48 protein-coding genes, 1 tRNA gene and 1 pseudogene (2 of these 50 cut by a window edge) are annotated in these 57,671 nt (G+C 60.8%); 26 read left to right on the top strand and 24 right to left on the bottom strand.

The features are described from left to right. The 3 genes in view from E4P82_RS03810 to E4P82_RS03800 are tightly spaced (at most 45 nt apart) and all read left to right on the top strand, a layout consistent with a single transcriptional unit that may run on beyond the window. Positions 1–1,501, top strand: partial view of a discoidin domain-containing protein gene (locus tag E4P82_RS03810; protein WP_169247648.1) — the 3' end only. 1,739 nt of this gene lie to the left of the window's left edge; only the last 1,501 of its 3,240 coding nucleotides appear in the window; the start codon falls outside the window, past its left edge; the stop codon is at positions 1,499–1,501. A 45-nt stretch (positions 1,502–1,546) separates the two neighbouring features. Further along, positions 1,547–5,008 carry a GH36-type glycosyl hydrolase domain-containing protein gene (locus E4P82_RS03805; RefSeq protein ID WP_169247647.1) on the top strand — a complete coding sequence of 1,154 codons (3,462 nt, stop codon included), beginning with the start codon at positions 1,547–1,549 and terminating at the stop codon, positions 5,006–5,008. Next, positions 5,005–5,586 carry a DJ-1/PfpI family protein gene (locus E4P82_RS03800; RefSeq protein WP_169247646.1) on the top strand — a complete coding sequence of 194 codons (582 nt, stop codon included), beginning with the start codon at positions 5,005–5,007 and terminating at the stop codon, positions 5,584–5,586. The genes E4P82_RS03805 and E4P82_RS03800 overlap by 4 nt, the downstream gene beginning before the upstream one ends. A 108-nt stretch (positions 5,587–5,694) precedes the next feature. On the opposite strand, the gene E4P82_RS03795 is transcribed toward E4P82_RS03800, so the two are convergent. After that, positions 5,695–6,057 (bottom strand): SpoIIAA family protein, encoded by a 363-nt coding sequence (locus E4P82_RS03795; protein ID WP_169247645.1) that lies wholly within the window; start codon positions 6,055–6,057, stop codon positions 5,695–5,697. Between the two features lie 191 nt (positions 6,058–6,248). Here E4P82_RS03795 and E4P82_RS03790 point away from each other — a divergent pair, with 191 nt between their 5' ends. Continuing rightward, on the top strand, positions 6,249–6,812 hold the full coding sequence (locus tag E4P82_RS03790) for a DUF29 domain-containing protein (RefSeq protein ID WP_169247644.1): 564 nt from the start codon (positions 6,249–6,251) through the stop codon (positions 6,810–6,812). Between the two features lie 117 nt (positions 6,813–6,929). On the opposite strand, the gene E4P82_RS03785 is transcribed toward E4P82_RS03790, so the two are convergent. Further along, a complete protein-coding gene (locus tag E4P82_RS03785) occupies positions 6,930–8,072 on the bottom strand; it encodes an IS630 family transposase (protein ID WP_169247643.1) in 1,143 nt (380 codons plus the stop codon). 338 nt (positions 8,073–8,410) lie between these two features. Between E4P82_RS03785 and E4P82_RS03780 the strand changes: the two genes are divergently transcribed. After that, on the top strand, positions 8,411–8,815 hold the full coding sequence (locus E4P82_RS03780; RefSeq protein ID WP_169247642.1) for a hypothetical protein: 405 nt from the start codon (positions 8,411–8,413) through the stop codon (positions 8,813–8,815). Positions 8,816–9,126: 311 nt separating this feature from the next. Then, the gene (locus E4P82_RS03775) at positions 9,127–9,387 is read left to right on the top strand and encodes a hypothetical protein (protein WP_169247641.1); all 261 of its coding nucleotides are present in this window, start codon (positions 9,127–9,129) and stop codon (positions 9,385–9,387) included. Positions 9,388–9,676: 289 nt separating this feature from the next. On the opposite strand, the gene E4P82_RS03770 is transcribed toward E4P82_RS03775, so the two are convergent. Both E4P82_RS03770 and E4P82_RS03765 read right to left on the bottom strand, forming a co-directional pair. Continuing rightward, complete coding sequence (locus E4P82_RS03770; RefSeq protein ID WP_169247640.1) at positions 9,677–10,780, bottom strand: ABC transporter ATP-binding protein; 1,104 nt, start codon at positions 10,778–10,780, stop codon at positions 9,677–9,679. Positions 10,781–10,790: 10 nt separating this feature from the next. Beyond that, positions 10,791–12,818: a glucoamylase family protein gene (locus E4P82_RS03765; protein WP_169247639.1), complete on the bottom strand. Its 2,028-nt coding sequence runs from the start codon at positions 12,816–12,818 to the stop codon at positions 10,791–10,793. Between the two features lie 201 nt (positions 12,819–13,019). Between E4P82_RS03765 and E4P82_RS03760 the strand changes: the two genes are divergently transcribed. Further along, positions 13,020–13,826 (top strand): hypothetical protein, encoded by an 807-nt coding sequence (locus E4P82_RS03760; RefSeq protein ID WP_169247638.1) that lies wholly within the window; start codon positions 13,020–13,022, stop codon positions 13,824–13,826. 144 nt (positions 13,827–13,970) lie between these two features. Beyond that, positions 13,971–14,213, top strand: coding sequence for a hypothetical protein (locus E4P82_RS03755; RefSeq protein WP_169247637.1), 243 nt, complete (start codon positions 13,971–13,973; stop codon positions 14,211–14,213). On the opposite strand, the gene E4P82_RS03750 is transcribed toward E4P82_RS03755, so the two are convergent. Further along, the gene (locus tag E4P82_RS03750) at positions 14,210–15,145 is read right to left on the bottom strand and encodes a DMT family transporter (RefSeq protein WP_169247679.1); all 936 of its coding nucleotides are present in this window, start codon (positions 15,143–15,145) and stop codon (positions 14,210–14,212) included. The genes E4P82_RS03755 and E4P82_RS03750 overlap by 4 nt on opposite strands. Before the next feature lie 122 nt (positions 15,146–15,267). Here E4P82_RS03750 and E4P82_RS03745 point away from each other — a divergent pair. The 8 genes from E4P82_RS03745 to E4P82_RS03715 all read left to right on the top strand — a co-directional run bounded on the left by E4P82_RS03745 (position 15,268) and on the right by E4P82_RS03715 (position 23,024). Next, positions 15,268–15,353 (top strand) — tRNA-Leu (locus tag E4P82_RS03745). A 520-nt stretch (positions 15,354–15,873) separates the two neighbouring features. Beyond that, entirely contained in the window at positions 15,874–18,162 is a 2,289-nt protein-coding gene (locus E4P82_RS03740; RefSeq protein WP_169247636.1) for a DUF3141 domain-containing protein, read from the top strand. A gap of 289 nt (positions 18,163–18,451) precedes the next feature. Next, positions 18,452–19,168, top strand: coding sequence for a bestrophin-like domain (locus tag E4P82_RS03735; RefSeq protein WP_246327345.1), 717 nt, complete (start codon positions 18,452–18,454; stop codon positions 19,166–19,168). A 70-nt stretch (positions 19,169–19,238) separates the two neighbouring features. Next, positions 19,239–20,213 carry a patatin-like phospholipase family protein gene (locus E4P82_RS03730; protein WP_312914067.1) on the top strand — a complete coding sequence of 325 codons (975 nt, stop codon included), beginning with the start codon at positions 19,239–19,241 and terminating at the stop codon, positions 20,211–20,213. Beyond that, positions 20,210–20,473, top strand: coding sequence for a hypothetical protein (locus tag E4P82_RS23065; RefSeq protein ID WP_312914065.1), 264 nt, complete (start codon positions 20,210–20,212; stop codon positions 20,471–20,473). The genes E4P82_RS03730 and E4P82_RS23065 overlap by 4 nt, the downstream gene beginning before the upstream one ends. 271 nt (positions 20,474–20,744) lie before the next feature. Continuing rightward, positions 20,745–21,257: a hypothetical protein gene (locus tag E4P82_RS03725; protein ID WP_169247635.1), complete on the top strand. Its 513-nt coding sequence runs from the start codon at positions 20,745–20,747 to the stop codon at positions 21,255–21,257. Between the two features lie 271 nt (positions 21,258–21,528). Then, on the top strand, positions 21,529–21,732 hold the full coding sequence (locus E4P82_RS21740) for a hypothetical protein (protein WP_246327344.1): 204 nt from the start codon (positions 21,529–21,531) through the stop codon (positions 21,730–21,732). Positions 21,733–21,983: 251 nt separating this feature from the next. Next, positions 21,984–23,024 carry a hypothetical protein gene (locus E4P82_RS03715; RefSeq protein ID WP_169247634.1) on the top strand — a complete coding sequence of 347 codons (1,041 nt, stop codon included), beginning with the start codon at positions 21,984–21,986 and terminating at the stop codon, positions 23,022–23,024. Positions 23,025–23,138: 114 nt separating this feature from the next. Here the strand turns inward: E4P82_RS03715 and E4P82_RS03710 are convergent, their stop codons facing one another. Beyond that, entirely contained in the window at positions 23,139–23,885 is a 747-nt protein-coding gene (locus E4P82_RS03710) for a DUF3313 domain-containing protein (protein WP_169247633.1), read from the bottom strand. 244 nt (positions 23,886–24,129) lie between these two features. Then, positions 24,130–24,684: a hemerythrin domain-containing protein gene (locus E4P82_RS03705; protein WP_169247632.1), complete on the bottom strand. Its 555-nt coding sequence runs from the start codon at positions 24,682–24,684 to the stop codon at positions 24,130–24,132. 197 nt (positions 24,685–24,881) lie between these two features. Between E4P82_RS03705 and mfd the strand changes: the two genes are divergently transcribed. From mfd to E4P82_RS03690, 3 genes are all read left to right on the top strand, one after another. Then, on the top strand, positions 24,882–28,343 hold the full coding sequence (mfd, locus tag E4P82_RS03700; RefSeq protein ID WP_169247631.1) for a transcription-repair coupling factor: 3,462 nt from the start codon (positions 24,882–24,884) through the stop codon (positions 28,341–28,343). A gap of 85 nt (positions 28,344–28,428) precedes the next feature. Next, positions 28,429–29,070, top strand: coding sequence for a cyclase family protein (locus E4P82_RS03695; protein ID WP_169247630.1), 642 nt, complete (start codon positions 28,429–28,431; stop codon positions 29,068–29,070). Then, positions 29,067–29,462: a YchJ family protein gene (locus tag E4P82_RS03690; protein WP_420887059.1), complete on the top strand. Its 396-nt coding sequence runs from the start codon at positions 29,067–29,069 to the stop codon at positions 29,460–29,462. Before E4P82_RS03695 ends, E4P82_RS03690 begins: the two co-directional genes overlap by 4 nt. A 143-nt stretch (positions 29,463–29,605) precedes the next feature. Here the strand turns inward: E4P82_RS03690 and E4P82_RS03685 are convergent, their stop codons facing one another. Beyond that, entirely contained in the window at positions 29,606–30,082 is a 477-nt protein-coding gene (locus tag E4P82_RS03685; protein ID WP_169247629.1) for a GNAT family N-acetyltransferase, read from the bottom strand. Positions 30,083–30,291: 209 nt separating this feature from the next. Next, positions 30,292–31,216: pseudogene (locus E4P82_RS03680) on the bottom strand (restriction endonuclease). Positions 31,217–31,585: 369 nt separating this feature from the next. Here E4P82_RS03680 and tal point away from each other — a divergent pair. The 5 genes from tal to E4P82_RS03655 all read left to right on the top strand — a co-directional run bounded on the left by tal (position 31,586) and on the right by E4P82_RS03655 (position 37,032). After that, entirely contained in the window at positions 31,586–32,689 is a 1,104-nt protein-coding gene (gene tal / locus E4P82_RS03675) for a transaldolase (RefSeq protein WP_169247628.1), read from the top strand. Positions 32,690–32,754: 65 nt separating this feature from the next. After that, positions 32,755–33,108, top strand: a complete 354-nt coding sequence (apaG, locus tag E4P82_RS03670) for a Co2+/Mg2+ efflux protein ApaG (RefSeq protein ID WP_312914060.1) — start codon at positions 32,755–32,757, stop codon at positions 33,106–33,108. A gap of 13 nt (positions 33,109–33,121) precedes the next feature. Continuing rightward, the gene (locus E4P82_RS03665; protein WP_169247627.1) at positions 33,122–33,763 is read left to right on the top strand and encodes a class I SAM-dependent methyltransferase; all 642 of its coding nucleotides are present in this window, start codon (positions 33,122–33,124) and stop codon (positions 33,761–33,763) included. Between the two features lie 67 nt (positions 33,764–33,830). After that, a complete protein-coding gene (gene lon / locus E4P82_RS03660) occupies positions 33,831–36,260 on the top strand; it encodes an endopeptidase La (RefSeq protein ID WP_169247626.1) in 2,430 nt (809 codons plus the stop codon). A gap of 10 nt (positions 36,261–36,270) precedes the next feature. Next, positions 36,271–37,032, top strand: a complete 762-nt coding sequence (locus tag E4P82_RS03655; RefSeq protein ID WP_169247625.1) for a pentapeptide repeat-containing protein — start codon at positions 36,271–36,273, stop codon at positions 37,030–37,032. A gap of 12 nt (positions 37,033–37,044) precedes the next feature. Here the strand turns inward: E4P82_RS03655 and eda are convergent, their stop codons facing one another. Genes eda through ada form a run of 4 tightly spaced genes read right to left on the bottom strand, consistent with a single transcriptional unit; the run spans position 37,045 to position 41,505 of the window. Next, positions 37,045–37,713: a bifunctional 4-hydroxy-2-oxoglutarate aldolase/2-dehydro-3-deoxy-phosphogluconate aldolase gene (gene eda, locus E4P82_RS03650; protein ID WP_169247624.1), complete on the bottom strand. Its 669-nt coding sequence runs from the start codon at positions 37,711–37,713 to the stop codon at positions 37,045–37,047. Continuing rightward, positions 37,710–39,557 (bottom strand): phosphogluconate dehydratase, encoded by a 1,848-nt coding sequence (edd, locus tag E4P82_RS03645; RefSeq protein WP_169247623.1) that lies wholly within the window; start codon positions 39,555–39,557, stop codon positions 37,710–37,712. The genes eda and edd overlap by 4 nt, the downstream gene beginning before the upstream one ends. Before the next feature lie 27 nt (positions 39,558–39,584). After that, positions 39,585–40,367 (bottom strand): enoyl-CoA hydratase/isomerase family protein, encoded by a 783-nt coding sequence (locus E4P82_RS03640; RefSeq protein ID WP_169247622.1) that lies wholly within the window; start codon positions 40,365–40,367, stop codon positions 39,585–39,587. Between the two features lie 28 nt (positions 40,368–40,395). Further along, positions 40,396–41,505: a bifunctional DNA-binding transcriptional regulator/O6-methylguanine-DNA methyltransferase Ada gene (gene ada / locus E4P82_RS03635; RefSeq protein ID WP_169247621.1), complete on the bottom strand. Its 1,110-nt coding sequence runs from the start codon at positions 41,503–41,505 to the stop codon at positions 40,396–40,398. 349 nt (positions 41,506–41,854) lie between these two features. Here ada and E4P82_RS03630 point away from each other — a divergent pair, with 349 nt between their 5' ends. Further along, entirely contained in the window at positions 41,855–42,115 is a 261-nt protein-coding gene (locus E4P82_RS03630) for a hypothetical protein (protein ID WP_169247620.1), read from the top strand. Positions 42,116–42,170: 55 nt separating this feature from the next. Here E4P82_RS03630 and E4P82_RS03625 read toward each other — a convergent pair whose 3' ends face one another. From E4P82_RS03625 to E4P82_RS03600, 6 genes are all read right to left on the bottom strand, one after another. Next, on the bottom strand, positions 42,171–43,454 hold the full coding sequence (locus E4P82_RS03625; RefSeq protein WP_169247619.1) for a sigma-54 interaction domain-containing protein: 1,284 nt from the start codon (positions 43,452–43,454) through the stop codon (positions 42,171–42,173). 41 nt (positions 43,455–43,495) lie between these two features. Beyond that, positions 43,496–46,546 carry a peptidase domain-containing ABC transporter gene (locus tag E4P82_RS03620; protein ID WP_169247618.1) on the bottom strand — a complete coding sequence of 1,017 codons (3,051 nt, stop codon included), beginning with the start codon at positions 46,544–46,546 and terminating at the stop codon, positions 43,496–43,498. Between the two features lie 32 nt (positions 46,547–46,578). Further along, complete coding sequence (locus tag E4P82_RS03615) at positions 46,579–47,331, bottom strand: peptidylprolyl isomerase (RefSeq protein WP_169247617.1); 753 nt, start codon at positions 47,329–47,331, stop codon at positions 46,579–46,581. A gap of 70 nt (positions 47,332–47,401) precedes the next feature. Next, positions 47,402–48,619: a beta-barrel domain-containing protein gene (locus E4P82_RS03610; RefSeq protein WP_169247616.1), complete on the bottom strand. Its 1,218-nt coding sequence runs from the start codon at positions 48,617–48,619 to the stop codon at positions 47,402–47,404. 171 nt (positions 48,620–48,790) lie between these two features. Further along, a complete protein-coding gene (locus E4P82_RS03605; protein WP_169247615.1) occupies positions 48,791–51,010 on the bottom strand; it encodes an FHA domain-containing protein in 2,220 nt (739 codons plus the stop codon). 214 nt (positions 51,011–51,224) lie between these two features. Then, on the bottom strand, positions 51,225–52,706 hold the full coding sequence (locus tag E4P82_RS03600) for an efflux transporter outer membrane subunit (RefSeq protein WP_169247614.1): 1,482 nt from the start codon (positions 52,704–52,706) through the stop codon (positions 51,225–51,227). Between the two features lie 377 nt (positions 52,707–53,083). Between E4P82_RS03600 and E4P82_RS03595 the strand changes: the two genes are divergently transcribed. Continuing rightward, positions 53,084–53,344 carry a hypothetical protein gene (locus tag E4P82_RS03595; RefSeq protein ID WP_169247613.1) on the top strand — a complete coding sequence of 87 codons (261 nt, stop codon included), beginning with the start codon at positions 53,084–53,086 and terminating at the stop codon, positions 53,342–53,344. Between the two features lie 108 nt (positions 53,345–53,452). On the opposite strand, the gene folA is transcribed toward E4P82_RS03595, so the two are convergent. The 5 genes in view from folA to E4P82_RS21730 are tightly spaced (at most 3 nt apart) and all read right to left on the bottom strand, a layout consistent with a single transcriptional unit that may run on beyond the window. Then, a complete protein-coding gene (gene folA / locus E4P82_RS03590) occupies positions 53,453–53,962 on the bottom strand; it encodes a type 3 dihydrofolate reductase (RefSeq protein WP_169247612.1) in 510 nt (169 codons plus the stop codon). After that, positions 53,959–54,792: a symmetrical bis(5'-nucleosyl)-tetraphosphatase gene (locus E4P82_RS03585; RefSeq protein ID WP_169247611.1), complete on the bottom strand. Its 834-nt coding sequence runs from the start codon at positions 54,790–54,792 to the stop codon at positions 53,959–53,961. The genes folA and E4P82_RS03585 overlap by 4 nt, the downstream gene beginning before the upstream one ends. Before the next feature lie 3 nt (positions 54,793–54,795). Then, complete coding sequence (locus tag E4P82_RS21445) at positions 54,796–56,286, bottom strand: virulence factor family protein (RefSeq protein WP_211203013.1); 1,491 nt, start codon at positions 56,284–56,286, stop codon at positions 54,796–54,798. Further along, a complete protein-coding gene (locus E4P82_RS21735) occupies positions 56,256–57,149 on the bottom strand; it encodes a phosphatidylglycerol lysyltransferase domain-containing protein (protein WP_478219225.1) in 894 nt (297 codons plus the stop codon). Before E4P82_RS21735 ends, E4P82_RS21445 begins: the two co-directional genes overlap by 31 nt. After that, positions 57,079–57,671 carry the 3' portion of a putative bifunctional lysylphosphatidylglycerol flippase/synthetase gene (locus E4P82_RS21730; protein WP_246327342.1) on the bottom strand. Its footprint extends 901 nt past the window's final position, so the window shows 593 of its 1,494 coding nt (coding positions 902–1,494); its start codon lies off the right edge, out of view; its stop codon occupies positions 57,079–57,081. The genes E4P82_RS21735 and E4P82_RS21730 overlap by 71 nt, the downstream gene beginning before the upstream one ends.

The following is a 57,671-nucleotide window of genomic DNA, read 5'->3' as shown; positions in this document are numbered from 1 at the left end:
GGCACCGACCGATATCGAGGCTTCCGCCCATGCCAACCAGTTGCTGGAGCAAACCCGGCGGGAGTGGGAAGCGCGGCTGGACCGGGTCGAGCTGAAATTGCCACCCGCCGCCCGGCGGATCGCCGACAGCGTCAGGAGCAATCTGGCCTACATCCTGATTAACCGCGCCGGTCCCGCCATTCAGCCGGGCACGCGCGCCTACGCCCGTTCCTGGATTCGCGACGGGGCGCTCACCTCGGCGGCGCTGCTGGGCATGGGCTATACCGAGGAGGTGCGGCAATTCCTGCAATGGTACGCGCCCCATCAGGCCGCCGACGGCCGGATTCCCTGCTGCGTGGACCAACGTGGCGCCGATCCGGTCCCCGAGCACGACAGCCACGGCGAATTCATTTTCGCGGTGATGGAGTACTACCGCTACACCCGCGATGTCGGGTTTTTGCGCGAGATGTGGCCGTACGTAGTTGGCGCGGTCGGCTATATCGATGCGCTGCGTCAGCAACGCCTGACCGAGAAGTACCGGACCGATCCGGATTACCTGGCCTACCGCGGGCTGGTGCCGGAATCGATCAGTCACGAGGGCTATGCCAGCCAGCCACGGCATTCCTATTGGGATAATTTCTTCGTCCTGCGCGGCCTCAAGGACGCGGCCGCCATGGCGGCGGTGCTGGGCGAGGACGCCGAGGCGGAACGGTTCGCGGCGATGCATCGGGCATTCCGTCAGGACCTGTACGCCTCCATCCTCGAAACCATGAAATTGCACCGGATCGACTACATTCCCGGCGCGGTCGAACTGGGCGATTTCGATCCCACCGCCACCACCATCGCGGTCGCTCCAGGCGGCGAGTTGGGCTGGTTGCCGCAACCGGCGCTGGACCGTACCTTCGAGCGCTACGACGAATTTTTCCGCCAGCGCCTCGAAAATCCCACCTGGGAGGCGTATACGCCCTACGAGCTGCGGGTGGTCGGCACCATGATCCGATTGGGGCAACGCGACCGAGCATTGCGGGAACTGGATTTCTTTTTCGAAGGGCAACGACCGGCGGCCTGGAACCACTGGGCGGAAGTGGTGTGGCGCGAACCCCGCGTGCCGCGCTTCATCGGCGACATGCCGCACACCTGGATCGGCTCCGATTTCATCCGCTCGGCGCGCGCCCTGTTCGCCTACGAGCGCGAGGCCGATCAGGCGCTGGTGATCGGCGCCGGCATTCCGCCCGCCTGGGTGACCAGTCCGGAAGGGGTAACGGTCAAACGTCTGCCGACCTGGCACGGTACCCTGAACTACCGGATGGCGATGAGCGGCCCCGACACGCTACGGGTGCGCTTGAGCGGCGACGTGGTCGTGCCGCCGGGAGGGATCGTGTTGCACTCGCCGCTCGACCGGCCGCTACGGACGGTGACGGTCAACGGTCAGCCGATCCCGGCCTTGACCACCGACACCGTGCGGATCGATCGGTTTCCGGCTGAAGTGGACTTGCATTACCCCGGCAGCCCCGCTCAATAAAGCTACACTTTTTTCATCGTTTCAGAGTTGTCGGGAGAATCGTTCATGCGCGCCGCCTTATCCAAATCCGCCCGGCTGTTCGGCGGGCAGGTATTGACCAACGGCCGCTACGCGACCTTGCTCACCGCCAGCGGTACCGGCTGTTCCCTGCTGGGCGAGCTGGCGCTGACCCGCTGGCACGCCGATCCCCTCGAAGACGGCGACGGTTTCTTCCTGTACCTGCGCGATCTCGATAGCGGCGCGTTCTGGTCGTTGGGCCAGCAGCCGGCGGCGGGGACGGCGGAACGCCGCTCCGGCCGCTTCGGTCCTGCCCTGACCGAACTGCTATGCCGTCATGAAGAAATCGACGCTTGCCTCGAAGCCTGCGTGCCGACCGACATCGATGGGGAACTGCGGCGGGTTACCCTGCGCAACCTCGGCGACCGGCCCCGGCGGATCGAACTGACCAGTTACGCCGAAGTGGTGTTGAACGACTGGGCCGCCGACGCCGCGCATCCGGCTTTTTCCAAACTGTTCGTGCAGACCGAATGGGTGGTCGATACGCGGGCGCTGCTGGCGCGGCGGCGACCGCGCGTCCCGGACGAACCGGAATGCTGGCTGGTCCATGCGCTGACCGGCGAAGCGGATCATGCCGAATCGCCACACTACGAAACCGACCGCGCTCGTTTCATCGGCCGAGGCTACACGCTGGCCGCGCCGCGCGCTCTGGTGGAATCCGCGCCCTTGTCCGGCACGGTTGGCAAGGTGCTGGACCCGATCGTCTGCCTGCGCCGGATGGTGGAACTGGCGCCCGGCGGGGAGGCGTGTTTGACTTTCCTGCTCGGCGCGGCGGCCAATCGGGAACAGGCGCTGGCGCTGGCGGCTCGCCATGCCTCGGCGGCGGCGGTCGAGCAAGCATTTCGGGCGGCGTCGGGTGGCCCGACCGAGCCGGTGTCGACCCGCCGGATCGCCGCGCAAACCGTGGTTTCGCCGCCGGCATTTCCCGCCGTGAGTGTGGCCGACTCTCCGTTCGACGAGGAGCCACTCCAGTTCTGGAATGGCCATGGCGGCTTCAGCACCGATGGCACGGAATACGTCATTCGGCTCCAGCCGGAGGCCGGCGGTCGATTGCGCCTGCCGCCGCAACCCTGGACCAACGTGATCGCCAACCCGGGATTTGGCTTTATCGCCAGCGAGACCGGCGCCGGCTGCACCTGGAGCCAGAACAGCCGCGAGAATCGCTTGACTCCCTGGTACAACGACCCGGTGCTGGACCCGCACGGCGAGGCCTGGTATCTGCGCGACGAGGACAGTGGCGCGTTCTGGTCGCTGGCGCCCGGCCCGGCCCCGCAACCGGTGTCCCACGAAGTTCGTCACGGTTTCGGCTACAGCCGCTACCGCCATCGCCACCAGGGATTGGAGCAGGAATTGTGCTTGTTCGCGCCGCGCGAGGACCCGGTCAAAATCGCCTGGGTCCGGCTGCGCAATACCAGCGGCCAGCCGCGCCGCTTGTCTCTGTTCGCCTATGCCCGGCTGGTGTTGGGGGTGTTGCCGGGCGAGAGCGCGGCGCGGATTCGGATCGAGCGGGATGCGGCGGCTGGCATCCTGCTGGCCGAAAACCACAACCGGGAATTCTCCGGCCGGATCGCCTTCGCCGCTATCACGCCCTTCGACAGCTTTCCGTTGTATTTTACCGGCGACCGCGCCGAATTCATCGGTCGTCACGGCCATCCCGCCTACCCGGCGGCGCTGGCGCGTGGCCAGATGTTGAGCGGGCGGCTGGGCTCGGATCTCGATCCCTGCTTCGTGCTGCAAACCACGATCCGGCTGGAGCCGGGCGCGATGCTGGAGCAGGCTTTTCTGCTGGGCGAAGCCGACGGCCGGGACGAGGTGCGCCGACTGACGGCCCGCTACCGCGAAGATGGCGCGGCGGCGGCGGCGCTGGCCGAAGTCCAGGAGTTCTGGCGGGACTGCTTGTCGGCGGTGCAGGTCAAGACACCGGCGCCGGCGCTCGATCTGTTGGTTAACGGCTGGGCGGTTTACCAGACGCTCGGGTGCCGGCTTTGGGGTCGGTCGGCCTTCTATCAGTCGGGCGGCGCTTTCGGGTTTCGCGACCAGTTGCAGGACGCCGCCGCGCTGATTCATCACGATCCCGAACTGACCCGCCGCCAGTTGTTGTTGCACGCCGCCCACCAGTTCGTCGAGGGCGATGTATTGCATTGGTGGCATCCACCGCTGAGTCAGGGCATCCGCACTCGCTTCAGCGACGATCTGTTATGGCTGCCCTACCTGGCGGCTTTTTACGCCCGCGTCACCGGCGACTGGAGCCTGTTCGGCGAACCGCTGCCCTTTGTCAAGGCGCGGCTGCTCGAACCGGGCGAGGACGAAGCGTTCCTGGAACCGGACGAGGCGGACGAAACGGCTAGTCTGTACCAACACTGCTGCCGGGCGTTGGACCGCTCGTTGACCCAGGGCGCGCACGGCTTGCCGCTGATGGGCGGCGGCGACTGGAACGACGGCATGAACCGGGTCGGTCGCGAAGGGCGCGGCGAAAGCGTCTGGATGGGCTTTTTCCTATACCACATCCTTGGCGAGTTCGTAGGGGTGTGCGGCCAGCACGGCGACCACAACCGGGCGCGGCGCTACGCGGCGTTTCGCCGCCATCTGGCCGAGGCGCTCAATCGGGACGGTTGGGATGGGGAATGGTACCGCCGTGCTTGGTACGACGATGGCGCGGTGCTAGGCTCCGCCGCCAGCGATGAATGCCAAATCGACGCGCTGGCGCAGGCTTGGGCGGTGATCTCCCAGGCCGCGCCGCCGGCCCGCGCCGAAACGGCCTTGGATGCGGTCGAGCGCCATCTGATCTCGGAAGAGGAGGGCTTGATCCGCTTGCTGACGCCGCCGTTCGAACACACCCCGCACGATCCCGGTTATATCAAGGGCTATGTCGCCGGGGTGCGGGAGAACGGCGGCCAGTACACCCACGCGGCGTTGTGGGTGGTACGGGCGCTGGCGGAACTGGGCCGGCGCGACCGGGCCGCTCAACTGTTGGAGATGCTGAGTCCGATCAGTCGCACCTTGACCCCCGAAGCAGTGGCGCGCTACCGGCTGGAACCGTTCGTGGTGGCCGCCGACGTGTACGGCGCACCTCCGCATGTTGGTCGTGGCGGCTGGAGCTGGTACACCGGTTCGGCCGGCTGGCTGCTGCGGGTGATGCTGGAATCCATTCTCGGCCTGGAACTGGTCGAGGGACACACCCTGCGCTTGCGGCCCCGCATCCCGGATGCCTGGCCGGGCTTCAGCCTGCGCTACCGCTTGCCGGACGGCGAGGCGGTGTACGAAATCGAGGTATGCAATACCAACGGCCGGGCGGAGCGGGTCGCGGCGGTGGAAATCGACGATGCGCCCGGCAGGATCGACGACGGCGGCGCGGCTTGCGTACCGCTGTTTCGGGACGGCAACATCCATCAAGTCGTGGTGAAGTTGGATCTCAACCCACCGTTCGAAACCCCAGGAGAACCCTCATGAGCGCCAAGCGAATCTTGATGTTGGTCGGCGATTACGTCGAGGATTACGAAGTCATGGTGCCGTTTCAGGCCCTGCAAATGGTCGGGCACACGGTCGAGGCGGTCTGTCCGGACAAAAAAGCCGGCGACCAGGTCCGCACCGCGATCCACGATTTCGACGGCGCGCAGACCTACAGCGAAAAACCGGGCCACAACTTCACCCTCAATGCCACCTTCGCCGAGGTCAGGGCCGAGGATTACGACGCGCTGGTGATCCCCGGCGGGCGAGCGCCGGAATACATCCGGCTGAATCCCACGGTGATCGAGATCGTCCGCCACTTTGCCGGAGCCAACAAGCCAATCGCGGCGGTCTGCCATGGCGCACAGGTGCTGACGGCGGCCGGCGTGCTGGAAGGCCGTTCCTGCTCGGCCTACCCGGCCTGTGGTCCCGATGTGGAACGGGCCGGCGGTCGTTATGCCGATATCGGCTTGGATGCGGCGCACACGGAGGGCAATCTGGTCACCGCGCCGGCTTGGCCCGCCCATCCTGCTTGGCTGAGTGCGTTCCTGAAGTTGCTGGGCACCCGGATCGAGCTGTAATCGCAGGATAGGGGGGCGGCGCTCCGAGCGCGCCAGTCCCGCCACTTCCCCACGCGCCGACGCCGTGTTTCAGGGCGTCGGCCGCTTTGCCAACAACCGGATGGCGGATTAAGCGCCCTCACGCAGCCAGGCCCAGGCCGCGTCGGTTTGGCTGACGTCGAAGTAGTTCACGCTGGCCTTGGTGAACGGCTTGCAGAGCTTTGCCATCCACTCTTCCCATTTGCGGTCCCCGACGATGGCGATTCGTTCGAGATCGGAATAGTGTTTGACGCCGAACTGGAAATCGTCCCACATGGCATGCAGATCCCAGCCGTGGAAATCCTCGAACTGGGCCAGCAGCCGGATCTTGCCGTGCGCGGCGATCGCGGCTTCGAGCGTGGGAACGAAAGTCTGATAGTCCTGATCGTGGAGTTTGCCCTGTAGTTTGAAGCCCAGGATCGCCGGTGCGGCGGATGGCAGTTGTTCGATCATGATCAATCCTCCTCTTGTATGGTGTTTTTCAAATGCCTATCGAAATTTGACTCCATGATCCGAGAAACATCCCGATAATAACCGTTGGGACCTGCGGTGTATCGTTCCGATTTTCCGACTGACAGGTCCATGTATCTGGACGGAAGTTGAAAAGGAGAGTTCAATGATAACCAATATTCAATTCAGTCACTTTGCATGATCGGGACTTTCACGCCTGGACGCTCCAGCAATCGGCGTTGCTACGGGAAGGCCGCTTATCCGAAGCGGATGTCGAACATATTGCCGAGAAATTGGAGAGCATGGGTACAAGCGAACAGCGGGAATTGATCAACCGGCTGGCGGTGCTCATGGCCCACCTATTAAAATGGCAATTCCAATCGGAACTGCGTAGCAACAGATGGCGAAATACCATTAATGTACAGCGATTCGATGTCAAGGAGTTGCTCGAAGAAAACCCCAATCTTATTAATAATCTGAACGAACGAATGGTAAAAGCTTATTTGACAAGCTCGTCGTTGGCGGTCAAGGAAACAAGCCTAAACAGACAGATGTTTCCTCCACATTGTCCTTTCAGCGCCGAGCAATTGCTGAGTGAGGATTATTGGCTGGAAAATGCTGTTAGTGATTGTTGGGGTTGCTGCCATGGATTTTATGGAACTCTATATCGCGCAGTTCGTCAAACTGTTCCGCTGGGACATGTCAGGTATCAAGATCAAGGATCTGTAGGAGTGTTATTTCTGGATTGGATGGACTGAGATTAGGAAATTACAAAGTCTGTTAGTGTAAAACACCTTACATTGGTGTGATTTATTGTGCATTTTAAGAGGCCTACTGCTTGTTAGGCATGGACTGAGTCAAAGCAGTCTAGTACCTCACCCGACCTCGATTGATGGATAGAGACGTTTGAGTTTGATGCGCGCATCCGCAGTGGTGAAGCGCCAGTTCACCGGCCGAGGATCGGCATTGCGAGCCTGTTGCCAAGCGGCGACCTCTCGGGTCAACGTGGCGGTGTCGGGGATACGGCGATTCAAGCACTGCTGGCTCAGGACACTCAATTCGATCTCGGCCATGTTCAGCCAACTCCCATGCTTGGGGGTGTGATGGATTTCCAGTCGTTCGAGGAGACGCCAAGCGACGGCGGGTTCAAAAGCTTGATAAAGGGCAGCGGGTTTATGGGTGTTGAGGTTATCCAGGACCAGGACCACTTTCTCGGCATGGGGATAATGCACTTCCAACAACGCCTTGACGACTTGGGCGAAATCCACGGCGGTGCGTCGATCGGTCACGGTGACGTGCCGTTGTCCGGTGAGGGGTTCAACGGCCATGAATAGATTGGCCGTCCCCTGCCGTTCGTACTCGTAGTCCACCCGTTCCGGTTGGCCCGGTTCGGCGGGTAGTGGGGTCCGGGTTTCGGAAACCAACTGTTTGCTGGTCTCGTCCAGGCAGACCACGGGGCGGGTCGGATCATAGGGCCGGGTATAGACCTCCAACACCTCCTCCATGGCACAAACAAACTCAGCATTGGCTGGAGGCGGAATCACCCACGAGGCCCGCAACCAAGGCTTAAGTGCGTTTTTTTTAAGGGTCATGCGCACACATTCCGGGCTGATGGTGTCCACCACTTCCAGCGCCACCAAACGATCCGCCAACAGGCGTAGGGTCCAACTGGCCCGCCCCTCGGGGGGTGCGTTACAGGCCAGCGCGATCAATTGCGCCTCCTGGGCGCCATCCAGCTTGCGATACTGCCGACCGGTCGGTTTCCTGCGGAACAGTGCCGCTTTCAATCCCCGCTCCACAAACGCCTGGCGCACGCGATACACCGTGGATTCTCCGCACTCCAGGGCATCTGCGATACGCTCATCGTCCCAACCGGGTCCCTCCGCCCCCCTATCGGTCTTCAGCAAAATCCGGGCATGGATCAGCGTGGACGCGGCCCGCTGGCCGGTGCGGATCAGCTCCTCCAATTGGGTGCGTTCGGCAACCGCGAGACGAACCACGTATTTCGGTGGCGGCATGAGTAGGCTCCAGAGTGAGAGAATATCCTCCTAGAAATACCGGCCTACTCCATAAAGTCAACTTAAGTCGGGTGGGGTACTAGTTCAATTTTCTGTTAATCCTCTTGTTGGGTACATGGTTTTTATGAGTATAACAAACTACCGAATTGAAATTCCAAATAGTATTGTAAGTAAATCATTTTCGTATTGCTTTGGAGCAGCGAGGTGATTTTTTTTCATAATATTAGATTAGCCTTCAAGCGAGAATTAGGAGCAATTTTTGAAAAAATATGGGTTATATATGGATTCTCATGTAGAATTAGGTTTTACGGATTTTTATGAAAAAACAATAGTTTTTTTTGAGGAAAAAAACTATTGTAAAACATACAGGGTATAAGAAAGACATTCGCATTGAGATTGATGCGAAATTTTGCGCCAAGTACGGCCATGATGATTATAGTCTTAAAGCAATTAATTATACAGATAGGGAAATTTGTAATTTTCCATCATTATTAGCGGTTAAAGAAATCACCAATTTTTCTTTAGGAAATATTTTAGTTTTTGTTAAAAACAAGAACTACGAAATAAGTATAGTCCTGGAAGAAGGCTTAAATATAACTGGGTATACTTTTGATATTTCTTCAAAAAAAGAAAAAAGTCATATGTATGCTTGCTTGGTATTCATTTTTTATTCTGAATTACTTTTGCCAATTTTTCAAAGATTTCTTGATTGGCTGCGTGCACCCAGAAGACAGTTTAGATGAGATTAGAATTGATGCCGCGTTTTTTTCCTGTTACATTTATTTGTCGAAGATGTGGCAAAAATTCTGACTTGTTCTTGTTTTCAAGGATACTTAGATATTAAAAAATGGTTTGACCGTCAAAAAATGATATAGAAGTTAAAAATAGCATATGTCATTTATGCACAGGAAATATTCCTAATCAAGAATATCCATGCTCTCCAATGCCATCTGCTTTTCTTATCAAATACATGCCATATCATTATCTTTTTTTCATTAAAAAAAGCACGGAAGATTTATTTCTTCTCAAGACAAAGAATATCGAGAAATAGAGAATGAAGTTAGAGAAGCATTTGAGTACCCTAAAATTGGAGAAAAATGGATCTCAGAAACAATGCTTTATAAAAATTGTTCAGGTGCTTTTTCCATCTTTAGAAGTAGTTCACCATTATCGAGGCAAAGAACTTGAAGGATTAGAAATTGATGTTTGGATACCTAAATTAAAAATTGGAATTGAATATCAAGGAATTCAACATTTTAATGTTATTAAGCATTGGGGTGGAGAAGATGGATTAAGAAAAACGCAAGGAAAATGACGAAAAAAAAGAAAAAAAATCTGTAAGTCGCTTGGGTATAAACTAATCGAATTTCGACATGATGAAAATCTTACAGAAGAAAAGCTTAAAAAGAAATTGGAAATTTTTAAAAGTTAGGTTGCTCGATAAGGTACGCATAATCTATATGCGTAGTTGCAGGTAGAGCGAAGCGAAATCCACCTAACTGGGGCTTGCACCTGATCCCGCTATGCGGGTCAGATGCAGCAGGACGTTACTATCTCCCACGTTAATTTTTTTGATATTTTAATAAATTGCGACGATTTATCTCTTATTTTCTCTCGCCGTCCGGGCCGAACAGATGCAATCGCTCGCAATCCAGCCGCAGTTTCACTGCGTCGCCCTTGTGAAAGGGACGAATACCCGGCAGACGCGCGACCAGGATCGGGTTCGGGTCGGCCAGGCCGGCGAGCCGCAGATAAAGTAGGGTTTCGTGACCCAGATATTCGGCGTCATGCACCACCGCCCGCCATCCCGCTTCCGCTTCAGTGGTAAGCGATAAATGTTCGGGACGAAGACCGGCGGTCAGCGGTTGTTCCAAATAATCCCCCCAGCATTCGGTCGCGGTGGCGGATGATGCCAGCGGCGCCGACTGATCGCCCGCCCGTAACCGCAATCCTCCCGCGTCGGCGACCAGCCGCGCCGGGAACAGGTTCATCGGCGGATTGCCGATAAAGCCGGCCACGAACGTGTTGGCGGGCCGCTCGTACAACTCCTGGGGTGGCGCCACCTGTTGCAGGTGGCCATGATCCAGCACCGCCACCCGGTCGCCCAGCGTCATCGCCTCGGCCTGATCGTGGGTGACGTAGATGGTGGTCGCGCTCAATCGCTCCAGCAGATCGCTCAATTCGGCGCGGATTTGCACTCGCAACCGGGCGTCCAGATTGGACAACGGTTCGTCCATCAGAAACACGGTCGGTTGCCGAACTAGCGCCCGGCCCATCGCCACCCGCTGCCGCTGACCGCCGGACAATTGCCGGGGCAAACGGTCGAGCAGCTCGCCAAGACCCAGTAATTCCGCCGCCCACCGCACCTGCCGCTCGATTTCGGCACGGGGCAGGTCGCGCATTTTCAGCGGAAACTCCAGGTTGCGCCGCACCGACATGTGCGGATAAAGGGCATAGTCCTGGAACACCATCGCCACGTTGCGCCGTTGCGGCGGTTGATCGTTGACCGCTTGCCCGCCGATGCGCAGGGTACCGTGCGTCGCGGTTTCCAGACCGGCCAGCAGCCGCAACAGGGTGGATTTGCCGCAGCCGGAGGGACCGACCAGCGCCAGCGCTTCCCCGTCGGCAACGGTCAGATTGAAATCGAAGACCGCTTGGGTTCCGCCCGGATAAATTTTGTCAATGTGTTCGAAATCAACGCTGGCCATGGTGGTTCCGTCAATCGAAAAACCGTTCCGCACCAAGCAGCGGCAGCACCCGCTGGATGATCGGATCGGCGGCGAAATAGCGCTGGATGACGCCGTCCCGCAAATGGTTGGCCAGAGCGATCAGGATCATGCTCTGGTTCAGGGCCAGATAGTGGTAGGCGACCTGACCGCTACGCGGGTCCACGGCATCGTAGAATCCGAAATCGCCGTACAGGGGATAGCGTTCCGCCAGTTGCCGCAGGTTGACGACGGCTTCCTCCGGGTCCGCCAGCAGGGCCAGCGCCGCCGCATGCGGAGTCACCGCGCCGGCCACATAGCCACGCGCCCCCAGCAGGCGAACCCCGTATTCGCCGTAACCGCGACCGTCCGGCTTCGAGCTGGGCGACAAGCCCCAAACCGGATAGCCCAGATACTCCAGGGCGAAGCGGCGTTGGATCTGGGTATGCACCCACGCGTTGCGACCCAGACTGGCGGGTGCCAGGCGCGGTTCGTCCAGCACCAGCAACGGCATCAGCGCCTCGAACATGCTGCCACCCCAGGACGGCACGTAGCGCAGCCCTTTCCAGACGTAGTAACCGCCAAAGAAGGTGTGGCCGTTCACGGTCTTGATGGTGCGGCCCTTGGGCGATTGCGACTGCCAGTCGAAGTCGCGCGGGAAGGTGCGCGCCATGCGGTACCAGTGCTCCGCCGGCGCCTCGCCCTTGCCGATGGCGATCAGGCTGCCCAGCCGCGATTCGGTGTACAGCAGGCCATAGCTGTATTCGGAGCGGCCGGGCAGGTTGACGTAGTAGCCGTGCATCATCAATTGCTCGACCGGATCGTAGAAAAAGCCGTAATTTTCGCGGTCGATCAACCGGGTACAACGTTCCGCCAGTTCGGGCACGCTGTTGCGAATCACCATCAGTCCGGCGCTCAGCCAAGCCGAATCGACGAAGGAAATGAAATGGCTGGTGCGCTCCAGACTGGTGGTGTCGTAGTAGTTGAAGAAAAACCCTTGCCAGGTTTCCAGTCGCTCCAACGTGTCCAGCGTCCGGCTCAGCCGCGCCCGCGCCTCGTCCGGGTCGATCAGGCCCAATTCCCGCGCGGCGACGATATCGATCAGATACAGGCCGATGTTGGTGACATTGGTGTAGTCGCCTGCCCAAGCCCGTTCGGGGTCGATGGAATCGGAGAAGCGCACCGTGTCGAGCGGCAGGCCATGCTCACGGTCACTCAAGGCCGCCAGCCCGCGCCAGGTATCGCGCGCCAGCCGCTCCAGGAACGCCCGGTCGTCGGCCGGTAATTCCATTGGGTCCACCAGCAGGCGTTCCGGCCAGCCAGCCAGTCGAGCTTGGATGTAAGGTTGGGCCGCTTCCTTGCCGCCGAGGCGATTTTCCCAGGCGGTCTTGTTGGGTGGAATCACCGGATCATGGATGCTCGGGCCGGGTTGACCGGTTTTGATCAGAGCGATGTCGTCCAGCCAGTAGGCGCCGGCGACTGGCGAGCAGCGCGGTTGCAGCACCAGCGCCAGTTGACGCAGATGACGCCAGTCGGCGATGCCATTCATCCGATGCAAGGGGATCTGGAAACGCCGCCAGCGGTCGGTGATACCGTCGATCACGGCGCTGCCCCGGCGCAGCAGACCGGGCGGCGCCCCCGCCAGCGGCTGCTTGAATTCGAGCTTCAAGGCATCGGCGTACCCGACCCGAGCGTCACCACGAATCCATAGCTCCAGATGATCGTAAGCCGAGGCGTCCAGATCGGGCAGGGTCAGTTGCCAGCCAATGTCGTCCATGGCGTCGGGAGCGAAGCGATAGCGGAGATGCAACGCCCGGCGGCTGTCCGAAGAATCCGGCCGCTGCGCCGGTTCCAGTCGGTAGTCGATTTGGCCGGCACGGCGATTCGGCGCGGTGGTCCAGCCGCTCATGGTCACGCCCGAGGTGGGGCTGGCGGTGTGCTCGAAATCGTGCAACGGCAAGGGCGGAACGGCGGGTTCGGCGGCCAGCCAGCCGGGGTGGAGCAGACAGCCGAGCAAAGCGAGGCGGAAGAGCGGGGACATGGTTGTGGTGGCCAGTGCGCGCGACGGATAGATCGTCATTGTAGATCAAGAAAATCCCCGACCGGACGGCGATCCGCGCGCCGATGCCTGCGCCTCAGCAGCATTTTCATCAGAATTTCACGGCACCCGATTAAGTTGACGGATCGAGTCCAGCTTCGAGCCGGGACCGCCCATTTTCCGTTCAACTTTATCGGATGCCGTATGTTCCAGGAAATTCTGCTCGTTCCCGCCGCCGCCGGGGCTTTGGCTTTCACCGGCCTCAAATGGCGTAAGCAGCGCCAGTACCGTCAACTGCAAGTCCGCCAGCGCGATCTGGTTGCTCGTTATGACGCCGATCTGAATTTACCCGAACGGCTGCCGGACGCGTTGCCCGATTTCCAGCGACGCATCGCCGTCGTTCCCCAGCCGTTGCCAACGGGCACGTTCGAGACGCTACGGGAAGCCGCGCTGCGTCACGCCCGTACCGAACGCAGCTATTTTCCCGCCCACAAGAAGGGCGGCACTATCGCCTATGAAGATCTGCACCAAGTCGCGCCGGAAATCGTCGCTTTCTATCAGTCGGGCTACCTGCGCCGCTTGTGCGCGGCGGTGATCGGCGAGCCGGTCGTACCCACGCCGCTCAACGACCAGAGTTCCTGTTCGTTGCTGTTTTACGACCGGCCGCGCGACCATATCGGTTGGCACTACGATTACAATTTTTACAACGGTCGGCATTTCACCGTGTTGTTGCCGTTGGTCAACCATCACCTCCACGAAGACCGGCTGTCGTCGGCGCAACTGGTCATTCGCCAGGACGACCGGGAAGTGATGGTGCCCACGCCGCCTAATACCTTGATCATGTTCGAAGGGGCGAAGGTGTTCCATAAGGTCACTCGCTTGGAAGAGGATGAACTGCGGGTGATGCTGAGCATGACCTTCTGTACCCGACCGCAAGCATCGCTGCTCAAGGGCACGATCCGTCGCTTCAAGGACATCGCCTATTTCGGTGTGCGAGCCTTGTGGAGCTGATCGATAGGACTCAATGGACAGGTCCTTTGCCAATCGTCACCCGCATCGGGGGTTGGTCCAGGGTGTCAGTTGCCGCCATGGCCAGACGGTTTTTTGCGCCTCGCCGGCGGCAAGTGGAGAAACGCGGGCAGGACGGCTATCTGTTTGGGATACTGGACCAAACGGGAGCGGGCGATGGTCAGCAGTTATCTGGTTTGCGATTTATGCGGGCGGTTCGGGCCGCCGGCCGGTTTTCTGAGTCAGGACGGTTTGCGGCTCTGTTACCAGTGTTGGTATCAGGAGCGGTTGGGTGGCAATCCATCGAAGGATGGCGAACCGGAACCACCGCCACCGGAGGAGCCCGGAACTTCGCGAGAGCCCGACACCGACGCGGGTAAGAACAACTAACGGCGCTCGTCGGCCGCCAGCGTTGCGGTGGGCACCGCCGGCTCGGTTGGCGTGGGCGCGGCCTTGCCCAACCCCAGTTGCGACAGCAACATGCCGACGAGCATCAGGCCGCAGCCCAGCAGCCCACGGCCGGATAAGGCTTCGTCCAGCAGCAACCAGCCACCCAGCGCCGCGAACACGGTTTCCAGGCTGAGAATGATCGCGGCATGGGAGGGTGGGGCGTCGCGTTGAGCCACCACTTGCAGGGTGTAGGCGATGCCGACCGAGAGCAGACCGCCGTACAGGATCGGCAGCGTCGCGTCTTGAAGGCCGCGCAGGGAGATTGGCTCGATGGCCAGCGCCACGCCCAGACTCAGCACGCCGCAGACGGTGATTTGCAGGCAGGCCAGCAATACCGGTTCGATCCGCCCGGATAGCCAGCCGATCACCAGCACATGCCCGGCCCAGAAAAATGCCCCGGCCAGTACCAAGCCATCGCCTTCGGCCAGAGTCAGGCCATCGGTCATGGTCAGCAGATACAGGCCAATCACGGCCAGCCCCGCGCCGACCCAGGTGCTCGACGGGGTGGAGTGCCAGAACAAACCCAGTAACGGCACGATGACCACGTACAGACCGGTGATGAAACCGGCTTTGCCGGCGGTGGTATGGACCAGGCCAAGCTGTTGCAGCGTGGCGCCCGCGAACAGGAACAACCCGGCCAACAGGCTACCGGCGAGGATCGTCCGCCAATTTTTCGGCGGGGCCGAGCGACTGGCGCGCGAGCCGATCAGCAGTAGGGGCAGGAGCGATAACGCGCCCAGCAGAAAACGCACCCCGGTGTAGGTGAAGGGACCGACATGATCCATGCCGACTCGTTGGGCGACGAAGGCGAATCCCCAGATCAGTGCCGTTAGCAATAGAAGGAGCTCCGCCTTCAGACTCTTGAGATTCAACATGCCGCCTTCCGGGTCTTGAAAAGGGTGGAATCATACCCGACCGGCATGGTTTCGACATGAGTCGCTTGGTCGCGGCTTGCCCGGCGCTGGAAAACCCTTATAATCGTTCTTCCCTCCCTGCCGGGGTGGCGGAATGGTAGACGCAGCGGACTCAAAATCCGCCGGTAGTGATACCGTGAGAGTTCGAGTCTCTCTCCCGGCACCATAAGCAACGATTTCTTGCAAACTCCCTCGCACTCGCCGTGGTATTGCGCGCGGGTCGCGATACGAAAATCCTCGATGCTCGCCATCGCTCAGGTGGCCCCTTGGATGTTATGCGCGTGCACCGTCACCGTGGCATCATGGCGAACGCATCAATGCTGTGCTGTCGCGAGAACGGGAAGGGACTTTCGCTGACGGGCAGTGATTTTCCGATCGAACCGAACGCTGCATACGGCAAATCAAGCGAGTGTCCCGTGCAAGTGACTTTCGACTCTCCGTGTCTGTCTACGTGAAGCGCATCCCGCGCCAGTACAGCTATCCGCCGGACAGGCCGGCAAAGGTCACAAGACAGCGTGGAACCAGCAAGAATGCCGTCCGGGGTGTGGGTGGTCGCTGCTTACAGCGCCAACCGCTTGTTCCCGTATTTGGCACAAACCGCCAGCGCCGCCGCGCAAAATCCTTGTCATAATTAGGGTATACATGGAGAGATCAATCCTGACTTAGAGCCTTCGAGGATCGCGATCATGACCGACAATCCCGCTGATAATGTCCGTAATACGCCCGTCCTGACCTCACTCAACCCGCTTCAGCCGACCGAGAGCGCAACGCAGGCGCTGACGCAAGCTTGGGAACCGCTGGGCGAATATCTGACCGACTCGATGCAGCGCACCATCCTGTTCTGGGACGTGCTGCGCCAGCGCAGCGACCAATATTACGCGCAGAAAGCCAAGGCGGTCCCCAATGTATTGAGCTTCGACGTCGATCTGGTGCTGGACGGCCGGACCTTCGAACGGCCGGTCAATTATGGGCTAGTGCGGGTCCAGCCACCGGAAGGGGTCATCATTGACCCAAAGAAACGCCCGTTCGTGGTGGTTGATCCGCGCGCCGGCCACGGTCCGGGGATCGGCGGCTTCAAGGCCGACAGCGAACTGGGCGTGGCGATGCGCGCCGGCCACCCCTGCTACTTTGTCGGCTTCACCCCCGACCCGATGCCAGGCCAGACCATCGAGGACATCATGCGCGCCGAGGCGGTCTTTCTGGAGAAAGTTATCGCGCTGCACCCCGAAGCCGAAGGCAAACCCTGCGTGATCGGCAACTGCCAGGCCGGATGGGCAGTGATGATGGTGGCCGCGACCCGGCCGGAATTGTTTGGTCCGATCATCGTGCCCGGTTCGCCGCTGTCCTACTGGGCCGGGGTGGAAGGCCAGAACCCGATGCGCTACACCGGCGGGGTGCTAGGCGGCAGTTGGCTGACCGCGCTGACCAGCGACATCGGCGGCGGCAAGTTCGATGGCGCCTATCTGGTCGAGAACTTCGAGAATCTCAACCCCGCCAATACCTTCTGGACCAAGAACTACGACCTTTGGTCGAAAGTCGATACCGAGGGATCGCGCTTCCTGGAATTCGAGAAATGGTGGGGAGGCCACGTCAATCTCAACGCCGAGGAAATGCAGTGGATCGTCGATCAACTGTTCGTCGGCAACCGGTTGGCCACCGCTGAAATCGTCACCAGCGACGGGGTGCGCATCGATCTGCGCAATATCCGTTCGCCGATCATTTGTTTCTGTTCCAAGGGCGACAACATCACCCCGCCCCAACAAGCGCTGGGCTGGATTGTCGATCTCTATGCGCAAGACGACGATCTGCGCGCCTGTGGTCAAACTATCGTTTACGCCATCCACGAAAGCATCGGTCATCTCGGTATCTTCGTCTCTGGTGGGGTGGCCAAGAAGGAGCATCAGGAGTTCGCCTCCAACATCGACCTGATCGACGTGCTGCCGCCCGGTCTGTACGAAGCGGTGCTGACCCCCAAGACCGCCGATGCCGCCAACCTCGATTTGATCGTCGGGGATTGGATCGCGCGCTTCGAACCGCGCACTCTGGACGACATTCGGGCCATCGTTCAGCCCAGCCTGGAAAATGAGCGACGTTTCGCCGCCGCCCGGCGAGTCTCGGAAATCAACCTCGGCCTGTATCGCACCCTGTTCCAACCGTTCGTCCAAGCCTTCGCCAACACGCAAACGGCCGAATGGCTCCACAAGCTTAATCCTTCCGAACTGCCCTTCGAGCTGTTTTCGGACCGCAACCCGCTGATGCGGCAAATCGCCCAACTGGCCGAGCAGGTGCGCGAGCAGCGCCAGCCGACTGCGCCCGATAATCCCCTGCTTCATGTGCAGGCGATGATCTCGGACGGGATCATTGCCGCCCTTGACGGCTATCGCGATCTGCGTGATCGCAGCATGGAGCAAATCTTCCTCGGCATTTATAGCTCGCCGGTGTTGCAAGCGCTGGTCGGGTTGCGGGCTTCGGACGAACCGCCGCGCCGGCGACCGGGGGTCGAACCGGAGCGCATCGCGTTCATCCAGCAGCGCATCGCCGAACTCAAGGCTCGTATCGCCGAAGGTGACCTGCGCGAAGCGGCGATTCGCAGCCTGGTCTACATCGGCATGGCGGGACCCGGTGTCGACGAGCGCGCCTTCGAGGCGCTACGGCAGATGCGCGCCGAACATGGCGGCCTGACCCTGGCGGAGTTCAAGCAAATGCTGCGCGAGCAGTTCTTTGCCCTGTTGCTCGACCGCGACGAGGCGTTGGCCGCGATCCCCAAGATGTTGCCCGCCGACGCGGCCCCTCGGGCGGAGGTGCTCGACAAGATCCGGCGGGTCGTGTCCGCCGCCGGCGAAGTGAGCAGCGAACGAGCAGAACGGTTGGCGCGGATCGAAGCGCTGTTCGGCGAGGTTGGTGGAGCGGGCGGTGGCACGGGTGATAGGAGTGCGGGCGGCGTCAGCGAATCCGAGAGCGCCCCCGCCAGTTAGCCCGATGGGCGGATTAGTCCGGCATGACCCATTCGTCATGGAGACAGTCAGTTACGGGCTTGATATGCTGAATAATCCGCCCTGCTGGTTTCGCCACCGCCGCTAACGATGGTCCCCAATTCCTCGGGGACCATCGCCCGCGATTCCAGGCCGCACGTCGCCCAGGAACCCCGAGCAGCCCGGCAAATTTCCTCAACACTCTATACTTTTCGTCGGAAACCCTTATGGACTACATGCTGATGACTGCATTGATCACCCTGATCTTGTTTTTTTGGGATGCTGGTCTTTTTTGGAAGTCGGCCGACGGATTGGCAACCGTCGACTGGCGAGCGACGCCGAAGGGGCGCGGACCGGTACCGGTGCGATCGAGGGCGCGGTGTTCGCGCTGCTGGGCCTGCTGATCGCCTTCACTTTCTCGGGCGCGGCCTCGCGTTTCGATACGCGTCGGAATCTGGTGGTCGAGGAGGTCAATGCCATCGGTACCGCCTACCTGCGGCTCGGTTTGCTGCCAACCGATGCACAACCGGCGCTGCGGGATTTGTTCCGACGCTATGTGGATTCCCGGATGGAGGTCTATCGGAAGCTGCCCAATGTCGAAGCCGCCAAGGCGGAGTTGGTTCTTTCCACCCAGTTGCAGGAAGAAATCTGGACCCAGGCGATGGCCGCCGGACGCATGGAAGGCGCACCGCCACCAGCGACGATGTTGTTGCTGCCGGCGCTGAACCAGATGATCGACATCACCACGACCCGGGCCATGGCGACTCAATTGCACCCGCCGATAGTCATCTTCGCGATGCTCTACGGGCTAGCGTTGGTCAGCGCGCTGCTGGCCGGCTACGGCATGGCCGGCGGCAAGTCGCGCAACTGGCTGCACATGATCGGCTTTGCCGCCATCATGGCGTTGGTGGTGTACGTCATCATCGACATCGAGTACCCGCGCTTGGGTCTGATTCGAGTCGATACCTACGATCAGGCGCTGGTGGATCTGCGCGCCAGCATGAAATGAAGCGATCTTGAGAGATTGCAACGATGAACAAGATCGACAGACCTATCGAGACGAACGAAGGGAGCATCTCATGAGCGACTTGTTTAAGACCGCGCGGGCGGTGACTGCAATCCTGACCGGACTGCTTGCCCTGCTGCTTGCATCCGGCTGTGCCACCCCGACGCGCTTGGCGGCGGTGCCCGAGAACTTGCAAAACCAAGCACAGCTTCCGGGACTGGAAGATGTCCGATACCGAATCGGCAACGCCGACGATCTGGCCAAGATGGCCCGCGAAGGCATGGAATCCGTAAAGCGCGAACAAGCGTACTTGGAGGCCAGCGGCCATAAGGGTCCACTGCCGCCCGCCGTCTATCTGGCCATTTCCGGCGGCGGCGACAATGGCGCGTTCGGCGCCGGACTGCTGAACGGCTGGACGGCCGCCGGCGACCGGCCGACCTTCAAGCTGGTCACCGGCGTCAGCACCGGCGCCCTGACCGCGCCGTTCGCCTTCCTGGGGTCCGATTACGACGCCACGCTGAAGGAGGTTTACACCACGATTTCCGCCAAGGACATCGTGGAGCCGCGCGGGTTTCTGGCGGCGCTGACCGACGACGCCATGGCCGACAATAAACCCTTGCGGAATCTGATCGGGAAATATGTCAACCAGGAACTGCTGGACGCCATCGCCGCCGAGTACGCGAAGGGCCGCATTCTCCTGGTGGGGACCACCGATCTCGATGCGCGTCGGGGCATCATCTGGAACATGACCAAGATTGCGACCATCAAGGATCCCCGGGCGCTGGAATTGTTTCAAACCCTGCTGGTGGCGTCCGCCGCGATCCCCGGCGCGTTTCCACCGGTCCTGATCGATGTCGAGGCCAACGGCCAGCCTTATCAGGAGATGCATGTCGATGGCGGCGCCACGGCGCAAGTGTTCGTCTACCCCCCGTCGCTCAACATCAAGGAAAGTTTGCGTAAGAACGGCGTGGTGCGCGAGCGACGGGCGTACGTGATCCGCAACAGCCGGCTGGACCCCGATTGGGCACAAGTGAACGTAGAGCCATGAGCATTGCCGGACGAGCGATTTCCTCGCTGATTCAAACCCAGGGTCTCGGCGATCTCTATCGGATTTATCTGACGACCCAACGCGATGGCGTCGACTTCAATCTGGCTTATATTCCGGCCAGCTTCAACGCACCACACCAGGAAGAGTTCGACACAGAATTCATGCGCCAACTGTATGCCTTGGGGTACGACATGGCGGCCAAGGGCTATCCCTGGCAGAAAGCGCCGCCGGGCTTCGTTGCCGCGAGTACCGATCAATAATTCGATGTGTCGGCGAACGGCTGGTTGCCATTGCGACGCACTGATACCGGCGCCGACCGTACAGGGTCCTTGAACCGTGTGTCGCTTCATCACCAAGGACGAGCCCTGTCGCAGGATCGTGATCGTACTATGCTTATTAGATGGGGCTAAGGAACGCCTCCGTCAGGAACGAGGCACCGCCGGTTGACGGTATGCAACTGCTCCTGATAGCGGCAACGGAACTCTGCCTCCGATCCGAAAGATGACTCTGAATTTACAACCGAGGAGAGTGATGAAAATGAAGTTCTTCCGTATGTGCAGCACCGCTTTGGTCTTGCTATTAGGCGCCGTGATCGCTCACGCACAGGGATTTCAGAATGAAAGTTTTACGCCGGGTGCCGGCAAACCGGAATTGCAGTACCACTTGCTCGTACCGGATGGTGTCACCGTCACCAACAAGAAAGGCGAAGTGTTCAAGGCGGGCCAAATCATCATGGTGCCTGGTTCCAATGTCACGATCCTGGAGTCGGCTTACGTCAAGGCACACATGAAAGACCCCGCGTTTCAATCCAGCTTTATGAACGAGAAGCAATACGTCGGCATTCCTGAGGAAAAAATGCAGGATTACGCGGTCGTCTCGGTGAAAGTGCCCGAAGGAGTAACCGTCGAGGGGCTTGGCAAGACCATCAAAGGTCCTTCGTCGGTGCAGCTGATCGTCAAGAAAGCGGAAATGGAAGCGATGCCCGATGAAACTCCCGCCGAATCGTGGAGCGCCATGGGTGGATGGGGTGGTTGGAACAAGTAATTACTTGTCAACCCGTTCTGATGCCGCAACCGCCCAGTCGGGCGAGCGCGTGGTGGTTCGACCCGACTGGGATTACTCTGAGTAGTCTTGAATAGGAAAAATTCGATGATGAATATTCGCAAAATAACCGGCCCCGTCCTGTTGGCCACCATGCTGTTGATGGGTAGTCTGGCATTGGCCGCGGATACCAAAAAAGCCGTCCGGGACGGTCGCGATCGACGAAACGCAGTTCGCGTTCATTCTGGGTGGTAGCGTCGGTGGCGGCAAGTTGATGTTCGAGGGCCAGGAATATCCCTTCAAGATTGGTGGCCTGACGGTGGGTGTCAATGTGGGTGTATCGAAGATGAGCGCCGCTGGTGAGGTGTACGATTTGACGGATATCTCCAAATTCCCGGGCACCTACACCAAGCTGGATGCTAGCATCGCGCTGGGCGGCGGCGTCGGCGCCTGCGGCTCAAGAACGAGAACGGCGTGATCATGCGGCTGGAGTCGCGAACCCAGGGTTTGCAGTTGAACGTGGGATCGGCCAGTGGCATCAAGGTCACCATGGAATAGTAACCCTGCCCCCGGCAGGGGTCGCCTCGCCGCCAGTATGGACCGGCGGCCCCTGTTTGGCACCGCCGCTGATAGCTCGAAGGCGCTACGATGTTCGCCATGAGCGATCACTGTGTAACGTAAATATTTCTATGGTCATGCGCGTCGAGCCGCTCTTGAAGGAGGACGACCATGGCGTTTCGTCTTCTGCAGTCCATTTTTTCCGGTAGCAGCCAGCCCAGCAAATTCGACAAGGACTTGATGCTGAGAGGCATCGAACGAGTGGTGGACGGCACCGATCCCCGCCTGCGGGCGGTGAGCCACTATCGGCGCAAACTGTGGGGCGCGGTGGAGCATGCCATCGACTTCGTGGTGAATTTCGTCAACGCCCTGCCGCCCGCCATCATGGCCGACCGGCAAGGCTATATGACCGATCCTCGCTTGCGCGCCCTGTTCGCCTCGCCCGAGCGTTTGCGCGAGATCCTGAGTTTCAGCGACGGCACCCGCGGCTACCTCAAACAGGCGTCCGTCCCCTTGCCGGCGGAACTGTATGCCGGACTCGGCGCGGCGCGGGTCGAAAGGAACGTGCTTGGGATCGAGATGGAGGGGGAAATCCTCCGGCGGGACGTGCCGCAAACCGTCGTCGACTTCCGCGATCACCGGCTGGTTTTCCTCACCGACAACGAGCAGGACACTCGCCGGGAACTCATGAAGCGCGCGGCCGATTATCTGATCGAAATCGCCTTGCAGCGCCTGACCGCCAGCCGCGTCCAAAAAACCCAACTGGAACAACGGCAACGCAAGCTGCTCCAGCAAAAAGCCAGTCTGCTGAAGAAAGCCCAGGTCGGTTTTGAATCCTTGGCGGAACCGGTCACGGCGGAACCCGTCGATTTGCGCACCCTCGAACGGCGCTTGCAGGACCTCGAAACCAAATTGGGCCAACTGCGCGCCGATTCGGCCACGCTCGACAAGCACCTCGCCAAAGTCGCCGCCACCCTGAGCGAACCGGAAAAATACCTGAAGCTGGAACCGGTTTCGCTGACCCTGGACCATGCCAACACCAAAGTCCTCGCCGACTCGCCTCGGATCGCCAACACGATGACCTTCCAGGAAGTCGTGCTGGGAAAAGACCGTCGGCTCGCGGCGCTGCTCGTGCGATTCCCCAGCAGCGAACTCCTACCGCAGCCCGACTTTTTCAAGGAAGCCAACCGCCTGCTGCATTCGCTTCGATGAACAGCACCGGCTTGTTCTCATGGCGCTGCTGGCGTGTGGCCATCAGGAGGCACACACCTTTCAGCCGCAAGATCCCAAAGCTCGGGCATGGCTGGAGGGATGAGCAGGTCGTTTTCAGTTGGCCGGCGCTGTCCGCCCGTGCGCTTCGTCGAGTCGCTTGCGCAATTGGCCAGCCCAGCCGTCGAACGCGGCTTCGGCGTAAGCCCAGGTACTGTAGGCATTGGTGTAGGACGAAACGCCTTTCTCCACCGCCGAACCCACGCCCTGGCTCAGATTGATGTCGTATTTCTTGCCGATCTCCCGGTCCACGTAGGCCGCTAGTACCTGGTTGCTCCGGCTGTCGAGGAATTCGGCTTCGATGGCGGTTTGGCCGAGATAAGGCGTGCTGCCGGTGCCGCCGCCCGCCGCCAGATCCGCCACCGTGGCATAGGGCACCACCAGAGTCACCACGCTCATCTCCGGCTTGGTGGGAATCAGGTCGGTGATGGCCACCCGCACCCGTAGCACGCCGGGGCCGGGTTGGGTCACGACTGGATAGGTTGGCTCCAGCGCCTTGACGATGGCCTGCTGGAAGTAATCGGTCAGCGCCTTCAACTGGGTGGGATCGATGCCCTTGTAATCGGCATCGTCCTTGAGCCAAGCCTGGATGCGATCCAACATCACCTTGTCATATTTTTTCCAGTCCACGCCGGCCTTCAGATAAATGCGGGCGCCTGGATCCGCCGTGTCGGGCTCCAGTTTGGCGTAGTCGCTGAGAAAACCGGTGTGCGTGGGTCCGGTATCGCTGGTGGAGGTGCCGGCGCAGCCGGCGCTCAGGGCGCCGCACATGAGGATCACGGAAAACAAGGGAAAATGACGCATGGATTTTCTCGGGTTGTGATTGGAGAAGCTATCGCAAATCTGGCTGGTGGCGGGCAGGGGTTCTCACGCCAGCGTCGGGAAGCCGCCAGCCGCGACGGCGCCTTGCAAAAGGTCGGCGGCATCGACGACAGGTCCGAGACAGAGCAACATGAAGGCCCGGTGCTCTTGAAGGTGAATGCCCGAAGTGAATGGCTGTCGCCATCAAGACAGCAGTACCCTGAAGCCTAGCTGAACATTCGGACAGTTACCGCAGCCCGACTTCGTGCTCCAGCGTTTCCATCAGCGCCCGGTAATTCGGGTTGGCGTGGGAGGCGATGTCTTCCCGGTCGATGCGTTCGAACGTCGCGGCCAGTTCGTCCTGGGCTTCCGGCGGTAGGATCTGCTCGGCGATGGGGAACAGGATATGGGTTTCTTCGTGGATGTGCTGGTGCTGCATCGCGGCGTATTCGTTCACGGTGGCGATGATCATGGCCCGCGCCGTGTCGTCGCCCGCTTGCCAGCGCCGTACCATCCCGCGCAGATCCTCATTGTGGGCCAGCCCCTGCCCGTGCTCCTGCGGCATCAGCGCGACCGCGCTGGTTTGTTCCGGCAAGCCATGCGCCACCATCGACGCGAACAGCGCTTCCTCCTTGCGGTGGTGGCGGCGATCGGTGAAATTCAGATTGAAATCGGCGACTTCCAGAAAAAACTCGGGACGGACCCTTTGGCCCTGTTCCAGACGTTGTACGGCGGCGGCGAGCACCTTTAGCAGCCGTTTGATCAGTTGGTGTTCTTCCTTCAGTATATCGGTCGCTTTCACAGTCATACCTCGAACGAACAAGTAGGATCCCGGCAGAGGCGGGATGCTGGCGTGCGGCAATCGCGCCACGCCTCACGGTGCCGGCTCGTTGGCTCGGCATAAATGATCTATTATGCCTACTTTTCATTGTTATTACATACGTACTTTTTTGATACTAAATTTCATCATTCATCCACCATCCCTGTTGCTCGAAATCCATGTCGGCCACCGTGCAAGCACCCAAAATCTCTCCGCCGTTGCAACCAGTTTTACCGCCCGATGTCCGCCGGCCTCTGAGTTGGGGGCGATTGCACGGCGCCAGCCCCGCCTTGCTGATCGCCGCCACCGCCGCTCGTTATCGCGGACTGGTACTGGCCATTGCCCCGGATAGCCAAACCGCGCTGCGATTGGAAACAGAACTGCGAGTGTTCGGCGGCCCGGATCTGGACATTCTGGCGTTTCCAGACTGGGAGACGCTGCCCTACGATTTGTTTTCGCCACATCAGGACATCCTGTCGCAGCGGTTGGCGACCTTGTACCGTCTGCCGCAACGGCGGCGCGGCGTACTGGTGGTGCCGGTGGCGACGCTGATGCAGCGCTTGGCCCCGCGCGGCTATCTGGACGGCTACGCGCTGCTGCTCAAGGTCGGCGAGCGCTTGGATCTGGAGCCGTTCCGCCAGCGGTTGGAAGCGGCTGGCTACGTCTGCGTGTCGCAGGTGGTCGAACGCGGCGAGTTCGCGGTGCGCGGCGCGATCCTCGATCTGTTCCCGATGGGCGGCGAGCGACCCTACCGGATCGAACTATTCGACGACGAGGTGGAAAGCATCCGCGATTTCGACCCGGACACCCAACTGTCCGTGACCAAGGTCGAGCACGCCGAGCTGTTGCCAGCACGGGAGTTTCCCCTGGACAAGGAGACCGTGACCCGCTTCCGTCAGGCGTACCGCCGCCAGTTCGAGGGCGACCCGCAGCGTGGCGCGATCTATCGCGAAGTGAGCGCCGGCCACGCACCCGGCGGGATCGAATACTACCTGCCCTTGTTTTTCGAACAGACCGCCACGCTGTTCGACTATCTACCGGAAAATACCCTGGCGATCCGACTGGAGGGCGCGGATCAGGCGTTGATGGCATTCCAGGAGCAGCTCATGGAGCGGTACGAACAGCGTCGCCACGACGCGGAACGGCCGTTGTTGCCGCCACCGTTGCTGTTTCTGGACGCGGCCCAGGTGGAAAGCGCGCTGGCGCGCCGCCTGCGGATCGATTTGCGGGAAGCGGAAAACGCCGAGGTCAACTACCCGACCGAGCCGCCACCGGCACTACCCTTCGAGCCGCGCGCCCCGCAACCCGGTGCCGCGTTGCAAACCTTCCTGGCGGCATTTCCGGGGCGGGTGCTGATGGCCGCCGAATCCGCCGGTCGGCGCGAGGCGCTGCTGGACACGCTGCGCGGCCATGGCCTGCAAGCGACGGTGTGCGAAGGATGGACGGAATTCCTGGCACGGGAGGATCTACGCTTGGCCGTGGCGGTGGCGCCGTTGGAGCAAGGCCTGCTGCTGACCGAACCGCCGCTGGCGGTGATCGCCGAACCGCAGTTGTACGGCGAGCGGGCGCGCCAGCGGCGGCGGCACGGTCCGAGCCGCGACCCCGATGCCATCATCCGCAATCTCACCGATCTCGATCTCGGCGCGCCCGTGGTGCATGAGGAGCATGGGATCGGCCGCTACGCCGGACTGGAGCGGTTGGAGGTAGCCGGCATCGATGGCGAGTTCGTGGTGGTGGAATACGCCGGCGACGATCGTCTGTACGTGCCGGTGGCGTCCTTGCATCTGCTCAGTCGCTACACCGGCGCCGCGCCGGAAAACGCGCCGCTGCACAAGCTGGGTAGCGGCCAATGGGAAAAAGCCCGGCGCAAGGCCGCCGAGCAAGTCAGCGACGCGGCGGCGGAACTGTTGGATCTGTACGCTCGCCGCGAGGCCCGGCCCGGCCATGCCTTCGCTCTGCCCGAGGCCGATTATGCCGTCTTTGCCGCCGCCTTCCCGTTCGAGGAAACGCCCGACCAGCAGGTCGCCATCGAAGCGGTGATCGCCGATCTACGCTCGGGCCGACCCATGGATCGCGTGGTCTGCGGCGACGTCGGTTTCGGCAAGACCGAGGTGGCGATGCGCGCCGCCTTCGTGGCGGTGCAGGACGGCCGACAGGTGGCGGTGCTGGCCCCGACGACCCTGCTGGCCCAGCAGCACTATCAGAATTTTCTCGACCGCTTCGCCGACTGGCCGGTGCGGATCGAACTGCTGTCCCGCTTCCGTTCGGCCAAGCAGCAGACCGAGACGCTGAAGGCGCTGGCCGACGGCGGGGCGGATATCCTGATCGGCACCCACAAGCTGTTGCAGGGCAGCGTGAAATTCAAACAGTTGGGGCTGGTCGTCATCGACGAGGAGCACCGTTTCGGGGTACGGCAGAAGGAGCGGCTGAAGGCGCTGCGATCCGAGGTGGACATACTGACCCTGACCGCCACGCCGATTCCCCGCACCCTGAACATGGCGATGGCCGGTTTGCGCGAACTGTCGATCATCGCCACCCCGCCGGCCGGGCGGCTGGCGGTCAAGACCTTCGTCAGCGAGTGGAACAAGGCGACCATTCAGGAAGCCTGCCAGCGCGAACTGAAGCGCGGTGGGCAGATTTACTTCCTGCACAACGAGGTGGAGACCATCCAGCGCATGGCCGCGCAGGTGGCGGAACTGGCGCCGACCGCCCGTATCGCCGTCGCCCACGGCCAGATGCGCGAGCGGGATCTGGAACAGGTGATGCTGGATTTCTATCATCGTCGCTGCAACCTGCTGGTGTGCACCACCATCATCGAATCGGGCATCGACGTGCCCAGCGCCAATACCATCGTCATCAATCGCGCCGACAAGCTGGGGCTGGCGCAGTTGCACCAGTTGCGTGGGCGGGTGGGGCGCTCGCACCATCGCGCCTATGCCTACCTCATCGTCCCGAACAGGAAAGCGATGACCACGGACGCGGTCAAGCGGATCGAGGCGATCGAGTCGCTGGAAGATCTGGGCGCGGGCTTCCTGCTGGCCAGCCACGACCTGGAGATTCGCGGTGCCGGCGAGTTGCTGGGCGAGGCGCAGAGCGGCCAGATTCACGAGGTGGGTTTCACCCTGTACATGGACTTGCTGGAACGGGCGATACAGGCGCTCAAGGCCGGACGCGTGCCGGAGCTGGACCGGCCGCTGGATCACGGTCCCGAGATCGAGCTGCAAAGCCCGGCGCTGATCCCGGACGATTATCTGCCCGACGTGCACAGCCGCTTGATTCTGTACAAGCGGATCGCCAGCGCCCGCGACGAGGAGGAGCTGCGCGAGTTGCAGGTGGAGATGATCGACCGCTTCGGGTTACTGCCGGCGCCGGTCAAGACCTTGTTCCGGGTGACCGGGCTGAAACTGCGGGCCACGCCGGTGGGGGTGAAAAAAATCGAGGCGGGACCGAAAGGTGGGCGGATCGTGTTCGGGCCGGCACCGAAGGTGGATTCGGCCAAGCTGGTGCGATTGATTCAATCGCAGTCTCGGGTTTACAAGCTGGATGGAAAGGACAAGCTACGCTTCATTAAGGATCTCCCCAACGCGGAGGCGCGGGCAGCGGCGGTGGAGCGGTTGTTGGAAGAAATCGGCGCGGGATAAGCCTCGCCAGGCCAGGGTTTCCAAGCGGTGGTTTCCACCACGTTCGCCCCCGAGTGATTGTTGTCGAATCTCCAAGGAAGTAACCGTGACCGACTACCTCGATATCTCGCTGACGATTTCCCCGGACCTGCCGCATTGGCCCGGCAGCCCGGCCATTGAATTGAGCCGCCGCCGCGACATGGATCGGGGCGATCCCGTCAACGACAGCACCCTGGTCTGCGGCGTGCATACCGGCACCCATGTCGATGCGCCCTTGCATTTTCTGGCCGACGGCACGGACGTAACCCATCTGTCGCTGGATGTGCTGATCGGTCCGGCGGTCGTGGCTGAATTATCCGATCTGGAGGTCATCGCCGCTCGCGATCTGGAAGCCCTGAATTTGCCCGCCGATACCCGGCGTTTGTTGTTGCGTACCCGCAATTCCGCGATCTGGCAACGGGGTGACCGCGAGTTCCTCACCGATTTCGTGGCCCTGACCGTCGAGGCTGCTCAGTGGGTGGTGGGGCGGGGCATCCGTTTGATCGGGGTCGATTACCTGTCGGTGCAGATTTTCCAGGGCGATCCACAAACCCACATCGCCCTGCTGCGAGCCGGAGTCGTGATCGTGGAAGGTTTGAATTTGACCGAAGTCGCACCAGGACCCTATGAGTTGATTTGCCTGCCGCTCAAGTTGGCCGGTGCCGAAGGTGCGCCCGCGCGGGCGGTGCTCAGGAAAGTATCGGCGTGAACACCGATAGCGCTTGTCCTTGCGGTTCGGGCAAAACCTACGTGGCTTGTTGCGGCCCGTACCTCGATCACGGACAACGACCGCCCACGGCCGAGGCGCTGATGCGCTCCCGTTATTCGGGCTACGTCCTCGCGCGGGAAGACTACCTGCTGCGCACCTGGCACGAATCCACCCGACCCGAAACGCTTGATCTGAGCGATGCGAGCCAGCTCAACTGGCTGGGCTTGAAGATCGTCCACACCGAGGCCGGAGGTTTCGACGATATGCAGGGCGTGGTCGAGTTCGTGGCGCGTTACAAGATCGGCGGCAAGGCGCATCGATTGCACGAGACCAGCCGGTTCGTGCGGGAAGGGGAGCAGTGGTTTTATCTGGAAGGCGATTTCCGAAAATAGAAATCTCATAACAGGCCATGAATCGATGCCGTAAAAATTGGCAACGGGTTCCAGATTGGAGTGTTTGTAAGGTCGAGTTTTACAAAAAATTGCTTGCGACGGCTAATAAGGCAGGCGCGAAGCGCTCGACGCGAGGCCCAGGATCATCTGCCGGCCTTGATTGATTTGCGCATGGCGTATCGCTTGAAGGTCATGCCACGACGGCTAACAATTTGCTCTTCCGCGATCAGAAAGCCTTGGCGATGAAAGAATGGGCGAGCCATCACACTCGCTTCGGTGAATAGCACTTCGACACCCGCGAGCAATAGCGCGGATTCGATCTCGCGATAGAGCAAGGATGCTACTCCGCGACGTGGGTAGCGGGGCGATACATACAAGAGGCCGATATAGCCATTCATTGCATAAGAAAGAAATCCAGCGAGCTCATTGTCATTGTCTTCCGCAACAACGGTATGCAGCCCATTCAGTCGCTCGTTCCACTCACTCAGATCTGGAGGTTGCGGAGCCCACGCGGCCCGTTGCGTGGCATCGTAGTGGCCGATAGCCAAGCCATGAACCGATGCCGTAAATAGATTAGCAACGGACTCCAGATCGGAGCTTTTGTAGGGCCGAAGTTTCATGAGCTAATCGCTCGTGACGGACCAACGAGGCGGGTGCGAAGCATCCATGATAACGCCAAGTTCAGCGGCACTGAATACAGAGCGGCTTTTACGGAACAATGCAATGCCGGGAGCATGCGAAAACGCTACTATAAGCAGCGCGTAGCAGCAACGCTGCGAAGCGTTCGTTCGAGTGAGTGAAACGAGCGACTTGATTGCCTTATTACGCATTACTCGTTATCAAAATAGTCAGAATCCAATTTCTTGACTTCATACTGACCAACTGTAGAAACCCCAACATTGTGTTCTACCATCAGCCTTGATAAATACTCGCCATCAATTAGGATGATCTTTGATTCTATAAATGAAGCATACTCTTTTGCCTCTTTGGTAAAAGATGAGGTTGTAATGAATACGCCTTTTCGAGCACGCTGTCCTTGCAATGCACCAGCGAATTTTTGGATTTCGGGACGACCAACCGTACCCTCCCAGCGCTTCGCTTGTATATATATGACATCAAGGCCAAGACGATCTTCATTAATAATACCATCGATTCCGCCATCTCCGCTTTTTCCTAGAGCTCTTCCAGCATCTTGTCTATTACCGCCATATCCCATTTTTACAAGGAGATCGACAACAAGACGTTCAAAGAAAGAAGGTGATGCTTCCTTGATCGAACTCAGCACTTCAGACTCAAGAGCTAGACGGAGACTTTTTGTATGCAGATGCGAGGGCATCTTCCGGTGTCTGAGTTGATTCTTTTTTCATTCGAGGAATCTACTTGTGATTCATTACCAGCTTTATCTTTTTTTTCGATTTTTTGAATTCGATGAATTCTGGATACTGTTCAAGAACAGATACATCAATTTCTGATGGGTTTGTTGTCAGAAGATCTAAACCATTTTGCGCAATGATGAAATATCCTCGCCTTGGTGATTTGAGCAAACCAGCTTGTTTGAGGTAGGAGCGAGCCCAGCCAACACGATTATTAAAAACGGCTTGACTCCCGCTCGGAAGAAGTTCATTTCTTTCTTCTTTTGAAAGATTAAATTCATCTGCTAATTCCTCAACAGCCTGGCTAAATTTGTGCTCTTTCTCATCGGCTGCCAATTTTAGAACAGGCAACATAAGTGTCTGATAGTCAGGTATTGACACGATTCTCAGTATTCCTTGTTTATGTATAATTTGGCGAGCAGCGCTCCAGCACCCTATCTGATAAACTCTCCCATAATATAATCATGGCAAACCCAGTCGTCACAATACAATCCATTATTATTAAGAAAAACCAGCCAGAAACAAGAGCTAAAGAAACACGCTTCCCCGTTTGATCGCCTCCGAAAGTGACACTTTGCCGTGTCATTTGCCGGTAGCGCCAAAACTTCTCATGGATAAGTTCTCATGGACGAACGATACGGCCACGGCATCCGCTGCCGTGGAGATTCCATGGCAGCGGAATCACCTCGGGAGTTGCTACAATTACCAGCACTTCCAAATCATTTTTCTCGCCGCCCGAGGACAGTCGCCATGCCCGATGCCAATCCCTTGCGCCGGCTCAACGCTTCTGGCCAGAGCGTGTGGTACGACCACATCCAGCGCTCCATGCTGACCTCCGGTATGCTGGCGCGATTGATCGCCGAAGACGATCTGCGCGGCCTCACCTCCAACCCGACCATTTTCGAGAAAGCCATTGCCAGCGGCGACTACGACGCCGCGCTGCGCCGGGAGCTGAAACGCAACCCGCAACAATCCAGTCGCGAGTTATTCTTCACCCTGGCCATCGACGACATCCGCGCCGCCGCCACCGCGCTGCGTCCGACCTACGACGCGACCGATGGCGTGGACGGCATGGTCAGCCTGGAGGTATCGCCAGATCTGGCCCACGACGTGGACGGCACGGTGCGGGAAGCGTGTGAGCTGTTCGCCCGGCTGGACCTGCCGAACATCATGATCAAGGTGCCGGGGACCGTGCCCGGCCTGCACGCCGTCGAACGACTGATCACCGAAGGGGTCAACGTCAACGTCACCTTGCTGTTTTCGGTGGAACGCTACGTCTCGGTGGCCGAAGCTTACCTGCGGGGTCTGGAGCGTCGCCGCGCCCTCGGTCTGCCGCTGGATCGGATCGCCTCGGTGGCCAGCTTTTTCGTCAGCCGGCTCGACACCGCGCTCGACCCGGTGCTGGCGCAACGGAGGCCGGAATTGCAAGGCCGGATCGCCAACGCCAACGCCAAGCTGGCCTATCAGGAATACCTGGACATCTTCGGCGGAGCGCACTTCGCTGCCCTGCGCGCGGCCGGAGCCCGACCCCAACGTCTATTGTGGGCCAGCACCAGCACCAAGAACCCAACCTACCCCGATCTACTCTATGTGGATAACCTGATTGGCCCGGACACCGTCAATACCTTGCCCCCCGCGACCTATGACGCCTTCCGCGACCATGGCACCGTTGCCCGAACCCTGGATCAGGACGTGGAAACCGCCCTGGCGCAACTGGCGCAATTGCCGGAACTGGGGATCGATTTGAGTGCCGTCACCGACCAGTTGGAAATCGAGGGAGTCAACGCCTTTATCCGTTCCTTCGAGACACTGTTGACGGCCATCACGGTCAAAACCAGTCCCCTGCTGGCCTGAACCTTTTCCCTCACCCTCGGAGCAACCGCCCGCCATGGAGAAAAAAAACCGATTACGCCATTCAGGTGGCCGCTCAGGCGTTTTATCTGGAAGAGCAGTCCAATCCCGAACAGGATCGCTATGTCTTTGCCTATACCATCGTGATCCAGAATCACGGCAACGTCGCCGCTCGCCTGCTCAACCGGCACTGGATCATCACCGACGCCAACGGCAAGATCGAGGAGGTGCGCGGCGAGGGCGTGGTCGGCGAACAACCCTACCTGCGTCCCGGCGAGGGTTTTCAATACACCAGTGGCGCCATCCTGGAGACCTCGGTCGGCAGCATGCGGGGCAGCTATCAGATGCTGGCCGACGACGGCATGACCTTCGACGCCAGCATCCCGCCCTTCGTGCTGTCCATTCCGCGCACCCTGCATTGATGAGGCCCGGCGGGTGGCGCTGCGCTACAGCTATACCCTGATCGCGCCGATTTACGATGCTTTCGTGGCGCCGTTCACCGCGACGGCGCGGCGACAGGGGCTGGCGCTGTTGCCCGAGGGACCCCACGCCGAAGTGCTGCTGGTCGGCGTCGGCAGCGGTCTGGATCTGCCGCTGCTGCCGCGCGGGCCGCGTTATACCGGTCTGGATCTGACGCCGGCGATGTTGGCGCGCGCCAGACGCAAGGCCACCACCCTGAAGCTGGATATTCAACTCGACGTGGGTGATGCCCGCCGCTTGCCGTATGGCGATGCCACGTTCGATGTAGTGGTGCTGCACCTAATTCTGGCGGTGACGCCGCATCCTGAACGAGTGTTGACCGAAGCGGCGCGGGTCTTGCGGCGCGGCGGCCGGGTACTGATCCTCGACAAGTTCCTGAGGCTGGGACAGAAAGCGCCGCTGCGGCGATTGATCAGCCCGTTGCTGGGTTTGCTGGCCACCCGCACCAACGTGGTGTTCGAGACGGTGCTGGCGCGTGCGCCGGACCTGGAAGTGCTGTCCGACCAGCCGGCGCTGGCTAACGGCTGGTTCCGACGGATCGTGCTGCGCAAGACCGGATTCCACGACGGGTACCAAATCCACCACCACCGGCCCTAACCTTGATAATCTCCCGATTCGCCCGCATCTAAAGGCTCAATCCCCTTTAGCCGCGTGTACAAAGATCATGACCGACCACGAAACCATCGAAGCCGAAGTCGTGCGCGAGAATGATGAGCCGGGCGAAAACAGCGCCAACGGCACCATCGTCGCCGCCGCCGATATTCTTCCCCCCACGCTGTATCTGCTGCCGCTATCGGAACGGCCGTTTTTCCCGGCCCAGGCTCTGCCGTTGCTGCTCAACGAAGATCCCTGGCTGACCACCGTCGAGGCCGCCGCCAACCTTGAGCAACGAGTCATCGGGCTGATCCTGGTCAAGCCCGACAGCGCGGAAAAAGCCCATGGCCCCGAGGATTTCCACCCGGTCGGCACGGTCGCCCGCATGCATCAACTGGCCCGCAACGATGGCCGTTTGCAATTCATCGCCCAGGGACTGAAACGGTTTCGCATCGACAAATGGCTGTCCAGCGAACCGCCTTATCACGTCCATGTCGAGTACCTGAACGAGGACGACGACGCTGGGGTCGAGGAATTGCGGGCCTATTCGTTGGCGGTGATCAACACCCTCAAGGAGTTGATCCCGCTCAACCCGCTGTATTCCGAGGAATTGAAATTCTTCCTCAACCGCTTCAACACTCACGATCCGTCGCCGTTGGCCGATTTCGCCGCTAGCCTGACCACGGCCAGCAAGGACGAGTTGCAAGATATTCTGGCCACCGCGCCGGTGCTGGAGCGGCTGAAGAAAGTCATCGTGCTGATCAAGAAGGAACTGGAAGTCGCCAAGCTCCAGACCCGCATCCGCAAGCAGGTCGAGGAGAAGATGAGCGAACACCAGCGTAAGTTCTTCCTGCGCGAGCAGCTCAAGGCCATCCAGCAGGAACTCGGCATCGCCAAGGACGACCGCACCGCCGATGTGGACCGTTTCCGCGAGCGGCTGGAAAACCGGCAGGTGCCGGAAGCGGCCCTGAAGCGGATCGAGGAAGAACTGGACAAATTGTCGATCCTGGAGACCGGCTCGCCCGAGTATGCCGTCACCCGCAATTATCTGGACGTCATCACCGACCTGCCGTGGGGAACGTATTCCACCGACAATCTCGACCTCAAGCACGCCCGCGAGGTGCTGGACCGCGATCACGACGGGCTGGCCGACGTCAAGGATCGCATCGTCGAGTTCCTGGCGGTGGGCGCGTTGAAAGGTCAGGTCGGTGGTTCGATCATTCTGCTGGTCGGTCCGCCGGGGGTCGGCAAGACCTCGATCGGCCGTTCGGTGGCCGCCGCGCTGGATCGCCAGTTCTACCGCCTGAGTTTGGGTGGGATGCGCGACGAGGCCGAAATCAAGGGCCACCGCCGGACCTACATCGGCGCGTTGCCGGGCAAGTTCATCCAGGCCATCCGCGACGCCAAGACCGCCAACCCGGTGATCATGCTGGACGAGATCGACAAGATCGGCGCCTCGTTTCACGGCGATCCGGCCTCGGCGTTGCTGGAAGCGCTCGATCCCGAGCAAAATACCGAGTTTCTGGATCACTACCTGGACGTGCGGTTCGATCTTTCCAAGGTATTGTTCATCTGCACGGCTAACCAGCTCGACACCATTCCGGCGCCGCTGCTCGACCGCATGGAAACCATCCGCCTGTCCGGCTACATCACCGCCGAAAAGCTGCAAATCGCCCGCAACCACCTGTGGCCGAAGCTGCTGGAGCGCAGTGGCTTGGAGCGGGATCGCATCCAGGTCGAGGATGGCGCGCTGACCCAGATCATCGAGGGTTACGCCCGCGAGGCCGGGGTGCGCAATCTGGAAAAGCAGCTCGGTCGGATCGTGCGCAAGAGCGCGGTGAAGATCGTCGAGGGAGAGGCCGAAGGACCGATCGCGGTGGAAAAACCCGATCTGGAACGCTATCTGGGCAAACCGCCGTTCCGGCAGGAAACGCGGATGACCGGCGTCGGCGTGGTCACCGGATTGGCCTGGACCGCGCTGGGCGGCGCGACCCTCAACATCGAGGCCAGCCTGGTCCATACCAAGAATCGCGGTTTCAAACTGACCGGCCGGTTGGGCGAGGTGATGCAGGAATCGGCCAATATCGCCTACAGTTATGTCAGCGCCCATCTGGAAGATTATCAGGCCGATCCCAAGTTCTTCGACGAGGCGTTCGTGCATCTGCATGTGCCGGAAGGCGCCACGCCCAAGGACGGACCCAGCGCTGGCATCACCATGGCCACTGCCCTGCTGTCGCTGGCGCGCGGCCAGCAGCCCAGCCGGCCGCTGGCCATGACCGGCGAACTGACCTTGACCGGACTGGTGTTGCCGGTGGGCGGCATCCGTGAGAAGGTCATCGCCGCCCGCCGGGCGGGTCTGTTCGAGATCATCCTGCCGGAAGGCTGCCGAGGCGATGCCGAAGAATTGCCGGATCACATCAAGGAAGGATTGACTCTGCACTTCGTGGAATATCTGCGGCAGGTGGTGGATTTGGTGTTCGCGCCACAACCCGCAAGCTGAGAGGTTTATCGTGACCATTCGCGACCGTTCCCGTGCCCTGCTGCCGCTGCTGTGTCTGCTGGCGCTGCCGCATTCGCCCGCCTGGGCCGCTTGCGACGACCCGCCCGGCCGGCGCGTCAACTGGTTGTATTGCGACAAGCAGGGCGCGAATCTGACCGGCGCGGACCTACGCGAAGCGGTGCTGACCCGCAGCAATCTGACCAACGCCAAGCTGGCCGGCGCGCGGCTCAGCGGGGCGGATCTGGGTCGGGCGGTGCTCAGCAACGCGGATTTCAGCGGGGCGGCGTTGCGAGGCACGCGACTGGTGTCGGCGCAACTGGATCATGCCGTGTTCGTCGGCGCCAGCATGAGCGGCGCGCGGCTGGATCGGGCGGTGTTGACTGGGGCGGATTTGAGCCAAGCCGACCTGAGCGACGCGGAGCTGTATCAGGTCGACCTGAGCGGGGCCAATCTGACGGGAGCGAACCTGAGCAAGGCTACGCTGACGCAGGCGAATTTGACTGGCGCCAAACTGGCGAACGCGGTGCTGGCGGATGCGGCGCTGAGCCGGGCGATACTGGAGGATGCGGTGCTGACCGGGGCCAGGCTCCAGGGCGTCAAGCTGGACGGGGCGAACCTGCTGGACGCCGACTTCACCGGTACCGATTTGGGAACGGCAACGCTGGCCGACGCTCGCATCGACGGCGCCCGTTTCACCGACGCCAAGCTGGACAGCACGATCTGGGTGGATCGGCGGCGCTGTCGGCCGGGGTCGGTGGGCGAGTGTCGGTGAACGGTGACGAGTTCAGGCGCCAGTGACTGGGCTTGAATCCGTGAAACCCGTGACTTTCCGCCGATCCAGCGCGGCCGCCTGTCGGGCCAGCGCCGTAATCACGCTCCAATCCTCCGCCGCCAGCTCGGTTTTGGGCGTCAGCCACGACCCGCCGACGCAACCGACGTTGGGCAGCGTCAGATAATCCGGCGCGGTTTCCGCCGTGATCCCGCCGGTCGGGCAGAAGGTGACATCCGGGAACGGTCCGGCCAGCGCTTTCAACAGATCGATGCCACCCGCCGGTTGCGCCGGGAACAACTTCAGTTGATGGAATCCGGCCGCGCGGGCGGTCATGACCTCGGATGGGGTCATCACTCCCGGTAGCAACGGCAGGTCGCTATCCCGTGCTGCAGCGATCAACGCCGGCGTCAGACCGGGGCTGACCCCGAAGCGGGCGCCGGCATCCCGCGCCTCGGTAAAATCTTCGGGCCGAATCAGGGTACCCACCCCGACGATGACCTCCGGCACTTCGCGGGCGATGGCCCGAATCGCCGCCAGCGCCACAGAAGTGCGCAGAGTCACCTCCAACACCCGCACGCCACCGGCGACCAGCGCTTGGGCCAAAGGCACCGCTTGAGCCAGATCCTCAATGACGAGGACCGGAATCACCGGCCCAACGCGCATGACCTCCAGGATGTTCATCGCACATCTCCCTGGGTGTGGATCGCCGAGCTGGCAAAAACCATCGCCCCCTGCTCGGCTCCGGTGGCGTTGGCGCGGAACCCCGCGAACAGCTCGCGACCCAGGCCGTGTTGGTCATCGCTCAAATCCACCGGTTCCGGTTGGCGCTCGGCCCATTCCGACTCGGCGACCCGTGCTTCGAGTACCCCCCATTCGCCGTCGAGCCGAATCACATCGCCATCGCGCACCCGTGCCAGCGGCCCACCGGCCAGACATTCCGGCGTGACGTGAATCGCCGCCGGCACCTTACCGGACGCGCCCGACATGCGCCCATCGGTGACCAGCGCCACCTGGAAGCCCTGGTCCTGCAATACTCCCAGCGGTGGGGTGAGTTTGTGCAGCTCCGGCATGCCGTTGGCGCGCGGTCCTTGATAGCGCAATACGGCGACGAAATCGCGTTGGAGTTCGCCCCGGTCGAACGCGGCCATGAGTTCCTCTTGATTGTTGAAGACCAGGGCGGGCGCTTCCACCACGCGATGTTCCGGTTTGACCGCCGAAGTCTTGATCACCGCCCGCCCCAAATTGCCGCTCAGCAATTTCAGTCCGCCGTCGGGAGCGAATGGCCGTGTGGCGGGACGCAGTACGTTTTCATCACCGCTCCGGTTCGGCGCCGGACGCCAACTCAGCACGTCTTGATCCAAGTACGGTTCCTCGCAATAGCGCGCCAGACCGTCTCCCGCGACGGTGAGCACGTCGCCGTGCAGCAGTCCGGCATCGAGCAATTCGCCGATCAGAAAGCCCATGCCCCCGGCGGCGTGAAAATGATTCACGTCGGCTTGGCCGTTGGGATAGATCCGGGCCAGCAGTGGCACCACCGTTGACAAGTCGCTGAAGTCGTCCCAGTTGATCGATATGCCGGCGGCATGAGCGATGGCGACCAGGTGCAGGGTGTGGTTGGTCGAGCCGCCGGTGGCCAGCAAGCCGACGATGGCGTTGACGATCGTCCGTTCGTCCACGATTCGCCCGACCGGCAGGTACTCGTCGCCGAGCGCGGTGATCCGGGCCGCCCGCTGGGCCGCCGCTTGGGTCAACGCGTCGCGCAATGGAGTGTTGGGAGGGACGAACGCCGCGCCGGGCAGATGCAGACCCATCACCTCCATCAGCATTTGATTTGAATTGGCGGTGCCGTAGAAGGTACAGGTCCCCGGTGCGTGATACGCCTTCGACTCCGCCTCCAGCAGCGCCTCGCGCCCGACCTGACCCTGGGCGTAAAGCTGGCGGATTTTCGCCTTCTCGGCGTTGGGCAAACCCGAGGGCATCGGCCCACCGGGCACGAAGATCGCCGGCAGGTGGCCGAAATGCAAGGCGCCGATCAGCAGCCCCGGCACGATCTTGTCACAGACGCCGAGGCATAGCACGGTATCGAACACGTTATGCGACAGCGCCACCGCCGTCGCCATGGCGATCACGTCGCGCGAGAACAACGACAGTTCCATGCCGGGCTGGCCTTGGGTCACGCCGTCGCACATGGCCGGCACGCCACCGGCGAATTGCGCTACCACCCCGGCTTCGCGCGCCGCCTGCTTGATCAGGGCGGGAAAGCGCTCCAGCGGTTGATGCGCGGACAGCATGTCGTTATACGAGGAGACGATGGCCAGGTTCGGCCAGCGCGCCTCGCGTAGGACGGCTTTGTCGTTCGCGTCGGAAGCGGCAAAGGTGTGCGCCAGATTGGTACACGACAGGCCCTTGCGGACCGTGCCGTTGGCGCGGGCGTGTTCCAGTCGCGTCAGATAGGCGGATCGGGTCGGCGCGCTACGTTGGCGAATGCGGTCGGTGACCGTCGCCACGGTGGGATGCAGGGTCATGATCACAAGCCCGCCAACCCAGGCTCGTCAACGGTTGTAGCGCGGCGGGCGTTTCTCCACGAAGGCGTGCAGACCTTCCAGCCCATCGGCATGGCCGGCGCAGGCGGCCAATCCGCGCCGCTCGCGTTCCAATTGCGCTTCCCAAGAGCTATCGAAGGCATCGGTCAGCAGGGTCTTGACGTGGCCGAAGGTGTGCAGGGACTTCTGGGCAAGGGTTCGCGCCATATCCAGCGCGACATCCAGCAGTTGCGAGTCTGGAACCACTCGGGTGACCAATCCCCAGGCCAGAGCCTGTTCGGCGGCAATCGGCTCATCGAAGGCGGCGATTTCCAGGGCGCGGGCCAACCCGACCAGTCGCGGCAGGGTGAAGGTGCCGCCGGCGTCGATACAAAGAGCGTTACTGGTGAAGCCCTGTTTGAGCCGCGCCGATTCCGCCATGACCCGGAAATCGCAGGCCAGCGCCAGGGAAAAACCGCCACCGGCCGCCACCCCGTTGAGGGCGGCGATCACCGGCTTGCGCAGCCGGCGGATTTCGGTCACACAGACATGGACATGGGTGGCCAGCTCGTGGAACGCTGCCGCCGGTCCGTGCGGATGGGCCAGCACGAACTTGATGTCGCCGCCCGCCGAAAAGGCCGCGCCGCTGCCGGTGATGACGACACCGTGAATTGCCGGGTCGGCTCCGAAATCCAGCAAGGCTCGGGTCAGCGCCTGCGCGGTCTCGATATTCAAGGCGTTATAGGACTTCGGCCGGTTCAGGGTCAGTTGGGCGATGGCATCGTGCCTCGTCACCAGAACGACATCGTTCATGCCACATTCTCCTGGATGAAGGTGGAAATCAGGAAACCGTCTCCGGCTGGAAATCCGCCGACGCGTCTGGCCGCGCGGCCTCGCGATCCAGCAGCGCTTGCTTGCGCCGGAGATCCCAGCGGTAGCCGCCCAGACCGCCGTCGCCTCGCACGATGCGATGGCAGGGGATGAGCACGGCGACCGGATTCGAAGCACAGGCTCGGGCCACGGCGCGCGCCGCCGAAGGCTTGCCGATCGTCCGGGCGATGTCGGCATAGCTGGCGGTCGAACCGGCCGGAATCGCTTGCAGCGCCTGCCACACGCGCCACTGAAACGCCGTGCCTCGAATGTCGAGCGGCAGATCGAGTGCGCAACCCTGCTCGTCGAGAGCGGCCAGCACTCGTTCCATCCACTCGGTCAGTTCGGAATCATTGCCTCGCAGTTCGGCGGCGGGAAAGCGCGCGGCGAGTCGCTCTCGCAACCGCTCGGGACTATCGTCGAATTCGATGGCGCAGATGCCCCGTTCCGTGGCCGCCACCAACATCCAGCCGAGATTACATTGCACGATCGCATGGCGAATACGCTGCCCCACGCCACCCTTGCCGTACTCAGCGGGGGTCATGCCGAGATGGCCGGCGGCGTTTTCGTAGCAGCGGCTGCTGGACTCGAAGCCGGCTTCGTACATGGCTTGGGTAACGCTCCGCTCTTCGCGCAGGCTTTCTTGAAATCGTCGTGTCCTGTGCGCCATGGCATAAGCCTTGGGGGTAACGCCGACAGTTTCCTTGAAGAGCCGCTGGAAGTGGAACGGACTGAAGCCCACCGTCGCGGCCAATGCCGCCAAAGGCAGCGATTCCTCGGCTTCCTCGATGATCCGGCATGCCCGCGCCATCGTTTCGGGTATCGGCGAGGGGTTCGATAGCTGTTGCGGATGGCAGCGCCGGCACGCTCGATAGCCGGCGTGCTCGGCATCGGCACAAGTCAGGAAAAACTCGACGTTGTGTCGGTTCGGCCGGCGAGCGGAACAGTGGGGACGGCAGTACACGCCGGTGGTTTTCACGGCGTAGAAGAACACGCCGTCAGCCTGTCGATTGCGTTGGACCAGGGCGTTCCAACGCTGATCGTTGGTTTCGAATACGGGCTCGGTTGCCTGTTTCATCATCTTCTCCTGGCCTCGTCGCTTGATCAACGAGACCGATCCTAGCCATCCCGCCATCCCGCTCGCTATCCGATTGTTGCGGTCGAATTCGAGTGATCGATTCGACACACAACCAAGAAGTTGGTCAAATAAAAACGATTTTCTTTTTTTTATTCGATTTTTACCAACAATTTTCCGGCCGGAGAGGCCCTGCAAGCCGCGACACCGAACCAGGAACTGCATCAATATTTTGTTTATAATCATTAACATAAAAAATTAATAGCCCCGCTATTATAGGGTTTGGCACGCCTTCTGCCTTATTCAGGTCGTACAGCAACACAAACTTTCCCAACCCTTTGAAGAGGACACGACCATGAGCACCATCACCATCCAAGACCTGGACCTGAGCAAGACCCTGGACCGTCAAGCCATGGCCAAACTGAGCGGCGGTTACACCTACACCGGTTCGACCACCACCAGCGGTTCCTGGAGCTTCGTCAGTCAGTGGACCCAGAACGGCGGCTTCAAGACCATCGGCTTCATCAAGTACAAGGTCGACAAGCTGCACAAGAAGTATCAGCGCACCCAGACCAAGGTCGATCATTACGAGCAGTTGACGGTGGTGATCGGCTAAGGCCAGCACCCTCGCAAAAACCAGCGGAGACCATCGGAGCTCCGCTGGTTTTTTTTTACGCCTTCTTGGGGCGAAACGCCTTGGCGCTCAAACCGTGCTTTTTCAGCAAGGTCTGCAAATGAGAACGGTTCATCCCCTGGCGGCGTGCCAGTTCCACCGCCCGCCCGTTCACTTCCCGCAATCCTTGTTCGAGAAAACGTTTTTCCGCTGCGTCGCCGGCCGTTTTCTTGACCTCGCTCAGCGACAGAGGCGCTTCGGATTCGAGCGGCGCATCCGCCGATGGGCGAACGCTGGGCGGGTTGCTTCGCAGGGCGTCCGGCAGGTGAGGAAGATCGGCGGTATCGCCGGCCAGACAGGACATGCGGAAAATCAAATTGTGTAATTCACGGATATTGCCCGGAAACCCATAGTCGAGCAAAAATTGCCGCAGCCGTGAGCTCAGTCTGAGCGGACTTCGGCCCAGTCTTTCCGCCGCCGCGTCACAGAAAAAATCGATCAGCAACGGGATCTCGTCCCGGCGTTCCCGCAAGGGCGGCACGGTGACTTCGATCACGCTCAACCGATAGTACAAATCCTCCCGGAACTGCCCCGTTCCCACCATGGCCAGCAGATCGCGGTTGGTGGCGGCGACGATACGCGCGTCGATCTTGATCGGGCTGTCGGAACCGACTCGCTGGATTTCCTGGGATTGCAGTACCCGCAACAGCTTGACCTGGCCCGACAAGGGCAATTCGCCGATCTCGTCCAGAAAAATCGTGCCGAGATTGGCGCTTTCGAATTTGCCCTTGCGATCGCTGGCCGCCCCGGTAAACGCCCCTTTCTTATGACCGAACAACTCCGATTCCACCAGATTTTCCGGTATGGCGCCGCAGTTGACGGAAACGAACGGCCCCTCACTACGCCGACCGTTGGTATGTACCACCTTGGCCAGCAGTTCCTTGCCGGTACCGCTCTCGCCGCGAACCAGCACCGGCAGATCGGTGGGTGCTGCCTTTTCAGCGATTTCCAGGGTTTCTAATAGCTTGGGATTGTCCCCGAACACCCCATCGAAGGTAAATTCCCGTTCCAGCAACGCCGCGCGTCGTTGTTCCGCCGTGGGCGCTGGTTCGGGTGGCGGCGCTCGCAAATCCTCCAGGGCGGCGGAGGACTGGACGAAACGCTCCCGGCGCGACAGGCTCATCACGTCCTCGCGGAGTACGTTGCACTGTCCCAGCAAGCGCTGGATCTCCTCGCGTTCCAGCCGCGTGGCCCAACGCAGCGTGGAGCGCAGGATTTCGATCTTTTCCAGCAGCTCGCCGTAACCGGGCGCGGTCGATTGGCCGAAGGTGAAAGGTCTCATCGTCGATGACCGGAATCAGAATCGCCAAGCTCGTGGCGGTCTCATGCCGCCGCCGCGAGTTGCTTGTGGATCAACTGATAGTACATGCCCTGGCGGTCGAACAGCGTTTGGTGAGTCCCTTCCTCGACGATGCGACCCTGATACAGGACCAGGATCTTGTCGGCGTTCATGATGGTGCTGAGCCGGTGGGCGATGACCAGGGCGGTGCGGCCTTCCAGGACCCCCGACAGGTTCCGAAGGATGTTGGTCTCGGATTGCGTGTCGAGGGCCGAGGTGGCTTCGTCGAAGATCAACAGTCGAGGGTCCCGGTACAAGGAACGGGCGATGCAGAGCCGTTGAATTTGACCGCCCGACAAGCCGACGCCTCGCTCGCCCACGGTCTGTTCGTAACCTTGCGGCAGCTTGCTGATGAAACCGTGGGCGTCGGCCAAGCGGGCCACCTCGACGATGCGGCGCCGGTCGGGATTGCTCTCGCCTAGGGCGATATTCTCGGCGACGGTGCCGGAAAACAGCAGATTGCTTTGCATCACATAGCCGATCTGCGCGCGATAGTAGTCCTTGTCGATCAGGTTCAGATTGTAGCCATCGATGGAAATCTTGCCCTCGCTGGGCGGATAGAAACCCACCAGCAGCTTGGCAAGCGTGGTCTTGCCGGAACCGCTGTGACCGACGAGGGCGACGGTTTCCCCGGCCTTCAGTTCGAAACTGATGTTTTCCAGAACATAGGGGGTCTCCTTGCCACCGTAGCGGAAATACACGTCTTGCAGGCTGATATCGCCGCGCAGGCTGGGCAGCAGGATGCGCGAGGGTTGATCCTCGGGTTTCTGTTCCGGCTCCATGTCCAGCACGTCGCCGAGCCGCTCCATCGCCACCCCGGCTTCGTGCAGCTCGTCCCACATTCCGATCAGGCCCATGAGCGGCGCCATCACACTGCCCATCAACATGTTGAAGGCGATCAACTGGCCGATGGTGAGCTGCTGGCCGAGCACCAGATTGGCGCCGACCCACAGCACCGAGGTCACGGTCAGCGCGTGCAACAACTGACTGGCGAAACCGATCAAGGCCTCGAAACCCTGCGCCTTATATTTGACGTTCAATGCCTTGGCATATTTTTGTTCCCATTTCAGCCGAATGGCGCGCTCGATGCCCATGGCCTTGATGGTTTCGGCGCCGTTCAGGGTTTCCATCAACACCGCTTCGGCGTCGGTCGACGCTTCGAAATCGCGCCGCGCGTATTGCTTGATGCGCGGGGTGATGGCCACGGTCAACACCACCATCGGCACGATCAGAGCCAGCAGGACCAGGGTCATCTGGACGCTGTACAGGAACAGCACCAGAAAGTAGAAAAACACCATCAGCAGATTCAGCATCGTGCTGATCGTGGACTGGGTCAGGAACTGGCGGATGGTCTGATTTTCCTGAAACCGCGCGAAGATGTCGCCGGTGCGGCGTTTGGCGAAGAAGGAAATCGGCAGGGACAGCGCATGCTGAAAGAACTGCGACATCATCGAAAAATCGAGATTGCGCACCATGAAATTGGTCAGATAAGTGCGCATCAAGGCAGTCAACTGCATGAAGAGCTGCACCAGGATAAAACCGACGATCAGCAGATTCAGCAGTTCGTGGCTTTGGTGCACGACGACGCGGTCCAGGATATTTTGGAGAATGATCGGGGGAGTGATACCGAGTACCTGGATCACCAGCGTCGCCAGAATTAGATAGCCGAGTACCGGTTTGTGAGGGCGTAGCAGCCGCACGAACCGCATCCAAGGGGAACGGGTGGCCTCGATTTGCGCCAGATCGGCGCGGGGGGTAAACAACAGACAGGTGCCGGTCCAGCCCTTCTCGAATTCGGCGACGCTCAGCTTGCGAAAACCGAGTCCCGGATCCGCCACCCAGACCTGGTTCTTGGAAACGCCGTAGACCACGATGTAATGATAGCCTTCCCAGTGGGCGATGAACGGTAGCTCGAAACCCAGCAGGGTCTGGTAGGTACACTGCAAGCCATGGGTGGTGAACCCCAGCGATTCGCCCACTTGCGCCAAGCTGTCCAGGGTGGCGCCTTCGGTGGTGACGTTGGCCATCTCGCGCAGCTTGCCCAGGGTCGCACCGATCCGGTAGTGCTTGCAGATCATGGCCAGGCAGGCCGCGCCGCAGTCCATCTCCTCGGCTTGCTCGACCAATGGGAACCGCTTGAGCACCCGTTCGCCGATGCCGGGCTTGGAGCGCAGATCCAAACTCAGCGGTCGGTTACGCCGTTCGAGCAGTTGCTTCTGGCGTTCCAGTTCGTGCTCGGCGAACTGGATGCGAGTTCGCAGCGTTTCCTTCAGTTGGGGATTGCGTTCCAGAATGGTGCGCACGGTCTGTTGCGGGATCACCAGCAGCACTGCGTCGCTGGCGGCCCGCACGGTCACCGGTTGCGCTGCGTCCAGCAGGCAGGTGTGCTCGCCGAACAGCTCCCCATGGCCCAACATGGCCAGGGGCAACTCGACGCCGCCCTCCATGCGAATGCCGCGCACCGTACCCCGGCGCACCACGTAGAGCCGGCGGTCCTCAAGGCTATCCTGCTCCAGGATGACATCTCCGGCCGCCACTTTTTTGATGCCGATGCTGTCGACTAGTTGGACGAGTTCGTCCTTATCGACCTTGCCGCGCAACTGGAACAACTGGCTGATGAAACCGCCGGCGGCATTGATGCTGGCCTGCCGAGCCAACAGACCGCCGACCACCGGATGACGGGCCAGCGTCGAGGCGATGACATCGCGGGGAACGAACACCAACTCGGTCTTGCCGGAAGCGCGCGCGGTGAATTCGAAGCGATGGTCGCGCAGCGCGGCGGTTTCGGCCAGCAACTCGCCGGCACGACGGATCCCGATACTGATGTCCTTGCCGCCTTCCGTGGCCAGCAGGCGCACCATGCCGGATTTGACGATATACAGACCCAATCCCGGTTCCCCGGCCGTGAAAATCGTATCGCCAAGGTCGTAGGTCTGGATTTCAGCCCGCGCGGCCAGGTATTCCAGGTCGCTGCGGCCGATGGGAGCCAGCAATTCGATGCCGGCCAGGGTTTCGAGCAGAATTTCGGAACTCACCGGACAATCTCCATGGCCGCGAGGATGGACGATCAGATGACTTCCAGGCGATGTTCCTGGGCTCGCGCCGCGAGCCAGTCGTTACGGATCATCTTGGCGACGTCGCGGGTGGTGGCTTCGTCGAGTCGGGCGGTATGTTTGGCCTTGATCTGAAAGATCTCGAAGATCAATTCGTCGTCGGAGGCGAAGGGACCCAGCAGTTCCCCTTCCGCAGCGTTGAAGATCTTGGCTTCCACCTCGTTGGGCAACGCCCCCCGCAGCACTTTGCCCATGTAACCCCCCTTGAATTTGCTGTCCAGATCCAGGGAATGCTCGCGGGCCAACTCGGCGAACAGCGTCGGTTCATCCTCCAACAAGGCGAGCAATTCGCGGGCCTTGCCATCGGAGTCCACGGTGATGTGGTTGATTTCGACACTGTCGAACTTCGGGGAATGCAGGCGGAAGTAGTCGTCGATCTGTTCCTGGCGGGTTATTTGCGCCCGCATCTTTTCCCGATACAGGATCTCGGTCATGTGGTTTTCGAATTCGTCCAGGGTGACCCCCAACGCTTCCAGGAACGCATGGGTATCCTGCGCCCGGTGCAGTCCTTCCACCCGGCGGAATTGATCGACCCGCTCCTGAATTTCGGCCGGAGTGACGGTAATGCCGCTCTGCTTCGCCGCCCGCACCGTCAGTTTGTCGATCAGAATCTGCTCGATCAGCGTATTGAAGCGATTGTCGAGCTTGAGAATTTTAACGAAATCGTCGGCATTGAGGATCTCATCGTCGATACGGGCAATTTGCATGGTTGTGCTCCGTTGCTGGCGTAAGGGTCTTGAAATCGGGGTCGTCGTTTCGTCCCGCCGGATCGGGCGTTCAGCCGGAGGCCCGACGCAAGGGGTCCAGGGCCAAATCGAGCAGCCGCCGTTGCTGCACCATGATTTCGGCGATGGCGATCATGCCGAAACGCAGCGGTATCCGGGCGCCGGTTTCGGGAGAAGTGAAATAGTCCCGCGCCAGACTGACCCGCCCCCGGTAGACCTGCACCCGGTTTTGCGGGTTATCGCCGGAGGGAGAAACGGTCGGCGCGATAAATTCCAGGATGCCGTCGATGAAGCCGAAGCGCTGAAAGGGGAAGGCGTTGAACTTGATCTTGACCGGCATGCCCTCCCGGAGAAAGGCGCGATCCTGTTCCAGGATTTCGACATGCAGCACCGTCCGGGCGTCGGCCGGGGCAATGCCGGCGATGGGTGCCTTGGGATCGATCTTGGCGCCGGGCTGAGTGACGCCGATCCGGGTGACGACCCCGGCCACCGGCGCCTTGATGAGCAGCAGGTTGTTCTCGTCGATGTCGTCGAAGCTGATCTGGGCGGCGGCGGAGGCTTCCGCCCGAGCCAGCTTGAGCGAGACCTGGTTTTCCCGTTCGGCGTTGGCGAGCTGGGCCTTGCGTTCTTCCAACTGGGCATAGTATTGCAGCAAGCGCTCCGAACGCGCCTTCAGCTCTTCCTGGCGCTTGGCGTATTCCTCGTTCAGCTTGACTTCGAATTCGGACAGCTCGTTCTTGGCAATCTCGAATTCGGCGATCTTGCCTTGGTATTCCTTGAATTTTTCCTCGACCTTGGAGCGGGCGATACCGCCGCCGCCCGGGGATTCGAACAAGCGGCGATGCTTCTCGTAATCGTTGCGGGTGAAAGTCAGGGCATCCTGGGCGCCGTCCAGCTTCAGCCGGGCCCGTTCGAGCTTGAGCCGCTGGTCGGCGGCCAGTTGGGTCATGCCTTGGGAAATGCGCCGATCGTCGACCTCCTCGGCGCTCTCGATCTGAAACTGGATCAGTTCGATGCCCTTTTCCATCGCCTGTTTCTGCACGGGAAAGGTTCGGAAAGCGGCTTCGGTCGATTGCAGCTTGAGCTGCGCCATCAGCGCGCTGGCCGCCAGTTGCATGGCTCCCAGCGCGTTGACCCGCGCCACCACGTCGCCGGCGGCGACCGGCACGCCTTCGACGATGTAGAGGTCGTTCAGTTGTCCTTCGATGGGCGCGAACAGCAGTCGCTCGTCGGCTTCCGGCCCCAGTTGGCCCTGGGCTTTGACGATCACGCCCACTTTGCCGAAAAAACGACCAGGCCAGCGCCACCAGCAGCAAGGTGGCCAGCAAGGCGATCATGACGCGAATCAAGCGCGAGGGCTCGGCGGCAAGAATTTCGATCCCTTCCATGCTTTGTTCGCCGAGCATGGCATTCGGGTGGGATTTGGCGTCGTGGGTAGCGATCATGGCGACAAGGTCCGTGGGTCCGGCAACAGTTGCAGTTTGGCGTCCAGCAGGGTGGATTTCATCACCAGCCGGAGATCGGCGAGGGATTGTCGCTGGCGTCTGGTTTCGGCCAGGATGTCTTCGTACAGCTTGCGCGTCGTTTCAGGATAGTCTTGGCGCAACAGATCGTAAATTCGCGCGCCGGCGCTGGCGGCTTCGTAGGCTTGCGCCAAGCGCCGGGTCTGCTGCTTGAAGGATGAGGAAACGGTTTGTTCCAGGCGCATCAGGCCACTGATGCCGCCACGCCGCCGATATTCCTCCCAGTGGCTGGTGGCCTGTTGAAACAGGGTCTTGGCCCGGGCGGCTAGCGTTTGGCGCTGGAGACGCAAATCCTCGGCGAGGGCGTCCAGGAAAAAACGATCCTCGCTGGGATGCAGCGCATGGTTCAGCTCCAGTAGGCGTTCGCCGTAATCCGACTGCCCCCGAGCGGCCGGTAACTGCTCGAAAGCGTCCGCCACCTGCTGGAAGTGTTCCAGCTTGGCCGCGACGATCAGACCACCTCGTTCCCGAAGCAACGGTTTCAACAGGGCAATGGCCTGCCGAACATTGCCGACCTTCCAGGCGGCCAGCGCCGTTTGGTAGTGTTCCAGCACCTCGGCGGGAGGTAGTTGTTCCTCCAACCATTGAGTCGCGGTCTCGCGTACCCAGGGCGTGGTGAAAGCAACCTCGCGCCAATCCAGCAGGTTGCCCATATCTTGATTCTGGATGGCACGTTGCAGTGTCTCGAACTGGGCGATATCCGCGCGCAACGGCGCCAGACCGACAATCCTCGGATATTGCAGCGCGAAGCGTTCCAGAGATGCCAATGCTTCATCGGTGTCGCCCTGCGTCAACTTCTGGCGCAAGGATTGTTCGAGGGTAGCGATAGCTTTCAGATAGACTGCTTGCTCGTTGCGCAGCAGGCGTTGTTGGCTCAGCACCCGTCGACGCAGGTTTTGAAAATCGGGCACCCAGTCGGCAATCTTGAGCGATAGCAATTCATAGTCCCGGGCGACGGCGTTCCAACGCTCCAATAAGGTGGAGATGGCTTGCTCGTCCTGAAACAGCTTGAGTGGCGCATCGCGACCACCGCGTTCGCCCAGGAAATTTTGCAGGTCGCCGATCCATTCCAACAGTCCCAGCAACACCCCACTTTCCGGTATGGTCTGACCCTGGATTGTCCGCAGTCGATCGGCGGCGGCGGTGAAATGGCCGGCTTCGATTTCCGCCTGCCAGCCGGGCACGGTTTCCTTGACCAGCGCTTGCAAGGCCATGGTCGACATCTCGGCGTCGCCGGGGTGCTGGCTCAGGTATTCGCTGGCCTGGAGCAGGCCGGTGCGATAGTCCCCGTGTTTGAGCAGCGCCTTGATTTCCCGCTGCGGCGCGTTATGGAGGTACAGTGCCACCACGGCCAATATGACGGCGATGCTACCCCCCGCCAGCCAGGCCCGGTGGCGTGGCCGTTCGTTGCCAAGGGCTGATTGTAGTTCCCGGATAAACGCCCGAGCCTTGCCCATGGGTTTTGGGTTGGCGGGAGTCGCAAGGTTGGCTTTTTCTTTGACCGGTTCGGCGGGAGTTTCGTCAAGGTGATCGGCCAGCATTTTCAGGAACGAATTGGCTCCCTTCTTGATATAAACAGTCCTGCCAACGGCATAGATCCCCGATGAACTGGCCGTTTCCTCGATGTCGGGTTCCTGGTTCGCCGCATGCGCATCGTCGGTTCGCCGAATCTGTACCGTATAACTCAGCCGAAGTGTGCCAAAGGCCAAGGTGTTGCCCTCACCGACCGGTAATGCGGTATAGGGCGGAATCCGCTCCGTGCCACGCCAGGTGCCATTGGTGCTGCCCAGATCCATCACATGCAGGCTGTTGCCCCTGAGAAACAATAAGGCGTGACAGCGGGAGAGCGGCTTGATGGCGGCGGGAATGGCATTGGCGTCTTCAACCGGCGCCGACAACAGCATGTCGCGGCCGATCAGGAGCGGGGGAACACCATGGATGGCGATGGCTTCGCCGGTGACGCTGTCGGGTGCCGGCAGCAGGGCCAGTTGTACCGGCGCCATCGGGGGGGACACAGTCTCGCGTTCGCCTCGGCTGTCGCGTTCCACTCGAAACTTGAAAATGCCGGCAAACCCGAGTTCATCATTGACAGCGATCTTGGTGGGATATTTCGGCGGTAGCGCTCGATCATTATGCAAAGTAGCGCCACCAGTGCCGAAATCGATCAGATAAAACTCTTTGTCCTTTCGAAAGATGCAGGCGTGTTGAACCGCCAGCCCGGTACTTTCCGCGACCCTGACGGAAGCAAAGGGGGGGGGTGTCGCGGCCGATCAAGCAAAGCTCGTCGGCGATGCTCAGGAGGTCGAGTTTGGGGTGGGAAAGGGATCGTAGGACAATACGCATGGTCACGGTTTATTGGTCCATGGCCAGTTCGACGGTTTCCCGAGGCCAACCGCCGCCCATGGCTTTGTACAGGGTGACCGTATCCTGTAAGCGCTGATGCTTGACCTCCAACAGCGTCTGCTCGGTCGAAAGCAGGGTACGCTCCGCTTCGAAGACCTCAAGCTGCGAGACCAGGCCGGCCTGTAACTGAGCATCGGTCTGGTTACCGATGACGCGCAGATCGTTGAGTTGTCGCTCCAACTCATCAATCTGTTGCTTGCGGTTGGCCAGATTCACCAGGGCATTTTCCACTTCCTCGAAGGCCAGGATCACGGTCTTGCGATATTCTTCCTCAGCGATTTGCTGGTCCAACTGAGTACGCTTGATCTCCAGATCGAGACTTGGGTCGAATATGGGCAAGTTGACCACCAAACCGATGCCGAGCGTCCAGTTACCCAACAGAGCCCCCAGGGCGGCGCTGGCCAGTCCACCCTGGCCGGTCAGGCTGATCGAGGGTAATTTTGCCAGTCGCGCCTTGCCGATCAGTTCGTAAGCCCGCAGCACCCGGTATTCGGCCGCCAGAATGTCGGGCCGCCGCGCCAGCAGATCGGCGGGCAAGCCAGCCGGTACGGCCAGGGGTTGCACGGCGCGGCTGAGAGACGCCTGGGGGACACGCAGATTGCCGGCCGGAATTCCCAGCAGGGTCGCCAAGCGATTTTCGGTCAGCGTCCGTTGTCGTTGCAGATCGAGCAAATCCCGTTGCAGGCCACGGTTTTCCGCTCGCTGTTGCAGCACCCGAGTGTTGGCCACCAGTCCCTCTTGCCGCTGGCGTTCCAGGATGCCGAGAATACGCTGGTTCTTGGCCAAACCAGCTTGTTGGCGAGCGATCTGCTCGTCGAACTGGCGGATTTGGAAATAGGTGCTGGCCACTTCCGAGATCAACGACAGATAGCCGGCCCGATAATCGGCCTCGGACGCCTTGTATTCGGCTTGTTGGGCACGAATCCCCTTGCGGGCCTTGCCCCACAGATCGATTTCCCAATTGAGACCGGACACATTCACCCCGAAGGCACGCGCCTGGTTGTTCGGCGTCGCGGTAAAATCGGTGGTGGTGCCCAAGCTCAGCTTGGGCAGGGTACTGACCCGTTCCTCTTCCAGGCCGATGCCGGCGGCATCGATGCGCGCGGCCAGAATTTTCACGTCCTGACTGCCGGCGATGGCTTGGCGCACGAGATTATCCAGATAGGCATCACCAAACTGGGTCCACCAATCCGGTCGAATGGCGTCGGCGGCCGACACCGGGCCGTCACCCGTCAAGGTCCAGCCTTCTTTTTCGGGTAGCGACGGGCGCTGATAGCCTGGATCGTCCGTATTGGCGCAACCCGCCACCGCGACCAGGCAGACACTGACCCGCAGCAGTCTCGTCAGCGTGCGGCGAACTCCGGCGGCACCCTTACCCGGAATGCCGGCCTCGGTGGAGACGGAAAGTAAAGTGCTTGTCGGTTGCTGCATGGCGGTACCACATTCATTGAGCCGGCTTTGTGATTGAGATTCATTATTGATGGTAGACCATAAAATCTTGCAGTTTGCGAGCTTGATCTCTTGGCTTGTTTCATGAAGAAACAGCCATGGCTCGACATTGGGTCGGATAAATAGTTTTTTATATGCAAAACACACATGCTTTTTTAGTTGGTTTATTTAAACCTATTTTAATGAATCCATGGGCCTGTCAAGTTGTGAAAAACCTCGATATAATTTAAAAAAATAAATGAAAATCAAATAAATAATAAAAATTTTCTTGGTGTGTTTATTGTATTGGCACGCCTTCTGCTTTATTCAGGTCGTACAGCAACACCAAACTTTCCCAACCCTTTGAAGAGGACACGACCATGAGCACCATCACCCTCCAAGACCTGGACCTGAGCAAGACCCTCGACCGTCAAGCCATGGCTAAACTGAGCGGCGGCTATACCTACACCGGTTCGACCACCACCAGCGGTTCCTGGAGCTTCGTAAGCCAGTGGACCCAGAACGGCGGCTTCAAGCAGATCGGCTTCATCAAGTACAAGGTCGACAAGCTGCACAAGAAGTACCAGCGCACCCAGACCAAGGTCGATCATTACGAGCAGTTGACGGTGGTGATCGGCTAATCTCGACACCCGCGCCAAAGCAAGCGGCGGCCCTGGGGCCGCCGCTTTTGTGTCGAGTCGGGGGGAATTTGAACTTGAGCGAAAACCCGCGCAAACGGGATTCGGTCTTCAGCCTCCACTCAAGTCACGGATCCGCTCCCAGCGCTGAAAGCGATAGGGCCAGACATGCTTGGCATCGGCCGGATGCGCCTCTTCCCAGACCAGCCGCCAGTCCCGCGCGTCCCATTCCGGAAACCAGGCATCGCCGGGTATGTCGGCTTCGACCAAAGTCAAATACAACCGCTCGGCCTGTGGCAAGGTTTGTCGGTACAGCATCGCTCCACCGATCACCATCGGCTCGGCGGTCGCGCCGGCCATCTCCAACGCTTCGTCCAGTGACCGCGCGACTGTGCAACCGGGGACCTGATAAGCTGGATCGCGGCTCAGCACGATCATCCGGCGACCTGGCAGCGGTCGGCCAATGGATTCCCAGGTGCGCCGGCCCATCAACAGGGGCTTGCCCATCGTGACCTGCTTGAAAAAGCGCAAATCCGCCGGCAAATGCCAGGGTAGGCGATTATCCCGGCCGATGACGCGGTTGCGGGCCAACGCGGCGATCAGTGTCAATGACGCGCTCATGCCAGCGCCGGCGGCAGGTTGTGGGCCGGCACGCTCCAAGCGGGAACGCCGGGTTCGTCCAACCGGATGGCGGTCAACCGGTTGCCCCAGACGCAGCCGCTGTCCAGCGCGTAAATACCCGGCACACGGTAGTAGCCCAACGAAGCCCAGTGGCCGAATACCAGATTGAGATCGGCATTACGCCGCCCCGGCACGGCGAACCAGGGCAGCAAGTCCGGTCCCTGACTGCCGGGCGGCCCTTTTTCGGCGAAGGACAACGCACCGTCCGCCGTGCAGAACCGCATTCGGGTCAGGGCGTTGACGGTGAAACGCAGCCGGTCGTAACCGCTCAAGTCATCCCGCCAGCGGCGCGGCTCACCACCGAACATGTGCGCCAGGAACTGCTGGTAATCCGGCCCGCGCAGAGTCGCCGCCAGTTCCGCCGCGCAGCGTTGCGCCAAGGCCAGATCCCACTGTGGCGGCAAGCCGGCATGGACCAGAGTAAAGCCCAGTTCGGCATCGTGATGCAGCGGCGGACATCGACGCAGCCAGTCCATCAGTTCGTCGCGGTCGGGGGCATCCAGGATGGAATGGAAGGTATCCTTGCGTTTGGGTTTCACTTGGCCGGCGGCCACCGCCAGCAGAGTCAGATCGTGGTTGCCCAACACCGCCACCGCTCGCTCGCCCAGGCCATGTACCAATCGCAGCACCTCGACCGAGTGCGGCCCACGGTTGACCAGGTCGCCGACCAGCCACAGCACGTCGGCGGCGGGGTCGAAACGCAGCAGGTCGAGCAAGCGCCGCAGCGGATCGTAACAACCTTGAATGTCGCCGATGGCGTAAACGGCCATGTTTCAGTTCCTGGTCGGTGGCGGCGGTGGTGCCGTCGTCGCGGGCGGTGGCGGCGGTGGTGCCGTCGTCGCGGGCGGTGGCGGTGGCGGTGCCGTCGTCGCGGGTGGTGGCGGCAACAGTTCGAGAATGCGGCGGGCGATTCCGGGGTAATCCTCGTCGAAATGATGGTCCCCAGGCATCTTTTCGGCGATTACCCCCAGATCGGTCAACTTCGGGCAGGAGGCGTCCTCCTCTTCTTCACCATGAATGCACAACCGCTTGAGGCTGGCCAGCTTGGCCAATTCCGGCCGCACCGCCAGACCGCCTTCGTCAGCTTCGTCGCTGATCCAGTCGCTCAGATGAAATTCGAAGGTGGCGTAATCCGACAACCCTAGAAAGACCGCCAGATCGATCCGGTCGCGCAAGTCTTGCGGCAAGCGGTTAATCGTGGCCGGCAGCACATCCGCCCCGAACGAATAGCCGATCAGCACGATCCGTTCCTTCTTCCAGTCTGTCATGTACTTGCGCAACACCCGTTCCAGATCCAGCGCCACCTGGTCCGGCTGGCGCGGTTTCCAGAAATAGCTGAGCGAATCCCAGCCCACCGAGGGCAAGCCGTTTTTGGCCAGCTCCGCCGTCACGGCGCGGTCGAGCAGCGCCCAACCGCCATCACCGGAGAACATGATCGCGAATTGCGGCCGGTCGGGACCGGCGGTGGCCGGCACTTCGGTGAGCGGCACGCCGCTGACGCTGGCATCGGGCTGCACCTGTCGGACGATGCTCGGGTCCAGCCATTGCAACAGGGCGGAGACCTGCGGCAGCCAGGTCTTGGTGCCTTCGCCACCCGCGATGTCGGTCAACCGGGCGAGCTGGATCGATTTGATGAATTGCGCGGCGATCCCGGCGTCGCAGCTTGGCTGGTTCTGAAACGCGAACCAAGTGGTCGGCAGCCGGTTGATGGGTTTCAATGACACGCTCTTGTGATCCGGCGACGCGGTGCCCTCCAGATTTCCCACGCCCGGACACAAAGGCTTGCGCAAGGGCAGTTCCGGGCAGAAATCCACCGCGATCCCGGCATGAAAGCGCTCGGCTGGCGCCTGGGCCAGCGCCGCGTAGTCCAGCGTCGCGCCGATACCCTGTCCCAGCAGGACTGGCGGCAGGTGGGTCGCCGGCGGATAGCGCTGCTCCATCGAGCGGTTCAACTGCTCAAGATCCATCGATGGATTGGCACAGGGGGCCGTCGAGCGATCGAGCCGTGCCAGATACTCGTTCGAATCGATGCCCGCGACCGTGTAATCCAGATTGGCGATTTCCCGCGCCACCGCAGCCAGTTCGGCGTTCCAGCCGCCCGCGCCGGAGGCGAACAGCACCACGCCCTTGGGTTCGTCGGCGGCATGATAAACGGCGAGTTTGCCGAAGATGGGGTTGTCCAGCGTTTCCTCGACGACGTCCGCTCGCGCGGCGGACGTCAGTAGAACAGCGATCAGATACAGCATTCGCGATAGGGCACGCATGATTGATCCTGGGTCGTCGTCGTTATGGTTCGATGGCTTCTTTGTAGCCGCGGGCAATCAGCGCGGTCAGGTCCGCCAGCACCCTCGGCAACACCATCATGCCGCCCGGTGCCGCCAGATAGCGCGCTTCCCATCGGGGGTCGAACTTGTCCTTGTACTGGTGCAAACCCCGAAAATTGTAAAAACGCCTCGCCGCGACCGAAAACCAAGGCGCCGAACCGGTTCCACAACGGCGCCAGGCTGCGGTTTTGCAGACCGGACAGCGGCGCCATGCCAAGATTGAACCAGGCGAAGCCTTGTTCGCGGCCCCACAACATGATGCGGATGAACAGATAATCCATTACGCCTTGGGCGCTGTCCGGGTGGTAGCGCATCAAATCCACCGATAGCTCCTCGCCGCCGCCTTGCCACAGATTGGCGAAGGCCACCGCCTCGGTATCGTGCCGCACCACCGCGATCGGGCCGATTCGCAGATAATCCTCGTCGAAGAATCCGAGCGAAAACCCCTTCTCCCCGCTGCCTTTGCCAACGAGCCAGGCATCGGAAACCGCCCGCAGTTGGGGCAGCAACGCTGGCACGGCGGCGGTATCCACCAGTTCGAATCGATAGCCGTCCCGCTCCAGCCGGTTGACGCTATGGCGCATGGTCTTGCGCGACTTGCCGTCCAACGAAAAGGTCGCCAGCGGCACCCGCGCCTCCTCGCCGAACTTGAGCAAGGTCAATCCCAGTTCCACGTACAGGCCCAGGTTATCCGGGTAGATCTGATAGAACACCGGCCAACCGCCATGGCGCTCACACAATTCGCGGAATTGCCAGGCCAGTTCCCGCCGCTCCCGTTCGTTGGCGGCGATGGGGTCGCCCATTGCCACCCCAGGTGCGTCCTTCGACGCCGTACATCAGGAACGCGCTGCGATCGGCGTTGAACAGCAATGCCTTGTCGCCCAGCAGGGCCAAGTGGGCGTAGCTGCGCGGAAACGCGGCGGCGATGGCGTGGGCCTGACGCTTTTCCTCCGGGCCCGGCAGGGTCGGCTCGAACGGCGCCGGCCGCAATAGCTTGGCGACGCCAAAGAACAGCGCCACGCCCATGGCGCCCACCATCGCGCGCAAAAACCGTGGCGCTTCGCCCCGGCCGCTGAAGCTGAATTTCCACCACAGTTCGTTGGAATACTCGACATGCTTGTAGGAGAAAAAGCCCAGCCAGAGCGAGCAGAGCAGTACCACGGCGATGGCGGCGAGCCAGCCCGGCGTAAAGCGTTCGCCGAACAACGAAGCGCGGCGATAGAACTGCCGTCGGGACGGCAGCAATCCGGCCAGCAATACCGACAGGATGATCGCTTCCTCGTAGTCGGCGCCTTTCAGCAGCGAGGCGGCGATGCCGGCGGCCA

Source organism: Candidatus Competibacter phosphatis, from assembly GCF_012939995.1.
In the GTDB taxonomy this organism is placed as follows: domain Bacteria; phylum Pseudomonadota; class Gammaproteobacteria; order Competibacterales; family Competibacteraceae; genus Competibacter; species Competibacter phosphatis.
The sequence above is the reverse complement of the archived record's forward strand: the minus strand, read 5'-3'. Positions and strand labels throughout refer to the sequence as shown.

What these genes read in the sequence shown, in the direction of transcription:
- E4P82_RS03805 (WP_169247647.1), top strand. Translation starts at nt 1,547, where the DNA reads ATGCGCGCCGCCTTATCCAAATCCGCCCGGCTGTTCGGCGGGCAGGTA.
- E4P82_RS03800 (WP_169247646.1), top strand. Translation starts at nt 5,005, where the DNA reads ATGAGCGCCAAGCGAATCTTGATGTTGGTCGGCGATTACGTCGAGGAT.
- E4P82_RS03795 (WP_169247645.1), bottom strand. Translation starts at nt 6,057, where the DNA reads ATGATCGAACAACTGCCATCCGCCGCACCGGCGATCCTGGGCTTCAAA.
- E4P82_RS03785 (WP_169247643.1), bottom strand. Translation starts at nt 8,072, where the DNA reads ATGCCGCCACCGAAATACGTGGTTCGTCTCGCGGTTGCCGAACGCACC.
- E4P82_RS03775 (WP_169247641.1), top strand. Translation starts at nt 9,127, where the DNA reads ATGAAGTTAGAGAAGCATTTGAGTACCCTAAAATTGGAGAAAAATGGA.
- E4P82_RS03770 (WP_169247640.1), bottom strand. Translation starts at nt 10,780, where the DNA reads ATGGCCAGCGTTGATTTCGAACACATTGACAAAATTTATCCGGGCGGA.
- E4P82_RS03765 (WP_169247639.1), bottom strand. Translation starts at nt 12,818, where the DNA reads ATGTCCCCGCTCTTCCGCCTCGCTTTGCTCGGCTGTCTGCTCCACCCC.
- E4P82_RS03760 (WP_169247638.1), top strand. Translation starts at nt 13,020, where the DNA reads ATGTTCCAGGAAATTCTGCTCGTTCCCGCCGCCGCCGGGGCTTTGGCT.
- E4P82_RS03740 (WP_169247636.1), top strand. Translation starts at nt 15,874, where the DNA reads ATGACCGACAATCCCGCTGATAATGTCCGTAATACGCCCGTCCTGACC.
- E4P82_RS03730 (WP_312914067.1), top strand. Translation starts at nt 19,239, where the DNA reads ATGAGCGACTTGTTTAAGACCGCGCGGGCGGTGACTGCAATCCTGACC.
- E4P82_RS23065 (WP_312914065.1), top strand. Translation starts at nt 20,210, where the DNA reads ATGAGCATTGCCGGACGAGCGATTTCCTCGCTGATTCAAACCCAGGGT.
- E4P82_RS03725 (WP_169247635.1), top strand. Translation starts at nt 20,745, where the DNA reads ATGAAAATGAAGTTCTTCCGTATGTGCAGCACCGCTTTGGTCTTGCTA.
- E4P82_RS21740 (WP_246327344.1), top strand. Translation starts at nt 21,529, where the DNA reads ATGTTCGAGGGCCAGGAATATCCCTTCAAGATTGGTGGCCTGACGGTG.
- E4P82_RS03715 (WP_169247634.1), top strand. Translation starts at nt 21,984, where the DNA reads ATGGCGTTTCGTCTTCTGCAGTCCATTTTTTCCGGTAGCAGCCAGCCC.
- E4P82_RS03710 (WP_169247633.1), bottom strand. Translation starts at nt 23,885, where the DNA reads ATGCGTCATTTTCCCTTGTTTTCCGTGATCCTCATGTGCGGCGCCCTG.
- mfd (WP_169247631.1), top strand. Translation starts at nt 24,882, where the DNA reads ATGTCGGCCACCGTGCAAGCACCCAAAATCTCTCCGCCGTTGCAACCA.
- E4P82_RS03685 (WP_169247629.1), bottom strand. Translation starts at nt 30,082, where the DNA reads ATGAAACTTCGGCCCTACAAAAGCTCCGATCTGGAGTCCGTTGCTAAT.
- tal (WP_169247628.1), top strand. Translation starts at nt 31,586, where the DNA reads ATGCCCGATGCCAATCCCTTGCGCCGGCTCAACGCTTCTGGCCAGAGC.
- lon (WP_169247626.1), top strand. Translation starts at nt 33,831, where the DNA reads ATGACCGACCACGAAACCATCGAAGCCGAAGTCGTGCGCGAGAATGAT.
- eda (WP_169247624.1), bottom strand. Translation starts at nt 37,713, where the DNA reads ATGAACATCCTGGAGGTCATGCGCGTTGGGCCGGTGATTCCGGTCCTC.
- edd (WP_169247623.1), bottom strand. Translation starts at nt 39,557, where the DNA reads ATGACCCTGCATCCCACCGTGGCGACGGTCACCGACCGCATTCGCCAA.
- E4P82_RS03640 (WP_169247622.1), bottom strand. Translation starts at nt 40,367, where the DNA reads ATGAACGATGTCGTTCTGGTGACGAGGCACGATGCCATCGCCCAACTG.
- ada (WP_169247621.1), bottom strand. Translation starts at nt 41,505, where the DNA reads ATGATGAAACAGGCAACCGAGCCCGTATTCGAAACCAACGATCAGCGT.
- E4P82_RS03630 (WP_169247620.1), top strand. Translation starts at nt 41,855, where the DNA reads ATGAGCACCATCACCATCCAAGACCTGGACCTGAGCAAGACCCTGGAC.
- E4P82_RS03625 (WP_169247619.1), bottom strand. Translation starts at nt 43,454, where the DNA reads ATGAGACCTTTCACCTTCGGCCAATCGACCGCGCCCGGTTACGGCGAG.
- E4P82_RS03615 (WP_169247617.1), bottom strand. Translation starts at nt 47,331, where the DNA reads ATGCAAATTGCCCGTATCGACGATGAGATCCTCAATGCCGACGATTTC.
- E4P82_RS03600 (WP_169247614.1), bottom strand. Translation starts at nt 52,706, where the DNA reads ATGCAGCAACCGACAAGCACTTTACTTTCCGTCTCCACCGAGGCCGGC.
- E4P82_RS03595 (WP_169247613.1), top strand. Translation starts at nt 53,084, where the DNA reads ATGAGCACCATCACCCTCCAAGACCTGGACCTGAGCAAGACCCTCGAC.
- folA (WP_169247612.1), bottom strand. Translation starts at nt 53,962, where the DNA reads ATGAGCGCGTCATTGACACTGATCGCCGCGTTGGCCCGCAACCGCGTC.
- E4P82_RS03585 (WP_169247611.1), bottom strand. Translation starts at nt 54,792, where the DNA reads ATGGCCGTTTACGCCATCGGCGACATTCAAGGTTGTTACGATCCGCTG.
- E4P82_RS21445 (WP_211203013.1), bottom strand. Translation starts at nt 56,286, where the DNA reads ATGCGTGCCCTATCGCGAATGCTGTATCTGATCGCTGTTCTACTGACG.
- E4P82_RS21735 (WP_478219225.1), bottom strand. Translation starts at nt 57,149, where the DNA reads ATGGGCGACCCCATCGCCGCCAACGAACGGGAGCGGCGGGAACTGGCC.